47 protein-coding genes and 2 pseudogenes (2 of these 49 only partly in view) are annotated in these 57,671 nt (G+C 70.4%); 14 read left to right on the top strand and 35 right to left on the bottom strand.

The window, feature by feature from the left end; translation table 11 throughout:
* On the top strand, window positions 1-1,138 hold the 3' portion of the coding sequence (locus ACFVKT_RS37400) for a CocE/NonD family hydrolase (protein WP_385740461.1). It extends 437 nt beyond the left edge of the window; 1,138 of the gene's 1,575 nt are visible here — the last part of the coding sequence; the start codon falls outside the window, past its left edge; its stop codon occupies window positions 1,136-1,138.
* 49 nt (window positions 1,139-1,187) lie between these two features.
* Here ACFVKT_RS37400 and ACFVKT_RS37405 read toward each other — a convergent pair whose 3' ends face one another.
* The 8 genes from ACFVKT_RS37405 to pcaC all read right to left on the bottom strand — a co-directional run bounded on the left by ACFVKT_RS37405 (window position 1,188) and on the right by pcaC (window position 7,995).
* Window positions 1,188-2,078: an amino acid ABC transporter permease gene (locus ACFVKT_RS37405; RefSeq protein WP_385740464.1), complete on the bottom strand. Its 891-nt coding sequence runs from the start codon at window positions 2,076-2,078 to the stop codon at window positions 1,188-1,190.
* Window positions 2,075-2,719 (bottom strand): amino acid ABC transporter permease, encoded by a 645-nt coding sequence (locus ACFVKT_RS37410; RefSeq protein WP_385740467.1) that lies wholly within the window; start codon window positions 2,717-2,719, stop codon window positions 2,075-2,077. Before ACFVKT_RS37410 ends, ACFVKT_RS37405 begins: the two co-directional genes overlap by 4 nt.
* A gap of 7 nt (window positions 2,720-2,726) precedes the next feature.
* Window positions 2,727-3,644: a glutamate ABC transporter substrate-binding protein gene (locus ACFVKT_RS37415; RefSeq protein WP_385740470.1), complete on the bottom strand. Its 918-nt coding sequence runs from the start codon at window positions 3,642-3,644 to the stop codon at window positions 2,727-2,729.
* Window positions 3,645-3,660: 16 nt separating this feature from the next.
* Window positions 3,661-4,404 carry an amino acid ABC transporter ATP-binding protein gene (locus ACFVKT_RS37420; protein WP_385740473.1) on the bottom strand — a complete coding sequence of 248 codons (744 nt, stop codon included), beginning with the start codon at window positions 4,402-4,404 and terminating at the stop codon, window positions 3,661-3,663.
* Window positions 4,405-4,512: 108 nt separating this feature from the next.
* Window positions 4,513-4,953, bottom strand: coding sequence for a DUF6278 family protein (locus tag ACFVKT_RS37425; protein ID WP_385740476.1), 441 nt, complete (start codon window positions 4,951-4,953; stop codon window positions 4,513-4,515).
* 132 nt (window positions 4,954-5,085) lie between these two features.
* Window positions 5,086-5,865: an exodeoxyribonuclease III gene (locus tag ACFVKT_RS37430; protein WP_385740479.1), complete on the bottom strand. Its 780-nt coding sequence runs from the start codon at window positions 5,863-5,865 to the stop codon at window positions 5,086-5,088.
* 111 nt (window positions 5,866-5,976) lie between these two features.
* Window positions 5,977-6,609, bottom strand: a complete 633-nt coding sequence (locus tag ACFVKT_RS37435) for an MBL fold metallo-hydrolase (protein ID WP_385740603.1) — start codon at window positions 6,607-6,609, stop codon at window positions 5,977-5,979.
* Window positions 6,610-6,699: 90 nt separating this feature from the next.
* Window positions 6,700-7,995: a 4-carboxymuconolactone decarboxylase gene (gene pcaC, locus ACFVKT_RS37440; protein WP_385740482.1), complete on the bottom strand. Its 1,296-nt coding sequence runs from the start codon at window positions 7,993-7,995 to the stop codon at window positions 6,700-6,702.
* A 316-nt stretch (window positions 7,996-8,311) separates the two neighbouring features.
* On the opposite strand from pcaC, the gene ACFVKT_RS37445 reads away from it, so the two are divergent.
* Window positions 8,312-8,575 (top strand): hypothetical protein, encoded by a 264-nt coding sequence (locus tag ACFVKT_RS37445; RefSeq protein ID WP_385740484.1) that lies wholly within the window; start codon window positions 8,312-8,314, stop codon window positions 8,573-8,575.
* A gap of 4 nt (window positions 8,576-8,579) precedes the next feature.
* On the opposite strand, the gene ACFVKT_RS37450 is transcribed toward ACFVKT_RS37445, so the two are convergent.
* The 5 genes from ACFVKT_RS37450 to ACFVKT_RS37470 form a co-directional block, all read right to left on the bottom strand.
* Complete coding sequence (locus ACFVKT_RS37450) at window positions 8,580-9,866, bottom strand: MFS transporter (protein WP_385740487.1); 1,287 nt, start codon at window positions 9,864-9,866, stop codon at window positions 8,580-8,582.
* Between the two features lie 3 nt (window positions 9,867-9,869).
* Window positions 9,870-10,454, bottom strand: a complete 585-nt coding sequence (locus tag ACFVKT_RS37455; protein ID WP_385740490.1) for a DUF5825 family protein — start codon at window positions 10,452-10,454, stop codon at window positions 9,870-9,872.
* Complete coding sequence (locus ACFVKT_RS37460; RefSeq protein WP_385740492.1) at window positions 10,451-12,358, bottom strand: RiPP maturation radical SAM C-methyltransferase; 1,908 nt, start codon at window positions 12,356-12,358, stop codon at window positions 10,451-10,453. The genes ACFVKT_RS37455 and ACFVKT_RS37460 overlap by 4 nt, the downstream gene beginning before the upstream one ends.
* A gap of 56 nt (window positions 12,359-12,414) precedes the next feature.
* Window positions 12,415-12,540 carry a hypothetical protein gene (locus tag ACFVKT_RS37465; RefSeq protein ID WP_256223277.1) on the bottom strand — a complete coding sequence of 42 codons (126 nt, stop codon included), beginning with the start codon at window positions 12,538-12,540 and terminating at the stop codon, window positions 12,415-12,417.
* Window positions 12,541-12,822: 282 nt separating this feature from the next.
* Window positions 12,823-14,169, bottom strand: a complete 1,347-nt coding sequence (locus tag ACFVKT_RS37470) for a sulfite oxidase (protein ID WP_385740497.1) — start codon at window positions 14,167-14,169, stop codon at window positions 12,823-12,825.
* Between the two features lie 111 nt (window positions 14,170-14,280).
* Between ACFVKT_RS37470 and ACFVKT_RS37475 the strand changes: the two genes are divergently transcribed.
* Window positions 14,281-14,424 carry a hypothetical protein gene (locus tag ACFVKT_RS37475; RefSeq protein WP_385740500.1) on the top strand — a complete coding sequence of 48 codons (144 nt, stop codon included), beginning with the start codon at window positions 14,281-14,283 and terminating at the stop codon, window positions 14,422-14,424.
* Window positions 14,425-14,561: 137 nt separating this feature from the next.
* Here ACFVKT_RS37475 and ACFVKT_RS37480 read toward each other — a convergent pair whose 3' ends face one another.
* The 8 genes from ACFVKT_RS37480 to ACFVKT_RS37515 form a co-directional block, all read right to left on the bottom strand.
* Window positions 14,562-16,769, bottom strand: a complete 2,208-nt coding sequence (locus ACFVKT_RS37480; protein ID WP_385740503.1) for an SWIM zinc finger family protein — start codon at window positions 16,767-16,769, stop codon at window positions 14,562-14,564.
* A gap of 638 nt (window positions 16,770-17,407) precedes the next feature.
* Window positions 17,408-20,272 carry an SNF2-related protein gene (locus ACFVKT_RS37485; RefSeq protein ID WP_385740506.1) on the bottom strand — a complete coding sequence of 955 codons (2,865 nt, stop codon included), beginning with the start codon at window positions 20,270-20,272 and terminating at the stop codon, window positions 17,408-17,410.
* A gap of 120 nt (window positions 20,273-20,392) precedes the next feature.
* A complete protein-coding gene (locus ACFVKT_RS37490) occupies window positions 20,393-20,974 on the bottom strand; it encodes a sugar kinase (RefSeq protein ID WP_385740508.1) in 582 nt (193 codons plus the stop codon).
* Window positions 20,971-22,116: an ROK family glucokinase gene (locus ACFVKT_RS37495; protein WP_385740511.1), complete on the bottom strand. Its 1,146-nt coding sequence runs from the start codon at window positions 22,114-22,116 to the stop codon at window positions 20,971-20,973. The genes ACFVKT_RS37490 and ACFVKT_RS37495 overlap by 4 nt, the downstream gene beginning before the upstream one ends.
* A gap of 199 nt (window positions 22,117-22,315) precedes the next feature.
* Window positions 22,316-23,137, bottom strand: coding sequence for an ATP-binding cassette domain-containing protein (locus ACFVKT_RS37500; protein ID WP_385740514.1), 822 nt, complete (start codon window positions 23,135-23,137; stop codon window positions 22,316-22,318).
* 60 nt (window positions 23,138-23,197) lie between these two features.
* Window positions 23,198-24,247, bottom strand: coding sequence for an ABC transporter permease (locus ACFVKT_RS37505; RefSeq protein ID WP_385740517.1), 1,050 nt, complete (start codon window positions 24,245-24,247; stop codon window positions 23,198-23,200).
* Window positions 24,244-25,248 carry a sugar ABC transporter substrate-binding protein gene (locus tag ACFVKT_RS37510; protein WP_385740520.1) on the bottom strand — a complete coding sequence of 335 codons (1,005 nt, stop codon included), beginning with the start codon at window positions 25,246-25,248 and terminating at the stop codon, window positions 24,244-24,246. The genes ACFVKT_RS37505 and ACFVKT_RS37510 overlap by 4 nt, the downstream gene beginning before the upstream one ends.
* Window positions 25,249-25,480: 232 nt before the next feature.
* On the bottom strand, window positions 25,481-26,218 hold the full coding sequence (locus tag ACFVKT_RS37515) for a GntR family transcriptional regulator (RefSeq protein ID WP_385740606.1): 738 nt from the start codon (window positions 26,216-26,218) through the stop codon (window positions 25,481-25,483).
* Between the two features lie 129 nt (window positions 26,219-26,347).
* Between ACFVKT_RS37515 and ACFVKT_RS37520 the strand changes: the two genes are divergently transcribed.
* Complete coding sequence (locus tag ACFVKT_RS37520) at window positions 26,348-27,358, top strand: Gfo/Idh/MocA family oxidoreductase (protein WP_385740523.1); 1,011 nt, start codon at window positions 26,348-26,350, stop codon at window positions 27,356-27,358.
* Between the two features lie 112 nt (window positions 27,359-27,470).
* On the opposite strand, the gene ACFVKT_RS37525 is transcribed toward ACFVKT_RS37520, so the two are convergent.
* The 3 genes from ACFVKT_RS37525 to ACFVKT_RS37535 all read right to left on the bottom strand — a co-directional run bounded on the left by ACFVKT_RS37525 (window position 27,471) and on the right by ACFVKT_RS37535 (window position 30,747).
* Window positions 27,471-28,655 (bottom strand): cytochrome P450, encoded by a 1,185-nt coding sequence (locus ACFVKT_RS37525; protein ID WP_385740526.1) that lies wholly within the window; start codon window positions 28,653-28,655, stop codon window positions 27,471-27,473.
* 40 nt (window positions 28,656-28,695) lie between these two features.
* A complete protein-coding gene (locus ACFVKT_RS37530; protein WP_385740529.1) occupies window positions 28,696-29,367 on the bottom strand; it encodes a response regulator in 672 nt (223 codons plus the stop codon).
* A 180-nt stretch (window positions 29,368-29,547) separates the two neighbouring features.
* Window positions 29,548-30,747, bottom strand: a complete 1,200-nt coding sequence (locus ACFVKT_RS37535; RefSeq protein ID WP_385740608.1) for a sensor histidine kinase — start codon at window positions 30,745-30,747, stop codon at window positions 29,548-29,550.
* Between the two features lie 401 nt (window positions 30,748-31,148).
* Here ACFVKT_RS37535 and ACFVKT_RS37540 point away from each other — a divergent pair, with 401 nt between their 5' ends.
* Window positions 31,149-31,355 carry a hypothetical protein gene (locus ACFVKT_RS37540; protein WP_385740531.1) on the top strand — a complete coding sequence of 69 codons (207 nt, stop codon included), beginning with the start codon at window positions 31,149-31,151 and terminating at the stop codon, window positions 31,353-31,355.
* A gap of 69 nt (window positions 31,356-31,424) precedes the next feature.
* On the opposite strand, the gene ACFVKT_RS37545 is transcribed toward ACFVKT_RS37540, so the two are convergent.
* Complete coding sequence (locus ACFVKT_RS37545) at window positions 31,425-31,817, bottom strand: ribonuclease domain-containing protein (RefSeq protein WP_385740534.1); 393 nt, start codon at window positions 31,815-31,817, stop codon at window positions 31,425-31,427.
* 468 nt (window positions 31,818-32,285) lie between these two features.
* Between ACFVKT_RS37545 and ACFVKT_RS37550 the strand changes: the two genes are divergently transcribed.
* The 3 genes from ACFVKT_RS37550 (at window position 32,286) to ACFVKT_RS37560 (ending at window position 42,910) form a co-directional block, all read left to right on the top strand.
* Window positions 32,286-35,813, top strand: coding sequence for a LamG-like jellyroll fold domain-containing protein (locus tag ACFVKT_RS37550; RefSeq protein ID WP_385740610.1), 3,528 nt, complete (start codon window positions 32,286-32,288; stop codon window positions 35,811-35,813).
* Window positions 35,814-36,081: 268 nt separating this feature from the next.
* A complete protein-coding gene (locus ACFVKT_RS37555) occupies window positions 36,082-42,465 on the top strand; it encodes an RHS repeat-associated core domain-containing protein (protein ID WP_385740537.1) in 6,384 nt (2,127 codons plus the stop codon).
* Window positions 42,452-42,910: a hypothetical protein gene (locus ACFVKT_RS37560; protein ID WP_385740540.1), complete on the top strand. Its 459-nt coding sequence runs from the start codon at window positions 42,452-42,454 to the stop codon at window positions 42,908-42,910. Before ACFVKT_RS37555 ends, ACFVKT_RS37560 begins: the two co-directional genes overlap by 14 nt.
* A gap of 135 nt (window positions 42,911-43,045) precedes the next feature.
* Here the strand turns inward: ACFVKT_RS37560 and ACFVKT_RS37565 are convergent, their stop codons facing one another.
* Window positions 43,046-43,654 (bottom strand): dihydrofolate reductase family protein, encoded by a 609-nt coding sequence (locus ACFVKT_RS37565; RefSeq protein ID WP_385740543.1) that lies wholly within the window; start codon window positions 43,652-43,654, stop codon window positions 43,046-43,048.
* A 140-nt stretch (window positions 43,655-43,794) separates the two neighbouring features.
* Window positions 43,795-44,055 (bottom strand): annotated as a pseudogene (locus ACFVKT_RS37570) (AIM24 family protein); the annotation flags it as partial.
* Here ACFVKT_RS37570 and ACFVKT_RS37575 point away from each other — a divergent pair.
* Window positions 44,051-44,209 (top strand): annotated as a pseudogene (locus ACFVKT_RS37575) (SDR family oxidoreductase); the annotation flags it as partial. The pseudogenes ACFVKT_RS37570 and ACFVKT_RS37575 overlap by 5 nt on opposite strands.
* 91 nt (window positions 44,210-44,300) lie before the next feature.
* Here ACFVKT_RS37575 and alc read toward each other — a convergent pair.
* Both alc and allB read right to left on the bottom strand, forming a co-directional pair.
* Window positions 44,301-45,470 carry an allantoicase gene (alc, locus tag ACFVKT_RS37580; RefSeq protein WP_385740546.1) on the bottom strand — a complete coding sequence of 390 codons (1,170 nt, stop codon included), beginning with the start codon at window positions 45,468-45,470 and terminating at the stop codon, window positions 44,301-44,303.
* Window positions 45,471-45,530: 60 nt separating this feature from the next.
* Window positions 45,531-46,871: an allantoinase AllB gene (gene allB, locus ACFVKT_RS37585; protein ID WP_385740549.1), complete on the bottom strand. Its 1,341-nt coding sequence runs from the start codon at window positions 46,869-46,871 to the stop codon at window positions 45,531-45,533.
* Window positions 46,872-47,196: 325 nt separating this feature from the next.
* On the opposite strand from allB, the gene ACFVKT_RS37590 reads away from it, so the two are divergent.
* Window positions 47,197-48,000, top strand: coding sequence for an IclR family transcriptional regulator (locus ACFVKT_RS37590; RefSeq protein ID WP_385740552.1), 804 nt, complete (start codon window positions 47,197-47,199; stop codon window positions 47,998-48,000).
* Between the two features lie 16 nt (window positions 48,001-48,016).
* Here ACFVKT_RS37590 and ACFVKT_RS37595 read toward each other — a convergent pair whose 3' ends face one another.
* The gene (locus ACFVKT_RS37595; protein WP_385740555.1) at window positions 48,017-48,526 is read right to left on the bottom strand and encodes a universal stress protein; all 510 of its coding nucleotides are present in this window, start codon (window positions 48,524-48,526) and stop codon (window positions 48,017-48,019) included.
* Window positions 48,526-48,720, bottom strand: a complete 195-nt coding sequence (locus ACFVKT_RS37600; protein ID WP_385740558.1) for a hypothetical protein — start codon at window positions 48,718-48,720, stop codon at window positions 48,526-48,528. Before ACFVKT_RS37600 ends, ACFVKT_RS37595 begins: the two co-directional genes overlap by 1 nt.
* Before the next feature lie 106 nt (window positions 48,721-48,826).
* Here ACFVKT_RS37600 and ACFVKT_RS37605 point away from each other — a divergent pair, with 106 nt between their 5' ends.
* Entirely contained in the window at window positions 48,827-50,302 is a 1,476-nt protein-coding gene (locus tag ACFVKT_RS37605) for a PLP-dependent aminotransferase family protein (RefSeq protein ID WP_385740561.1), read from the top strand.
* 401 nt (window positions 50,303-50,703) lie between these two features.
* Here ACFVKT_RS37605 and ACFVKT_RS37610 read toward each other — a convergent pair whose 3' ends face one another.
* Window positions 50,704-51,018 (bottom strand): DUF5955 family protein, encoded by a 315-nt coding sequence (locus tag ACFVKT_RS37610; protein WP_385740564.1) that lies wholly within the window; start codon window positions 51,016-51,018, stop codon window positions 50,704-50,706.
* A 211-nt stretch (window positions 51,019-51,229) separates the two neighbouring features.
* On the opposite strand from ACFVKT_RS37610, the gene ACFVKT_RS37615 reads away from it, so the two are divergent.
* Complete coding sequence (locus tag ACFVKT_RS37615; RefSeq protein WP_385740567.1) at window positions 51,230-51,829, top strand: NTP transferase domain-containing protein; 600 nt, start codon at window positions 51,230-51,232, stop codon at window positions 51,827-51,829.
* Between the two features lie 187 nt (window positions 51,830-52,016).
* Window positions 52,017-53,651 (top strand): malate synthase A, encoded by a 1,635-nt coding sequence (gene aceB, locus ACFVKT_RS37620; RefSeq protein ID WP_385740570.1) that lies wholly within the window; start codon window positions 52,017-52,019, stop codon window positions 53,649-53,651.
* 1 nt (window position 53,652) lies between these two features.
* Here aceB and ACFVKT_RS37625 read toward each other — a convergent pair whose 3' ends face one another.
* The 3 genes from ACFVKT_RS37625 to ACFVKT_RS37635 are packed head-to-tail and all read right to left on the bottom strand — an operon-like array spanning window position 53,653 to window position 56,464.
* Window positions 53,653-53,961 (bottom strand): SelT/SelW/SelH family protein, encoded by a 309-nt coding sequence (locus tag ACFVKT_RS37625; RefSeq protein WP_385740613.1) that lies wholly within the window; start codon window positions 53,959-53,961, stop codon window positions 53,653-53,655.
* 20 nt (window positions 53,962-53,981) lie between these two features.
* The gene (locus ACFVKT_RS37630) at window positions 53,982-54,896 is read right to left on the bottom strand and encodes a HipA family kinase (RefSeq protein ID WP_385740573.1); all 915 of its coding nucleotides are present in this window, start codon (window positions 54,894-54,896) and stop codon (window positions 53,982-53,984) included.
* A gap of 41 nt (window positions 54,897-54,937) precedes the next feature.
* A complete protein-coding gene (locus ACFVKT_RS37635) occupies window positions 54,938-56,464 on the bottom strand; it encodes an IucA/IucC family protein (protein ID WP_385740615.1) in 1,527 nt (508 codons plus the stop codon).
* Between the two features lie 123 nt (window positions 56,465-56,587).
* Here ACFVKT_RS37635 and ACFVKT_RS37640 point away from each other — a divergent pair, with 123 nt between their 5' ends.
* Window positions 56,588-57,671, top strand: partial view of an IucA/IucC family protein gene (locus ACFVKT_RS37640; RefSeq protein ID WP_385740576.1) — the 5' portion only. 476 nt of this gene lie beyond the right edge of the window; only the first 1,084 of its 1,560 coding nucleotides appear in the window; it begins with the start codon at window positions 56,588-56,590; its stop codon lies off the right edge, out of view.

The following is a 57,671-nucleotide window of genomic DNA, read 5'->3' on the forward strand; positions in this document are numbered from 1 at the left end:
GGCGGGCATGTCGTACGGCGCGGGCATCAGTCTGCTCGCCGCCGCACACGACAAGCGGATCAAGGCGGTTGCCTCGCTCAGCGGCTGGGCGGACCTGATCGAATCGATCTACTCGGGCCGCACCCAGCACGTCCAGGCAGCCGCCCTGCTGGACGGCGCCGGCACGCTCACCGGGCGCCCCAGCGCCGAACTCCAGCAGGTGTTCAAGGACTTCTTCGCCTCCGACCTCTCCAGGGAGCAGGAGATCATCGCCTGGGGGAAGAAACGTTCTCCCAACGCCTACGTCGACGAGATCAACGCAAACGGCGCCGCGATCATGATGGCCAACACCTGGGGCGACACGATCTTCCCGCCCAACGAATACGCCAGGTTCTTCGAGCAGTTGACCGGCCCGAAGCGCCTGGAGTTCCGCCCGGGCGACCACGCGACCGCCGAGATTCCCGGCCTCCTCGGGGTCCCCAACGACGTGTGGACCGACACCGGCCGCTGGTTCGACCACTACCTCAAGGGCGAGGACAACGGCATCGACGGCGAGCAGCCGGTCCAGCTCAAGTCCCGCTCCACCGGCGGCTACGAGGGCTACCCGGACTGGAAGTCGGTCGGCGCGACCACGCAGAAGATCGCCCTCGCGGGCACGACCACGATCCGCACGAACGTCGACTCGGGCGCGAACGGCGGAGTCATCTTCCTCTCCAGCATCCTCGACCAGCTCGCCCAGCTGCCCCCGACGGCGTCCATCCCGCTGCTCCCGCGCCGCTGGGCGGCCGTGTGGCAGTCGGAGAGGTACGGGAGCGCCCAACAGGTCCGCGGCACCGTCAAACTGCACACCACGGTCACCGGCACCAAGGAGAGCGGAACCCTCGTCGCGTACCTCTACGACGTGGGTCCGCTCGGCCTCGGCAAGCTGGTCAGCAACGCGCCGTACACCTTCCACGGGCAGACGCCCGACAAGCCGTTCGGCGTGGACCTGGAGCTGTTCTCCACGGCCTACGACGTCCCGGCAGGGCATCGGCTCGCCCTGGTCGTCGACACGGTGGACCCTCTCTACATCGAGCACAACCCGTCCGGCGCGCAGCTGACCTTCTCCTCGCCGGGGCACGACCCGTCGTATGTGTCCGTGCCCCTGCGCAAGCAGTGATCTCCGGCTGCTGCCGGGCGGGTTGAGGGCCCGTGAGCTGCTGCTCCCCCTACAACCTCGGGGCTGTGGGGGGACCCCCACCCGGCAGCAGCGTCCCTGGTTCGGCCGGTGCCACATCCACGGCCTCGGTCTTGGGACTGCGCTGCTCCCGCCGGGACACCCATTGGGCGAACCAGCTGAGCAGCATGCACATCCCGATGTAGATCGGCGAGATCACCATCACCACGGGGATGAACGGCAAATCGTAGTCCAGGTTGGACGCGATGAGCTTGCCGGCGTGGAGAAACTCCTCGTAGGTGATCAGATAGCCCAGCGAGGTGTCCTTCAGGGCCACCACCAACTGGCTGATGATGGTGGGCAGCATGGACCGTACGGCCTGCGGCACGAGGACGTACGACATCACCTGGGTCTTGCGCATGCCGAGCGCGAACGCCGCCTCCCGCTGGCCGCGTTCGACGGAGTTGACGCCCGAGCGGAAGACCTCGGCGAGCACCGAGCCGTTGTAGAGCGTCAGCCCGGTGACCAGCGCGGGCAGCGGCTGCACCTTGAGCGCCACGAAGATGAAGAAGATCATCACCAGTACGGGCATGGCGCGGAAGAACTCGACGAGGAGAGTCGAAACCCAGCGCACCGGGGCGTGATCGGACAGCCGGCCCGTCGCGAGCACGGTGCCCAGCGCCAGCGACAGCACGGCGGCGAGTGCGAAGGCCTTGAGCGTGTTGCCCAGACCGCGCAGCAGCAGCTCCTGAATTCCCTTGTACTCGAAGGGCATCCACTTGGTGTACGTGAACTGGTCGGTGTCGAACAGGAGATACAGGATCCAGCCGATGAGCCCGAGGATCACGGCGGTGGACAGGGCCCCGTACATCCGGTGCCGCCCGCGGGTCTTGGGCCCCGGGATGTCGTAGAGGGCGGTGGATTCGGTGGCGGTGGCGGTCATCGGGCGACTCCCCAGCGCTTTTCGAGGACGTTGAAGACCGCGCTGATGGCGAGGGTGATGATCAGGTAGCCGAGGGCGATCCAGACGAAGGTCCAGACGATGTTGTAGCCGAGTTCGCTGAGGGTCTTGTAGGTGCCGAGGAGTTCGGTGACGCTGAACGCCCCCGCGATCGCCGAGTTCTTGGCGAGCGCGATGAGGGTGGAGCCGACCGGCGGGATCACCGACCGGAAGGCCTGCGGCAGGACGACCAGGGACAGCGTCTGGCTGAACGTCATCCCGAGACTGCGAGCCGCCTCTCCCTGCCCCTTGGGGACGGTGTTGATGCCGGACCGCAGCGCCTCGCAGATGAAGGCCGAGGTGTAGCAGCCGAGCGCCAGGATCGCGAACACCTCGAAGGGCAGCACGAGTCCGAAGCGCGGCAGGCCCAGCAGCACCGCGAAGAACAGCAGGGTGAGCGGGGTGTTGCGCAGAACCGTCACCCACGCCGTGCCGAGGGCCCGCAGCGAGCCGACCGGCGCGACCCGGAAGGAGGCCGTCAGGAAGCCGAGGGCCAGGGCCAACAGCGAGGCATAGAAGGTGAGTTCGACGGTGCCGAGGAAACCGTCGCCGAAGGTGGAGAAGTTGTCTGTCAGTACGTTCACGACGCCCTCAACTCCCCTGGTAGCGGTCGATCTTGGGCGGGGTGGGCGCGGGCACGCCGGACAGGCCGAGCGTCGCCTCGTACGCCTTCTTCCAGTCGCCGTTCTTCTCGCGGGCCTCCAATGCGTCGTCGAGCGCGAACCGCAGCGCGTTGTCGCCGCGCGGTACGCCGATGCCGTACGGCTCCTCGGAGAACGGCTTGCCGACGACCTTGAGTTCGTCGGGCACCTTCGCCGCGTAGCCGATCAGGATGGCGTCGTCGGTGGTGACGGCGTCGACCTGGTAGGTGAGCAGGTTGTCGACGCAGACCGAGTAGGTGTCGTACGAGACGAGCTTCGCCTTCGGGTAGTCCGCCTTGATCCGCTGGTACGGGGTCGAGCCGGCCGCCGAACAGACGGTCTTGCCCGCGAGGTCCTGCGGGCCGTGGATGTCGTTCTCGTCGGTGCGTACCAGCAGGGACTGACCGGCCATGTAGTACGGGCCGGCGAAGCCGACGAGCTTCTTGCGCAGGTCGTTGATGGTGTACGTGCCGACGTAGTAGTCGATCTGGCCGTTCTGCAGCGCGGTTTCGCGGTTCGCCGAGGCGATGGTCCTGAAGTGGACGGTCCCCGGGGCGAATCCGAGTGAGGCCGACATCATCTTGGCGATCTCGATGTCGAAGCCGGAGTAGGCGCCGCTCGCCGGGTCCTTCTCGCCGAGGTAGGGCTGGTCCTCCTTGGCGCCCACGGTGAAGTAGCCGCGCTTCTCGGCACGCTTCCAGGTGGGTGAAGAGGGGAGCTGGAAGCCTTGCGTCACCTGGTAGTTGGGCAGTTTCCCGGCGGCGGGTCCCTTGGTGGGCGGGCTGCCCTCCTTGCCGCAGGCCACCGCCGTGGCGATGAGTGCCGTGAGCGCCGTGAGGGCGCGGCACACACGTGAGGTACGGATCATGCGGTGCGCTCCCCGCTCAGTGCTTGAGGATCTTGGAGAGGAAGTCCTTGGCGCGCTCGCTGCGCGGGTTGGTGAAGAACTCCTCCGGGGTGCGGTCCTCGACGATGCGGCCGTCGGACATGAAGACGACGCGGTTGGCGGCGGAGCGCGCGAAGCCCATCTCGTGGGTGACGACGACCATCGTCATACCGTCACGCGCGAGTTGCTGCATGACCTCGAGGACTTCGTTGATCATCTCGGGGTCGAGCGCCGAGGTCGGCTCGTCGAAGAGAAGGGCCTTGGGATCCATGGCGAGGGCGCGGGCGATGGCCACGCGCTGCTGCTGTCCGCCGGAGAGCTGTGCCGGGTACTTCAGGGCCTGATCGGCGAGGCCCACCCGGTCCAGGAGTTCACGGGAGCGCTTGTCGGCGTCCTCCCGCTTGCGGCCACGGACCTTGGTCTGGGCGAGCGAGACGTTCTGGAGAACCGTCTTGTGAGCGAAGAGGTTGAAGGACTGGAAGACCATGCCCACCTCGGCGCGGAGCTGGGCGAGCGCCTTGCCCTCTTCCGGGAGCGGCTTGCCGTCGAGCTTGATCGTCCCCGACGCGATGGTCTCCAGCCGGTTGATCGCCCTGCACAGTGTCGATTTACCCGACCCCGACGGCCCGATGACGACGACCACCTCCCCCTTGCCGACGGTCAGGTTGATGTCCTGAAGGACATGCAACTCCCCGAAGTACTTGTTCACGTCATGCAGCTCGATCAACGGATCGACAGCCATGCCCGGCCCTACCCACTCTCAGCTGTGTCGCAGTTGCCGCAAACTATCGGGACAAGAACGGACTTATTGCTCGACACGCACTTTTCAGGCATTAGCCGTATTGTGCGGTTAGCCCTCCGACACCTCGGCGTAGAGCTGCGAGAGTTCGGGCTCGCCGCTGGACGCCCAGGTCTGTCCGGAGGCGACCACGTCGATCTCCCGGCCGGACGGCAGAAGCACCACGGGATGGCCGTTGGGCCAGACCTGCCAGACGGCCCCGGGGACGGTGCGCACGATCACCGTGCCGACGTACAGACCCGCGTCGTTGCCGAGCCACGGCAGGCTTTCCTCGTCGTCCCGCCAGCGCGGCAGCAGTTGGTCGAGCGCCTCCAACGAGGCCACGGAGTCGTCGAGTTCGACCCCCGCCAACTCCGCCTGGGAGCGCAGCAGATCACACTCGGCGAGGAGTTCGGCGACACCCTCGGAGTCGGCCGCGCCGTCGGAGAGCACCGCGACGCCGAACGCTGCGCCACGCTTCTTGCGCCAATTGCCGAGAAAAGGGATGTTCATCAGCCCAGCGTGTCATTCACGCCGGGCCGGGCACCACAGGCGCGCGGGGTCGCCTGTTCGAGAGACGTTCCCCTGTGTGGGGCTGCGTTCCAAGTGGGCCCCGGACCAAGTAAGTTCACCGACCGCCTCCCCTCAGACGTCGAGGTCCACCACGACCGGTGCGTGATCCGACGCACCCTTGCCCTTGCGCTCCTCGCGGTCCACATACGCGTCGGTGACCGCCTTCGAGAACGGCTCGTTCCCGTAGACCAGGTCGATACGCATGCCGCGGTTCTTCGGGAAGCCCAGCTGACGGTAGTCCCAGTAGGTGAACGGGTGGTCGTACTTGAGGGGGCGCGGGACCACGTCCGAGAGGCCCGCCTCGCGCAGGGCGGCGAGAGCGGCACGCTCGGCCGGCGTGACGTGCGTGGCGCCGTCGAAGAGAGTGATGTCCCAGACGTCCTCGTCCGTCGGCGCCACGTTGTAGTCACCCAGCACCGCGAAGGGCCGGCTGCCCGCCGCGTCGCCCGCGATCGCCGCCTTGAGGGCCTCGAACCACTGGATCTTGTACGCGTAGTGGGGGTTGTCCACCTCGCGTCCGTTCGGCACGTACACCGACCAGACGCGGACCGGGCCGCAGGTCGCGGAGACCGCGCGGGGCTCCTGGACGCCGTCGAAGCCGGGGTCGCCGGGGAGGCCCTTGACGACGTCCTCGAGGCCCACTCGGGAGACCACCGCCACGCCGTTCCACCGCCCCGTGGCGTTCACCGCCGACTCATAGCCCAGCTCCCGCAGCTCGTCCGCGGGGAACTGCTCGGCGGTGGTCTTGGTCTCCTGGATGCACAGCACGTCCGTGCCGCTGCTCTCCAGCCAGGCCAGCAGCCTCGGGAGACGGGCGGTGATCGAGTTCACGTTCCAGGTGGCGATACGCATGGCTCACAACCTACCGGGCGGGTACGACAACGGGCCCGGCGGCGCCTTGCGGGTGCGTGGCCTTGTGCGTGCGTGACCTTGTGCGTAGGCGACCCGCCCGTCTCCTGCGGCTCAGACCTCCGCCGACGCCCCCGGCGTGAGCCGCACGTGCTCGGAGCCGCCCAGGGCGCCGATCTGGTTGTCGTAGATCGGCCGGGCGAGGTCGGTGAGCAGGGCGTCGTGGATGTCGTACGCGCGCTGCGGCTTGACCTCGCGCACGTAGTCGATGACCTCGGAGATCTTGCTCCAGGGGGCCATGACGGGGAGCAGCAGCGTCTCGACCTGGTGGTCGGGGACGGTGAGGGCGTCGCCCGGGTGGAAGACGCGGCCGTCGACGAGGTAGCCGACGTTGGTGATGCGCGGGATGTCCGGGTGGATCACGGCGTGCAGTTCGCCGTGCGCCTGGATGTCGAAGCCCGCGGCGGTGAACGTGTCGCCGTGGCCGACGGTGTGCACGCGCCCCGGAAAGGCCGCCGCGATCTTGTCGGCGACCGACTTCAGCGTCCAGATCTCGGCGCCCGGGTTGGCCTCAAGACCGGCCCGCAGCCGCTCCTCGCTGAAGTGGTCGGCGTGCTCGTGGGTGATCAGGATCGCGTCCGCGCCGACCGCGGCGTCCTCCTCACTGAAGGCGCCCGGGTCGATGACGAGTGTGCGTCCGTCCTTCTCCAGGCGGACGCAGGCGTGCGACTTCTTGGTGAACTTCATCAGCGTCATGGTTCCATCGTGCCCCCGCCGGCCCCCCGACGGCCTGCTCAGACTGGTGGTCCTACTGCCCGGCTGAAGATCACGGGGCGGTCATTCCTGGGGTGTGGTCTCTTCGCGGATGACCTGCTGGGCCACCTTGAAGGCGCTGTTCGCGGCCGGTACTCCGCAGTAGACGGCCGCCTGGAGGAGCACTTCCCTGATCTCCACCGGGGTGAGGCCGTTGCGGAGGGCGGCGCGGACGTGGAAGGCGAGCTCGTCGAGGTGGCCGCCCGCGACCAGCGCGGTGAGCGTGACACAGCTGCGCGAGCGCCGGTCGAGCCCGGGCCGGTCCCAGATCTCGCCCCAGGCGTACCGGGTGATGAATTCCTGGAAGTCCCCCGAGAACTCGTCCGCCGAGGCCAGCGCCCGGTCCACGTGCGCGTCGCCGAGCACCTCGCGGCGCACCTTGATCCCGGCCTCGTACGGGTCGGGCCGCCCCTGCGTCTCGGCCCGCGCGACGGGCGCCGCGATCTCGGCCACCGGGGCCCCCGAAGCCGGCGGGACGAGGACCGGCTTCACCGGGGCCGCCGGGATCGCCGTCTGGCCGGTCGCCGAATCGAAGGCGGGCTGCCAGGCGCTGCTGAAGTGCCGTACCAGCAGGTCCGTGACCGCTGCGGGCTGTTCCACGGGGACCAGGTGCGAGGCGCCGGGTACGACCGCGAGCCGGGCGTCCGGTATCCCGGCGACCAGGGTGCGGGCCTCGGCGGGCCCGGTGACCTGGTCGTCGGAGCCCACCAGGACGAGGGTCGGCACCCCGATGCGGGCGACTTCGGCCCGTACGTCGAACGCGGCGAGCGCCTCGCAGGCGGCGATGTAGCAGCCGGGGTCGGTGGTGCGCACCATCTGCACGGCCCACTCGGTGATCGCGGGCTGGGTGGCGGCGAAACCTTCCGTGAACCAGCGCTCGGGCGACATCCGGGCGATGGGGTCGAGCCCGTTCGTTCGTACGATCACACCGCGCTGCCGGAACTCGTCCGCCGTTCCGAAGCGCGGCGAGGCGGCGATCACGCCGAGCGAGGCCATCCGCTCCGGGTGGCCCAACGCCAGCTCGATCCCGACGGCGGCGCCGAACGCGCACCCCGCGTAACCGAAGCGCTGCACGCCGAGCCCGTCGAGCGTGGTGAGCAGCCGCTCGACGACCTCGCCGACCGAACCCGCAGGGTAGGCGGGCGCACCACCGTGTCCGGGCAGGTCGAAGCGGAAGATCCGCCAGTGCTTGGCCAGCTCCGGGACCTGCCGGTCCCACATGTGCCAGGTGGTGCCGAGCGAGGGTCCAAGGATGAGGACCGGGGCGTCTTCCGGGCCGTCGAAGCGGTACTGGAGGGCAGGGGTCGTCGTCTCACTCACCGTTCCACGCTAACTTCCGTCCCTGTGGGGGCGGACACAGGCCCTGCTTGTGCACGCCGCCCACACCGGTCCGCCACAAGCGGGGGCAGGCAGGGAAATGCACTCAGGACACCTGCAGCACCGCGTGTCGGGTCGGTGGAGGTGGTTGTGCGGCCGCGCGCAGGTCATAGTCGTACGTCCGTCCGCACGGCACCGTCCGGCCGGTCGTCTTCTTGAGCCGGCCGCCAGGTGCGCACCCGTACAGAGTGCGGGTGTAGTCGCTGGCGGTCGGGACGGGGCCGCGTACTACAGCGAGGCCCAGGGCTGGGTCTACCTGATGGACGAGCTGGGCTGGGAGCCGCTGCGCAACCGCCATCTGCTGCTCGAACGCGGCGGCGACACCCGCGTCCCCAGCAAGATCACCCTCCTCACTCTCCGCTCCCCGCTCCCCGCTCCCCGCTCCCCGCTCCCCGCAGCGGCCTCCCACGCCCTGACGCGGAGCGGGCCGCCCCTCCCTCATGGACCGGCTCACCGAGTCGAAACGGACGCGTACGCCCATATCGAGGTCCACAACCGGCAGTTGGGCTGGAGGCCGTCGTGAGTGGCTAGCGGCGGCTCTCCGCCTCCGCGTCCTGGGCCCGTTCCGGCACCGTGACGCCCGCCCCCATGGGTGCCCAAAGGGTGGCCGCGGAGAGCAGGGTCACGGCCGCCGCACCCATGAGCATGGGTACGCTGCCGAGCCAGGCGGCCACCGCACCGCCTGCAAGGGCTCCGACCGGCACCGTCGTGAGCAGCACCGCCTGTACGAGTCCCGCGACGCGGCCCTGCATACCGTCAGGGGTGACCAGTTGCTGCGTGGTCGTCATGGAGATCATCCATACGGTGCCGGAGAGGCCGTAGCAGACCTGGTACGCGAGCAGCACAGGGAAGGCGAGGCCCAGCGACGCGGCCGGGATCAGGAACACGGCAGCGCCTGCCGCGAGTCCGAAGATCTGCGTGGCCCGCCACAGCCCGGAGGTCCTGGCAAAGCGTCCGGCGAGCAGGGCGCCCGCCAGGGTGGCCGCGCTGTAGGCCGCGTACGTCGTGCCCAACTGCCAGGCAGGCAGGGCGAGATCGCGGGTCGCGTAGAAGACGTAGAGGGCGGCCGCCGCACCGCTGCCGAGGTTGAGTCCGGCGCCCGCCAGGACCATGCGGCGCAGCCGGCGCTCGGCGCGCACCACCACGAGTCCCGTACGCAGTGAACCGGCCAGGGACTTCGCGCGGGCGGGCTCCCCCGAGCCTGTCACCGTGTTCAGCGTGGCGGGCAGCGCGAACAGCAGGAGCGCCTCGATCGCGTAGGCCGCACTGCCCGCGAGGAGCGCCGCGTCGGCCCCGAGAAGCCCCACCATGACACCGCCGAGCGCAGGGCCGCCGACCTGTCCGCTCGTACGGGCCGCGGTCAGCGCCGAGTTGGCGGCGAGGAGCCGCTCCGGTCCGACGACGCGCGGCAGCGCTGCCTGGAGCGCGACGGAGAGCGTGAAGGTCAGGGTGCCCGAGACGCCTGCGACGACGTACAGGTGCGCCAGGGTGACATGCCCCAGCGCGCCGGCCAACGGGATCGAGCCGACGACCAGGGTCTGGAGGCTGGTCACCCACACGAGGAGAGGGCGCAGCCTGATCCGGTCGACGATCGCTCCGGCCAGCGGGCTCAGAACGGCGCCGGGCAGATAGGTCAGCGCCAGCAGCGCGGCCGCCCCGAGCGGCCCCGCGCCGAGGTCGGTCACTGCCAGCAGGGTCAGTGCGAGAGCGGTGATCTGCCGCCCGACGGAGCTGGCGACCTGCTCGCCGCACAGCAGCACGAAGGGACGGTGGCGACGCAGGGGGACCGTCCCTTCGGCCCGTGACGCGCCCATCCCTCAGATCCCCGTGCAGGGAACGGGCCAACGGCGCATCCGCGGCGGCAGGGCCACCGCCCAACCGTCGGCGACGAGAGCGAGCCGCTCGGCCGCGAGCAGGCCGACGGCCTCCCGCTGCACGGCGTCGAGTTCACCGAGCGCCGCGGGCTCCTGGACCGTGGCGAAGGTGGCGACCAGATCCGGGTGGTCGAGGGTGAACCTCGCCGAGGCGGGCCGCTCTCTGCGGTCCATGACCGTGATGAAGTCCGGGCCGCGGCGATGGTAGAGCATGCCGGCGGGGAAGGCGGCGTAGGAGGTGCGCCAGGCGCCCAACTCACCTGGCTCGTCCGGCCGTTCGACTGGTGGTGGGAGGTGGTGCAGCATCCGTACGTACGGGGCGTCATACGTGTCGAGCGCGTCGTCGCCTCGCGGCCGGTCTTCGTAGGCGATCTCCCAGTGCGTACGGAGCTGTTGGCTCTGGCACTCGCGCAGGAACTGGACCGCCATCGCCGTCTCGCGTCCCGCCCCGCCCAGGCGCAGCGGCATGTCCAAGTGGACCTGTCGGCCGATCACACGGTGGGGGACGGTCGCGGGAAGCCCGGTCATCCGGCCACCTCCTGATGGTCCGTGGATTGCGGAGCCGGGTCGGGGTCGATGCGGTCCGGTACGTCCCACGTGGGCAGGGACACGTACGTCCGCCCGTCGCGGAAGACCAGCCCCGTCGCCTGAGCCTGCTGGATCCACCCGCTCAGCTCCTCGGCCGGGATGTCGTGTCCGTCGCCGGTCAGCAGCCGGTGCAGCGCCGGCTCCGTCCGCCCGTCCTCCAGGCGCCGCAGCACTTGCGCCTGCCAGCCGGTCAGCCGGTGGGTGCGGCGGGGCCAGCCGTGCCGCCGGTCGTGAACGAGCAGTACGTCCACGCCCTCCTCCGGCTCCGCCTCCTCCATCACCAGGCTCGATCCGTGATGTCCGTCTCGCCATACCGCTACGGCCCGCTTGAGCCGGCTCTCGGTCTCTCCGCCGATGCCCGCGTCGTCCGTCGCGAACAGGTAGACGAGGTCGGTGAGTTCGGAATCGGGCAGCTCGTAGACGTGGTGATACATCTCGGCCGGGCGCCGCTTGCCGAAGCCGAACCCCGGGTCCGTGAAGTTCGGGCTGAACCGCTCCAGTTGGATGCGGTGGGCGCCGCCCGGGGGCTGCAGGTGGATAAGCGCGGGCAGTTGGCTGACGAGGGGGTCGTAGTCCTCGACGGTCTCGCCCGGGAAGCCGTACAGGTAGTTCCAGGTGACGGTCAGCGCGTGGTTCTCGCACTCACGGAGTGTGCGGACGTTACGGGCGCCGCTGACGCCCTTGTCCATGAGGTCGAGGACCCGGCTGCTCAGGCTTTCGATGCCGGGCTGGATGAGCACGGCTCCGGCCCGCCCGAGGAGGGCGATCTGTTCACGATTGAGGTTGGACTTGACCTCGTAGTGCATCCGCAGGTCCCAGCCGCTCTCGGCGGCGAGGGGCAGGAAGTCCTTGAAGTACGCCATGTCGATGATGTTGTCGACGGTGACGACGTCGAGGATGCGGTGCCGTCGTACGAGGTGGTCGATCTCGCTCCACAGCTGCTCGCCCGACTTGGCGCGGAACGCCATGGAGGAGCCGTTGAGCCCGCAGAAGGTGCAGTGGTGCTTCTCGCCCCACCAGCAGCCGCGTGCACCCTCGACCACCAGCTTCGGGTAGACGTATTCGAGGACGGGGGATGCGTCGAGGGCTGCCTGCCACTGGTCGTAGTCGGGCGCGGGGATGTCGGAGGGCGCCACGGTGCGCCGGGACTCGGTGTTCGCCCGCGAGACCCGGCCGTCCGGCTGCCCTTCCCACCAGCACAGGCCCGGTACGTCGGCGGGCGGCGTGCCGGCATCCAGGTGGCGCAGAAGCGCCGGGAAGGCGTACTCGCCCTCGCCGCGCACCACATGGTCGACGAAGGGATGGTTGCGGTGCAGGGCGTGCCCCATCGGGCCGTCGCAGTTGCTGCCGCCGAAGACGACGGTGAGCTCCGGACGCCGGCGCTTGAGTGCCCTGGCCAGCGCGAGCGAGGGCACGTTCTGCATGAACGTGGTGGTGAACCCGACGACGTCCGGTTCCTGGGCGAGCACCTCTCTCGCGCACTCGGCGATGAACTCGGCAGCGTGGACCCGCATGTCGGAGGCGGTGTCGATGCTGAGGCCGCGACGTGCGGCGTACTCCTTCAGCCTGGCGACGCCCCAGGTCTCGTCCTCGTACAGCACACCCGAGAAGACCCAGTCACCGAGGCCGTCGAAGATCGAATCGCTGCCGATCGCCTCGTAGTCACCGGGGCGCAGCCGCCCGCCGGACCGCTCGAGGAGGAACTCCGCCCAGCGCAGCGAGCCGTGGAACTCAAGCACATCGTCGTCCGGGCGGACCTGCCGCAACAGTTGGTGCAGCAGGCCCACTTGGAGAGAGGGCAGATCGATCGGGTGCCACGGCATGGTCACCAGATGTACGCGCACACCACTCTCCCCCCCGTCACCGTCCCCTGGATGTCCCGCTCACGTTTGCCGCCCGGTCAACGGGTCGGCGGGCGTTTCTCCATGACGGCGGGCTTGCGGTTCGTGCGCTCCTCTTCGCGGATCACAACCTTCTTGATCTCCACGACTCTCCCCTGGTCGACGACCTCGAACTCACGTGCCACACAAAGCAGTTCACCTTATGGGGCATCACATACACCCCACAAGAACCCCGACGGCGGAGCGGGCCGCCCGCCGGAAGCCGTGCAGCACGGGACCGCCGAGAGCGACTTCGGGATATTCGGGGTGGCGTAGCTGCCAGGGCAGAAGGCGAGGACGTCGATCTTGCCGCCGGGGTTTCGGTCACCGACGGTCGGCGCCGCGCCGCACTGGTCTCGCTGGCGCCGGTGGCCGAGCGGGGGCGACGGAGATCGCCCCCGGGAAAGCTCTCGTAGTCGAGGGGGCACTCAGGACACCTGGACGGGGTGTCGTACCACCGCGTCGAAGAGGTAGCCCTGGGTGTTGAGGACGGTCGTCTCCGGCTGGGTGCGGCCTGTGGTGTCGGTCGCCCGGGCCAGCAGTGTGTACGTCCCTGGAGTCCTCGGACGCCAGTCGGTGGACCAGCGGACCCAGCCCGCGCGGCTCGGCGCGTCGTACAGCCGGGCACGCCGCCAGCTCGTACCTCCGTCGGTGCTCACGTCGACACGGCGGACGCCACCGGCCCCGGACCAGGAACGGCCGGTGAGCCGATGGTCCGCGCCGACAGGGAGGCTCGCGTTCCAGGCGAGCTCGAAGGCGCTCTTGAGGGTCTGTCGGGTGAGAGGCGCGCTGCCGCCGTCGGGGTACGCGGCGCCGAACAGCCGGTAGAAGTCGATGTTCCACGGCGAGTAGAGCGGCTGGGCGGACACCTCGATGTCGCCGACCCACTTGATCGAGGCGATGCCCACCCAGGAGGGCACGAGTACGCGCACCGGGTAGCCGTGGTCGACCGGCAGCGGTTCGCCGTTCATCTCGTACGCGAGCAGTACGTCGTCCAGCGCCTTCGACAGCGGCAGCGGGCGGCGGACATGGCCGAGGTTCGTGCCGTCCGCGGTGATGTACTCGGCGTCCAGGCCCCGGGGCAGGACGTCCACGGCACGGTCCGTGAGGCCGGCCCTGCGCAGTACCTCGGCCAGCCGTACGCCCTTCCAGCGCGCCGTGCCGATCGCGCCGAGCGTCCACGCGGTGCCGCTGACCGTCTGCCCCTGCTGCGTCGTGAAGAAGCTGCGGCCGTTGCCCGCGCACTCCACGAACGCGGTACGGGTGGTGGCGGGGAGCCGCTTGAGGTCGGCGAGGGTGAACTCGACGGGCTCCTCGCGCGCGAGCCCGTCGCCCCAGAGGGTGAGGGTCCATGCCTTGGCGTCCAGGACGGGGGTGGAGGTGTGGTTGCGTACGAAGAAGTGGTCATTGGGGGTGTGGTAGCCGGTACCCGCGAGGGACGCGAACTTGGTCTCGGCGTTCGTGCCGCGAGCCGTGAACCAGTCGTCCGGGAGGGGTTTCACGATGCCGGGGACCGTCGCGGAGGGAGTCACCGATGTGCTGGTGGCGGCCGCTGTGGGTGCGGCGGCCGCTGTGGGTGCGCCGAAGGCCGTGGGCAGGGTCGTGGTGAGTCCGGCCGCGGCGAGCAGCCTGAGCATGTCGCGGCGGGCCACCCCGTCGGCCCTGGCATCTCCCGCCAGCCATTGCCGGAGTCTGCGGCGGTCGTAGGCGGATTCGGAGTGGGATTCGGAGTGGGATTCGGATGCGGAGCCGGGCGTGTGGGGCGGCTGGGGCATGGAGGGGCCTGCCTTTCGGGCCGTTCGAGCGGGAGGGGAACGCGCGGGGCACGGTGGAATGGGCGGCGCCGCGAGCATGCGGGGGGGGACGGCACTCGGCGGTGCCTGAAGGTGCCTGAACTACAGGAGAGGGGTTACGGCGTCGGCAGCGGGACCGCGACGGCCGAGGCACGGACCATGTCCGTGGTGCGGTTCAGCGACAACAACCGCGCGACGAACACGCGCGGGACCGCGGGGCGGGGCGGTGGTCACTGAGGCACATGAGCGCCAGGGTACGAGCCGGAGGACCAACTCGTCGAGAACTCGGGGCAGTCGGTGTTCCGGAGCACCAACTGATCGGCAGCGGACAGCGGGGCTGCGAGCGCCGGGCCTGTGTTGCATGACGTCCTCTGTCAGAGGTCGCCCGGTGCGCCGAGGCCGGTGAGCGCGCCGACGGGGTCGAGGTCGGGGGTGCCACGGGGCCACCAGTCGTCCTGGCCCGGTTCGGATTCGTAGGCGTACCAGAGGCCGCTGTGGCCGAGGCGGAGCTGGGCGTGGCCCCGCGGATGGGTGAGGTGGTTGCGCCAGGGGCGGAAGGCGGGGAGGTCGGCGGCGAGGAGCAGCGGGCGGGCCCGGTCGAAGCGGCCCGCCGGTGGATCCCAGGGCTCTTCGAGGACGGCGAGCCCTTCGAAACCGCCCTGCCGCCAGGCGGCGACCGCACGCGCGAGGTCGGCCCGGGTGCGTCCCGCGGCGGCGGCGAGCGAGGCGTAGAGGGCGCGGGTCGCGGCGGTGAGTCCGGAACCGGGCCGGGCGGCGGCGAGACGCACCGCGTCCTGCCAGAGCGTCAGCCCCGCGACCGGATCGCGGCCCGCGGTGAGCAGCGTGTGGGCGCGGGCGGCCGCGTCGGTGGCCAACTGGTCCAGCGCGAACGGGTCCGGGCCGCCCGGTGCGTCCGGATAGGTCGGTGGCTGCTCGGGGTGCGCGGGCGGTGGGAGCGGCGCCGGGAGGGGCGACAGCACGCGCCGCGCGAGGGCGTCGCGGGCGCGGGTGCCGGGGAGCGGGGCCGGTTCCTGGTCCTGGGCGGCGCGGGCGATCCGGGCCGCGTTGCGACGGGACAGCGCGTCGAGCAGCTCGCGTTCGCCGCGGCCGCGCAGGAGGAGCAGCACGAAGGGGTCTTCGTCCAGCAGCCGTGCGGTTTGGTAGCAGAGGGCGGCCGCGTGTTTGCAGGGGTGCCCGAAGTCGGGGCAACTGCAGTGCGGTTCGAGCTCGCCGGGGCCCGGGAGCAGGGCGACCCCGCACTCGGCCAGCGACTTGGGCATCTCCTTGTCGAGCAGCGCTGCGATGTCCCCGGGCCGCTCGGCGACCGCGTCGAGGAAACGGTCCCAGTCGGCGTCCGACAGCGTCCCGACGGTGACCTGCACGCGATAGGGCCGCGGACGGCTCCCGTGCACGTACGCGAGCACCAGCCCCGGTGTGACGGTGACCGCGTCCACGTGCCCGCGTCCGGCATACGCCCGCCCCCGCGCGAGCCGCGCCGCATCAAGCGCCCCCTCCTCCAACGCCCTCACCCACGCGTTCCCCCACCACGTCTCCGCGAAGCCGTGATCCCCCGACGCCCGCGCCGGGAAGGCCTCGAACGTACGGCGCAACGCACCGTCGCGCCCAGGGGATCCCATGGATCGCGGGAGCCGCGTGGCCGCGGACCGCTCTACAGGCCGAGGGTCCGCGGAGCGCGGGGCCGTGGGCGTGGCGTCCGGGGAGGCGACGGTTGCGGGATCGGCCCGCGGAGCGTGCGGGGTCACGTCGTCTGCGGCCCCGGACTGGGCGCCCTGACCCGCCACCGGCGCCCCGTCAGGCTGCGCCCGAGCCGTATCCGAGGTCGTGACGGGTCGGTCTCCGGGCCGTGGCACCGACGAGTCCCGGATCGACTCCCGTGCGGCGGCAGCAGCGGCTCGCTCGGGATGCGCACCCTGGGACGCCCCGAACATGTCCCCGGCCTGCACCACGGGCGAGTCCGCGACCACCTCGCCATCGCCCCCGAGCCGCGCCCGGCCCGAACCTGACGTCACTTCGGGCCGGTCATCCGCGAGAGCCGACCGGTGTCCCGCAGTCCCGGCGTCGGCGGGGTCGGACGGGTCAGCTGCGGTCGCGTCCCCGGCCTGCACAGCGCGAGCGCCCGATTCCGGGACCACCTCGCCATCGCCCCCGAGCCGCACGCGGCCCGCACTTGACGTCACTTCAGGCCGGTCATCCGCGAGAGCCGACCGGTGTCCCGCAGTCCCGGCGTCGGCGGGGTCGGCTCCGGCCGCGTTTCCGGCCTGCACAGCGCGAGCGCCCGATTCCGGGACCACCTCGCCATCGCCCCCGAGCCGCGCCCGGCCCGAACCTGACGTCACTTCAGGCCGGTCATCCGCGAGAGCCGACCGGTGTCCCACAGTCCCGGCGCCGACGGGGTCGGCTGCGGTCGTGTCGTGGGGTGCTGTGTCGGAGGGCAGGTGGAAGGCGCCGGCGAGTAGCTCGCGTACGTCTTGAGGCGCGGTTCGCCGGTTCTGGCTCCGGGGGTTCCGTCGGGCCCTGGACGCGGCGGCTCGCGGCGGGTCGGCGGACCGGCCTCCTGCCACAACTCCCCTGTTGCCGGGGTCCGTTACCCGCTTTCCTCCGGCGTCCGTCCGCGCTTGCCTCGCCTCACCCCGCGCGGCGCGCAAGGCCTCACGCGCGATGTCCCCAGGGCGCGGGCCCCCTGCGGCGGAACTACCCGTCCGGCTGGCCGACGTCTCAGCCTCCGTCTCGACCGGCGCCCCGACCGACGTCTCGAGCGACGTCTCGGCCCCGGCAGGAGACTCTGCCCGGCCGGGCTCCACGGCCCCGTCGGACACCTCAGCCGCACCGCCGCGGGCACCTTGAACCGCTCCGGTCCCAGCGGCCGACCTCCCCGCCGCCGCCCGTCGCAGCGCCTCGCGTGCCACGTCTCCCGGTCGCGCCCCCGGAGAAGACGCACTCCTGGGAGACGCATCGGCCGCACCCCCCTCAGCCGACTGATCCGAAGGATCCGGCTGATCCGCCTGACTCCGATGACTCCGATGACCCGGATGATCCGGATGACCTGAGTCGTCAGGCACCTCGTCCCCCCTGAACCCGCGCTCTCGCGCCTCCCGCAGCGCCCGACGGGCCACGTCGGCGGGGCGCGTCCCCGGCGCAGGGCGTGACTGGTCGGTGCCCGAGCCCTCGGTCACCGCAGGGGTCTCCTCCACGCCGTCGTTCACGCGGGCCTCCGAAGGGACACCAGGTCCGACAGCTCGCGGTCGGTCAGCTCGGTGAGGGAGGCCTCGCCGGATCCGAGGATCGCCTCCGCGAGGGCCCGCTTCGCTTCGAGCATCTCGGCGATGCGGTCCTCCACCGTGCCTTCGGTGATGAGGCGGTGGACCTGGACGGGCTGGGTCTGGCCGATGCGGTAGGCGCGGTCGGTGGCCTGTTCCTCGACGGCCGGGTTCCACCAGCGGTCGAAGTGGACGACGTGGCCGGCCCGGGTGAGGTTCAGGCCGGTGCCTGCGGCCTTGAGGGAGAGCACCAGGACCGGCGTCGAACCGCTCTGGAATCGGTCCACCATGTGCTCGCGCTCGGGGATCGCGGTTCCGCCGTGCAGGAGTTCCACGGGGACGGCGCGCGCGGTGAGGTGCTCGGTGATGAGGCGCGCCATGCCCACGTACTGCGTGAAGACGAGTGCCGAGCCGTCCTCGGCGAGCAGCGTGTCCAACAGCTCGTCGAGCAGGGCGAGTTTGCCGGACCGGGCGGAGGGGCCGTGGGCGGCCGCCCGGGCGTCCTCCTTCAGATACAGCGCCGGGTGGTTGCAGATCTGCTTGAGGGCGGTGAGGAGTTTCAGGACCAGGCCCCGGCGGGCGATGCCGTCGGCGATCTCGATGGCGAGCAGCGACTCGCGGACCACCGCCTCGTAGAGGGAGGCCTGTTCGCGGGTCAGCGGGACCGGGTGGTCCGTCTCCGTCTTGGGCGGGAGTTCGGGGACGATCCCGGGGTCCGACTTCTTGCGGCGGAGCAGGAACGGGCGGATCAGCCGGGCCAGACGCGCCACCGCCTCCTCGTCCTCGCCGTTCTCCACGGCGCGCGCGTGCCGGGCGCGGAAGGACTTGAGGGGGCCGAGCAGACCGGGGGTCGTCCAGTCGAGCAGGGCCCAGAGCTCGGAGAGGTTGTTCTCCACGGGGGTGCCGGTCAGCGCCACGCGCGCGGGGGCCGGGATGGTGCGGAGCGCCTTCGCCGTCGCCGAGTAGGGGTTCTTGACGTGCTGGGCCTCGTCCGCGACGACCATGCCCCAGCTCTGCTGGGCGAGGTGCGCCGCGGCCGACCGCATCGTGCCGTAGGTGGTGAGGACGAAGCCGCCGTCGAGGTCTTCCAGGGTGCGGTCGGGCCCGTGGAAGCGGCGGACGGGGACGCCGGGCGCGAAACGGTTGATCTCCCGCTGCCAGTTGCCCAGCAGCGAGGCCGGGCAGACGACCAGGGTCGGTTCGGGGCGGGCCCGGCGCAGGTGCAGCGCGATGAGAGTGACGGTCTTGCCGAGCCCCATGTCGTCGGCGAGGCAGCCGCCGAGGCCGAGGGAGGTCATGAGGTCCAGCCAGGCGAGACCCCGGAGTTGGTAGTCCCGGAGCTTGGCCTGGAGACCGGGTGGTGGCTCGACGGGAGTGACGCCCGCCGTCAGCCGGTCGCGCAGCGTGGCCAGCGCTCCGACCGGCACCGCCTCGACCGTCTCGCCGTCGACCTCGGCGCTGCCGCTGAGCGCGACGGAGAGCGCGTCGACCGGGTCGAGCAGGCCCAGTTCGCGTTTGCGGGCCTTGCGGACGAGGGCCGGGTCGACGAGCACCCACTGGTCACGCAGCCGTACGACCGGACGGTGGGCCTCGGCCAGGGTGTCCATCTCGGCCTCGGTGAGCGGGTCACCACCGAGCGCCAACTGCCAGCGGAACTGGAGCAGTTCCTCGCTCTCGAAGAACCCGGTGCCGTCCGTGGCAGAGCCGGGCGCCGGGCGCACCACCGCCGCCGCGCTCAGGTCGTGGGCGAGGTCCCGGGGCCAGTGCACGGCGACTCCGGCCGCGCCGAGCCGGTTCGCCGCGATGCCGAGGAGGTCGGACAACTCCTCCTCGGAGAGCGCGAGTACGTCCGGCGCGTCCTGCTCGGACAGTCGGTCCAAGGGCGGCCAGACGCGGGCCGCGCGACGGACGGCCAGGGCGGCGTCCACGCGCGCGCGGGGACCGAACGTCGCGTCGGCCTCGCCCGCCCACAGCGCCGCGGCGTCGACGACGAGGGTGGGGTCGGCGAGGCTGTGCACCTGCACGACAGCCGCACCCGCGCGGCGTGCTCCCTCGCCGTCGTCGAAGAGCTGGTACGCCGACAGGTCCAGGCGGAGCGAGATGCGCACGCCCGCGTCCATGCCCGCGGCGACCTCCGCGGCCCAGCCGTGGGCGCCGGGCAGCCGCTGGGGCGCGACCGCGGCGAAGGGTTTGCCTGAGGTGTACCCCGCGGCCGGGGTGCGCGGCAGTGTGTCGGCGACCGCGTCCAGGAAGGAGCGCATCAGCGCTTCCGGTTCCGGCAGCCGGAGCGGGCCCTTGCCGGGGAGCGGGACAGCGTGTCCTTCGTACGGCAGGGCCGCGGCGACCGCCCTCAGGTGTGCGATGTCGTCCGGGTCCAGCGGGCCCGCGCGCCAGGCGTCGAAGCCGTCGGCTGTCAGACCCGGCAGCAGCCTCCCGCGCGCGACGAGCCGCAGCGCGTGCAGCGCGGCCGCGCCCCAGCAGGCCGTGGCGGGATGTGCGGCGGGGTCGCGGCGTGCCCCGGCCAGCAGCGGCAGGGCCTCCTCGATCGGCAGGCTCACGGCGGGGACGGTGCCTCTACGGACTTCGGAACCGTGCCGCCGTACCACCGTCAGCTCGGTCGGCTCCCCGGACGATTCCCGCTCCGCGCGCTCACCGGAAGACAGCTCCGGTACGTCGGACGGCAGCGGCTCGGCATCCGGATCCCAGAAGGCGACCCGCCCCTCGCGAGGCACCGGCGCGGGCAGGAAAACCGCGGCGAGACGCACCGGGACAGCCTTCTCGGCCACCGCGTCCATCCTGCTCCCCATACGCCCGCTCACCTCCCGCCCGTCAGTCCGACCAGTTGTCTTCGACTGTACGGGCGGCCTCTGACAATCGGCCTCGACGGCGGCGCCGAGAGACAGCGGCCCCGACAGACGGCGGCGCTGTCAGGGAGTGGTGCGCGAGACCACGTACACCATGGGGTGCTCGGGGTCGGCCATGTTCACGACGATGTCGAGGGTGGGCGCCGGGTTCTTCTGCTTGTAGACGAGGCCCGACCACGGGCCTGGGCCGGTGAACTCCCAGCCGACGACCTGCTGGTCGCGGGCGTTGATCGTGAAGTCGTCCTGCTTCAGGGCGGCGCGGCTGGTGCCGACGTAGCCCAGGAATCTGTCCAGGCCCGCGCTGTCGGTGCCGAACTGGACGTACAGGCGGCTGGTCTTCCAGTTGTTCGTCTCGTAGTAGGCGACGTCGGTCGAGTACCCCGGGATGGTGACCTGGTAGACGCGGCGCTGGACGCGCGACGGCCAGCCCATCGTGAGGCCGGTCGCCGAGTACTTCTCCTCCTTCTGCTTGCCGGCGTCGCGGCTCTGGTTGGCGGAGATCACCAGATAGCCGGCCGGGACGCCGATGAGCAGCCCGATGATCAGGAGGGTGATCGCGCGGCGGCGGAACTTGTGGCGCGGGTTCTCGGGCGGCCGTTCCGGCTCGTCCGGCGGGGACGCCTGGCGCGGCAGCGAGGCCGTCACAGCGACTCCTGGGACGTACGGCGGGACTCCACGAAGCGCTCGTACCGCTCGTAGCGCTCCACCCGGCGGCGGTTGGCGCGGCGGAAGCGGCGGGCGACGAGCCGGGCGAGGTCGGCGGCGCCGACCATGCCGGCCTCCGGGCCGAGCTGGGCGCGGGCGATACGGGCCTCGGGCCGGTAGCCGCGGCCGGTGAGGTGCCTGCGGAACGCGTCGCGCGCGGGGACGATCAACAGGTCGTCGGCCGCGCTGACGCCGCCGCCGATCACGAAGCAGGAGGGGTCCAGGGCCGCCGCCAGGTTGGCGATGCCGACGCCCAGCCACTGTCCGATGTCCTGGAGCAGCTCGACACACATGGCGTCGCCCTCGCGGGCCAGCTCGGTGATCAGCGGCCCGGTGATGTCGGGGATGCTGCCCTTGACCCGCTCGATGAGTCCGTACGCCACCGGGGAGTCGGCGGCGGCGAGTTCGCGGGCCTCGCGGACCAGCGCGTTGCCGGAGCTGTACTGCTCCCAGCAGCCGCGGTTGCCGCACGGGCAGCGGTGGCCCCCGGGCACGACCTGCATATGCCCGAACTCGCCCGCCACACCGAACTTGCCGCGCTTGACCTGGCCGTCCTCCAGGATCGCACCGCCGATGCCGGTGCCCAGCGTGATCATGACGAGGTGGTCCTCGCCGCGACCCGCGCCGAAGCGCCACTCGGCCCATGCCGCGGCGTTGGCGTCGTTGTCGACCAGGACGGGGACGGCGAGGCGGCTGGAGATGCGGTCCCGGAGGGGCTCGTTGCGCCACGACAGGTGCGGGGCGAACAGGATGCGGTTGCGGTCGGCGTCGACCCAGCCGGCCGCGCCAATGCCGACCGCGTGCACGTCGTGCCGGTCTGAGAGGTCCAGGACCAGTTCGACGATGGTGTCCTCGACGACCCTGGGGCTCTTGGACTTGTCCGGCGTCTCAGCGCGGAGCTTCTCCAGGATGTTGCCGTCGGCGTCGACGACACCCGCCATCACCTTCGTGCCACCGATGTCGATGCCGACGGTGGGGACGCGGGGGGCCGTCAGGTGGGAACGGCGCTCGCGCGTTCCCACGGTCCGCAGGACGGTGGCCCGCGCGGAGCCGCGGTGTGCGAGGTCGCGGTAGGTGCTCATCGCGCCGATTCTGCCCTACGTACGCGCTGGCCTGCACGGTGGGAGACCGTGGGTGCCGCGGTGGGTGTCACCGCGGGACACCGTGGATGCCACGGTCGGTGTCACCGCGGGACACCGTGGGTGCCTTGGGCCGGTCTGTCCTCCGCGGGTCCGCTGTGGCTGGGCGCGCCGTTCCCCGCGCCCGTACGGGGCGCCCTCCTCACGTCGCGCGTTCCAGCTCGTGCCGCAGGTCGTCCAGCTCGCTCCCGCCCGCCATCTGGCGGGTCAGTTCATCGAGCGTGATCTCGTCGCGCAGATGGCTGCCGGACATGGTGCCCCTCTTCAACAGCACGAAGCGGTCGCCCACGAGGTAGGCGTGGTGCGGGTTGTGGGTGATCAAGACAACGCCCAGACCGGCATCCCGTGCTGCGGCCACATATTTGAGGACCACACCGGACTGCTTGACGCCGAGGGCGGCGGTGGGCTCGTCGAGGACGAGGACCTTGGCGCCGAAGTGGACGGCGCGGGCGATCGCCACGCACTGGCGTTCGCCGCCGGAGAGGGTGCCGATGGGCTGGTCGACGTCGCGCAGGTCGATCCCCATGCGCAGGAGTTCCGCGTGGGTGGTCCTGCGCATGAACTCGATGTCCATGCGCTTGAAGGGGGCGAAGCCCTTGGACGGCTCGGAGCCGAGGAAGAAGTTCCGCCAGACCGGCATCAGCGGGACGACGGCGAGGTCCTGGTAGACCGTGGCGATACCGCGGTCCAGGGCGTCGCGTGGGGACGACAGGTGGATCTCCTCGCCCTCGATGCGCAGGATGCCCGCGTCGTGCTGGTGCAGACCCGCGATGATCTTGATGAGGGTCGACTTGCCCGCGCCGTTGTCGCCGAGGACGCAGGTGATCTCGCCCGCGTGGACTTCCAGCGAGACGCCTTCGAGGGCGCGGATGTTGCCGTAGTACTTACTGACGTCGTCGAGCTCGACGAGTGCCGCACGTTCCGGGGCGGCCGCGTCCTTCGCCGTCTTCGCGTCCGTCGTCATTTCGTGGCCTCAGCGTTCGTGTCCGTCGTCATTTCGTCGCCCCACCGCTCACGTCCGTCGTCATTTCGTCGCCTCCGCGCGCTTGCGGACCCAGTGGTTGAGCAGGGTCGCCAGGAGCAACATCACTCCCAGGAAGAACTTGAACCAGTCCGGGTTCCATTCGGCGAACACGATGCCCTTGCTGACCATGCCGAAGATCAGGGCGCCGACCGCCGCGCCGACCGCAGAGCCGTAGCCGCCCGTGATCAGACAGCCGCCGATGACGGCCGCGATGATGTACGTCAGCTCGTTGCCGACGCCCTCGCCGGACTGCACGACGTCGAACGAGAACAGCAGGTGCTGGCCGGAGATCCAGGCGCCGAAAGCGACGCCCATGTAGAGGCCGATTTTCGTCTTGTCGACCGGCACGCCTACCGCGCGGGCCGCTTCCTCACCACCGCCGACGGCGAAGATCCAGTTGCCGATGCGGGTGCGCAGCAGGATCCAGGTGGCGACGACGATCAGGCCCAGCCACCACAAAATGGTGATCTTGAAGTCGACGCCGCCGATGGTGAGTGTCGAGGCGAAGACGTCCCTGGCAGAGGAGTAGCCCTGCATGTCGGAGATCGACTTGGTCGAGACCGTGCCGCTGATCAGCTTGGTGAAGCCGAGGTTCATACCGGTCAGCATCAGGAAGGTGCCGAGCGTGATGATGAAGCTGGGCGGGTCGGTGCGGGTCAGCATCACGCCGTTGAAGACCCCGATCGCCAGCGTGACGACCAGCGAGACGAGGACGCCGACCCAGACGTTGGCGGTCATCTGGTAGCTGAACATCGAGGAGATCAGCGCGGAGGACGTCACCATGACGCCCGCGGAAAGGTCGAACTCGCCGCCGATCATCAGCAGGGCGACCGGTACAGCCATGATGCCGATGGTCGAGGAGGCGTACAGGACCGTACTGAGGCTGGCGGCCCGTACGAAACTGTCCGCGAAGATCGCGAAGAAGAGGAAGACCGCGACCGCGCCGACCACCGAGCCGAGCTCCGGCCGGCCCAGGAGCTTGCGCAGCGGTGAGGTCTTGAGGAGGCGTTCATCGGACTTGGCACGGGGCGCGGGTGCCGAAGTGCTCATCGGGTGCCCCGCTCGGTGTACTTCTCCAGTGCGCCGGCCATGTCCTTGGTGATGATCTGCGGTCCGGTGAGGACCGGCTCGCCGCCGCCGAGGACATCGGAGTTGTACTTGTAGAGCCAGAGCAGGTCCACGGCCTCGTACCCCTGGAGGTAGGGCTGCTGGTCGACGGCGAACCCGAGCGTGCCGTCCTTGAGCTCCGTCGCCACCTTCGCGTTCAGGTCGAAGGTGTCGATCTCGGCCTTGCTGCCCGCGTCCGCCTTGGCCTTGACCGCGGTGTCCGCGTACGGGGCGCCGAGCGTGACGACCGTGTCGATGGAGTTGTCTGCCTGGAGCTTGGCGCCGACGGAGGACTGCACGTCGGGCATGCTGGTGCCCGTGACGTAGAGGTTCTCCACAGTGCCGTCGAAGGTCTTCTTGATGCCGGCGCAGCGCTGCTCATGGCCGACGTTGCCCTGCTCGTGCAGGATGCACAGGGCCTTTTTCCTGCCCCGCTTGTTCAGCTCGTCGCCCACGGCCTCACCGGCGATCGTCTCGTCCTGGCCGATGTGCGTGAGCGCGCCGAAGGCCTTGGACTCCTCGGAGCCCGAGTTCACGGTGATCACGGGGATGCCGGCCTTCTCGGCGCGGGCGACCGCGGCCTTCATGGCGTCGGGCTTGGCGAGCGTGACGATGATGCCGTCGACCTTCTTGTCGACCGCGGCGTCCACGAGCTGCGCCTGCTGCTGTGCCTCGTCGTCGTGCGAGTACAGGAAGTTGATGTTGTCCTTGACCGCGGCCTGCTTGGCGCCGCTCTGGACGATGTCCCAGAAGGTGTCGCCATCGCCCGAGTGGGTGATCATCGCGAAGGTCCATTCGGGAGTGTTCACCGCGGCCTTGCCCTGGGCGGCCGCCGCCTCCCGGGCGTCCTCCGCGCGTTTGCCGCCGGTGGCGCTGCATCCCGCGAGGGACACCCCCAGCGCTCCTGCGAGCGCGATGACTGCCCAGGTCCGAGTCCGTGCCACGAGGCCGTGCCCTTCTTGCCGTGCTGCTTGGTGCGCCGGGCCCTGCCGCCGGCCCGGAGGGCCGTCTCGCAAATCCCGGGGGCAGGCATCTCACCAGCCCAAACGTCCAAGTATCAGTCACGGGGATCATGCACCCCACCGGCGGGTCCCGCGCGCGGCGCACTACTCCGGTTGCGGTACGTGCTTTCCAGCGACGGCCGCCGGGAAGCGCGTACGGCCTGGCCGCCGCGCGTCAGGGCCGTACGAGAAGCTGGAACTCGAAGGAGTAGCGCGAGGCCCGGTAGGTGTGGGACCCGAACTCGACCGTGCGGCCGGTGTCGTCGAAGGTGGTGCGCTGCATGGTGAGCAGGGGTGCTCCGGCGGGCTCGCCGAGCCGCTCGCCCTCCTCCTCGGTGGCCGCGCGGGCGCCGATGGACTGGCGGGCGCTGTGCAGCGTGATGCCCGTGGCGCGCATCAGCCGGTACAGGCCCGTGGCCTCCAGCTGGTCGGAGTCGAACTTCAGCAGCCCGGGTGGCAGGTGGTTGCAGAGGTACGCCATCGGCTCCCCGTGGGCGAGCCGCAGCCGCTCGACGCGGTGTACGTCGCTGCCCTCGGCCACCGACAGAGCGGCCGCGACCTCGGCGGACGCCGGCTCCACGGTGTTGACGAGCACCCGGGTCGCGGGGCGCTGCCCGGCCGCCTCCAGGTCGTCGTACAGGCTGCTGAGTTCCAGCGGGCGCTTGACCTGGCTGTGTACCACCTGGGTGCCGACGCCCCGGCGCCGCACGAGCAGGCCTTTGTCGACGAGGGACTGGATGGCCTGGCGGACGGTGGGCCGGGACAGCCCGAGCCGGCCTGCGAGTTCGATCTCATTGCCCAGGAGGCTGCCCGGGGTCAGCGTTCCGTGCTCGATCGCGGCCTCCAGCTGCTGGGACAGCTGGAAGTAGAGCGGGACCGGGCTGCTGCGGTCGACGCTGAGCTGGAGCGACACGGTCGGGTCCACATCTGGTTTGGGCACGGCCCCGAGCGTAGCTCCGGGAGATGTTGACGGGAAGTTGTGAAGTTCGATTGTCCGGACAAACCATTGACAGGGTGCCGGGTCCGCCCTCACTTTGTAGCCATGCGCATCGGACTCATCGGAGCAGGCCGTATCGGGACATTCCACGCGACGACTCTGAGCCGCCACCGCGAGGTCGGCTCCCTCATCGTCACGGACGCGGACACCGTACGGGCCCAGGAGCTCGCGGACCGCCTGGAGGCCACGGCAGCGCCCGGAGTGAACGAGATCTTCACCTGGGGCGTGGACGCCGTGGTGATCACCGCGGCGACGGCCGCTCACGCCGAACTGATCGGCCGCGCGGCGCGTTCCGGGCTCCCGGTCTTCTGCGAGAAGCCCATCGCTCTTGATCTGCCCGGCACGCTCGACGCCCTCGCCGAGGTCGACGCGGCCGGAACCGTGCTCCAGCTCGGCTTCCAGCGCCGCTTCGACGCGGGCTACACGTCCGCGCGCGAGGCGGTGCGCTCCGGACGGCTGGGGCGGCTGCACACGGTCCGGGCGATGACCTCCGACCAGTCGCCGCCCCCGGCCGGCTACCTCCCGCTTTCCGGCGGGCTCTACCGGGACTGCCTCGTCCATGACTTCGACATGCTGCGCTGGGTCACGGGCCGAGAGGTCGTCGAGGTGTACGCGACCGGGTCGGACGCCGGGCCCGCGATGTTCCGCGAGGCGCACGACATCGACACCGCCGCCGCCGTCCTCACCCTCGACGACGGCACGCTCGCCTCGGCGACGGCGACCCGTCTGAACGGCGCGGGCTACGACGTCCGCATGGAACTCGCCGGCGAGCTGGACCAGATCGCCGTCGGCCTCGACGACCGTACGCCGATCGCCTCCACGGAGCCCGCCGGGCCACCGCCCGCCGACAAGCCGTGGACGGGTTTCCTGGACCGGTTCGGCCCCGCGTACGAGGCCGAACTCGGCGCCTTCGTCGACCTCGTACGCGGCGAACGCACCAACCCGTGCGACGGCCGCGAAGCCCTGCATGCCCTGCGCATCGCAGAGGCCTGCGAACTGTCACGACACGAACGGCGCATGGTCCGGCTGTCGGAGATTCCCGGCGGCCGGAACTGACCGCGGCCCCTTTGGACGTACGGAACTGATGGGCGGGTGCCCGGCTTTGAAGCCGGGCGCCCTCGCTCGTCACCCCGAGCCTGCTCCCGGGCTCAAAGCCTCCGCAAGCTGCTCACCAGCGCACGGGCAGACTGCGCACGCCCCGCATCAGCATGCCGGGCAGCCAGTCGCCGGGCGGGCCGTCGAGCGCGAGGTCCGGGCAGCGGTCCAGCAGGGAGCGGAGGGCGACGCGAGCTTCGAGGCGGGCGAGGGGCGCGCCCAGGCAGTAGTGGAGGCCGTGTCCGAAGGCGAGATGACCGCGGGTGTCGCGCCGGATGTCGAAGCGGTCGGGCGCCGGATACCGCACCCCGTCGCGGTCGGCGGCGGTGAGGCCGATCATCACCGCGTCGCCCGCCTCGATGGCCCTGCCGCCGATGTCGAGGGGTTCGGCGGCGTACCGGAACGTCGCGTTCTCCACCGGTCCCTCATAACGAAGCATCTCCTCCACGGCGCCGTCGAGAAGCGTCATGTCGGCGCGCAGCGCGGCGAGTTGGCCGGGGTGGGTGAGCAGCGCGTGGACACCGCTCGAGATGAGGTTGACGGTCGTCTCATGGCCGGCGATGAGCAACACGAAGGCCATACCGCGCAGTTCCTGGGGGGAGAGCCGGTCGCCGTCCTCCGCGGTCGTGCGGATGAGACTGCTGAGCAGGTCGTCGGCCGGAGCGGAACACCTCTTGTCCTCGATCAAGTCGGTCAGATACGCGGCGAGTTGAACGAAGGCGTCGTACTCGCGCTCTCCGTTGGTGGGTGCGACGGCCTCGTTCGACAGTGCGCGGAACGCGGCTCGGTCGATCTCCGGCACGCCGAGCAGCTCACAGATGACGGTGAGCGGCAGCGGATACGCGAGCGAATCCACGAGGTCGGCACGGCCGAGCGGCAGCATCGTGTCGAGCAGCTCGTCGGTGATCTCCTGGACGCGCGGCCGCAGTGTCTCCACGCGGCGCATGGTGAACTCGCGCGCGATGAGAGCCCGCAGCCGCGTGTGCTGCGGCGGGTCCGCGACCAGCAGATACTTGCCGATCAGCTCCTCGTCGAGGAACCTGACCCCGATCTTCTCCCCGTCCTTGGCCAGCCGCGGATCGGCGAGCGCCGCCCGCGCCTCCTCGTAGCCGACGACCAGCCAGGTCTCGTGGTGCGCGTCGGGAACCGGCAAGCGCACGCGGTGCACCGGCCCGAGCGCGCGCAACTCGGCATACACGGGATGCGGATCCTCCCTGAACCGCGCCCCGTACTCCCCCAGATCGATCACTTCCGCCATACGCCTCCCCCTCCACCCCTGAAACGCCCGGACCTGTCGACTAGTGCCCGTCCTCTTCAAGCAGGCCGGCGTCGTAGGTCAACAAGGCGATCTGCACACGGTTGTTCAGGTCGAGTTTGGCCAGGATGCGCGAGACATGGGTCTTGACGGTGGCGACGCTCATGAAGAGCTCGGCGGCGATCTCGGCGTTCGCCCTGCCCTGCCCGACAGCGACCGCGACCTCGCGCTCGCGGTCGTTCAGCGCGGCGATCCTCGTGCGGGCGCCGGACCGGCGGGTGTCGAGGGCGGATCCGGCGGCGTGCGCCATCAACTGGCGGGTGACGGTGGGCGAGAGCACTGGGTCACCCGCCGCGACACGCCGTACCGCCGCGAGGATCTCCGTCGGCGGCGTGTCCTTGAGGACGAACCCGGCCGCGCCCGCGCGCAACGCCCGTAGGACCTGGTCGTCGGCGTGGAAGGTGGTGAGGACGATGACCTGGGGGGCGTCCTTGCGTGCGCGCAACTCCTCGGTGGCGGTCAGTCCGTCAACGTCCGGCATCCGGATGTCCATGAGGACGACGTCCGGGTGGGTGCGGTCGACGAGTGCGGCCACCTCGCTGCCGTCGGCGGCCTCGCCGACGATCTCGATGTCGTCGGCGCCGCCCATCATGAAGGACAGGCCGGCTCTCACCAGAGGGTCGTCGTCGACGAGCAGCAGTCGGATCGCAGTCATGGCCCTACCGTAGTGACGCGCCGCGGGAGGTGACGCACAGTTTCCTCGCCCCCTCCGCCCCTACCCATCCCGTACCTGGGAGCTGCCGCCCCCAGACCCCCGCATCGGCCTCAACGGCCTCGTCGTCAAACGCCGGACGGGCTGAAATCCGCAGCCTGACCACACCGACAGCAGGCCCACTCACCCACCCCACGGCAACCACGCCCGCACCTCGAACCCCCCACCCCCCACGCCCCCGTGCGAAAGCCGTCCCCCCGCAAGCGTCGCCCGCTCGGTCAGCCCGATCAGCCCCTGCCCGGACCCGGGAACGTGCGGAACCTCCCCGGGCGGCGCCGGATTGTGGACGACCACGGTGAGGCCGTCTCCGGGAGCGCCCGAGACGGACACCGTCACCTCCGCCCCCGGTGCGTGCTTGCGGGCGTTCGTCAGGCCCTCCTGAGCGATCCGGTAGGCGGTGCGACCGACGGACGCGGGCACGGCGGCCGGGTCGGCGACGCGGCCGTCGAGGACGACCTTCATGCCCGCCGAGCGGGACTCGGAGACCAGCCCGTCGAGCGCGGCCAGCGTGGGCTGGGGCCGCCCCGCCTCCTCGGAGTCCCCCGCCCGCAGCACCCCGATGATCTCCCGCAGATCTTGCAGGGCCTCGTGCGCACTCTCCCGGATCACCCCGGCCGCCCTCGCGACCTCCTCGCGGGGCGCGTCCGGCCTGAACTCCAGCGCGCCGGCGTGCACGCTCAGCAGCGTGAGCCGGTGGGCGAGCACATCGTGCATCTCGCGCGCGATGTCCTCACGCGCGAGCCGCTGCGCCTGCTCGGCCCGCAGCGCCGCCTCCGTCTCTGCCCGTCGCGCCCGGTCCCGCAAGCTCAGCATGAGCTGCCGCTTGGACCGCACGAACATGCCCCAGCCGATCACGGCGACGTTGAGCAGCACGCTGAGGGCGACCATCCAGCCGTACGGCAGGTCGGGGTCGGGACGCAGCCAGAAGAAGAGGAAGCTCAGCGCGGAGGAGATTCCGCCGATCCAGGCCCCGTACTTGAAGGGCCGGTGCACAGCGACCGTGAAGAGGGCGACGAGACCCGCGCCCCCGGCGGTGTTCGAGATGAAGCAGACGGGGATCATCGCCACGGCGAAGCCGACCGGCCACCGCCGGCGGAGCCACACGGCGGCGCAGGCGAAGGCGCCGAGCCACTGGTCGACGACCTCCAGGGCGTGCGGAATGTTCGGGTCGCCGGACACCGCGTCCGCGCCGAGCATGCCGACGCCGACAGCGATCAGAAAACAGGTGAAGTCCACGACCCAGTCGCGCGCGGTACGCCGTGGACGCCCTTTCCGGCCGACGCGCACCTGATCGAACTCCGTGGCGACGGCCGACGGCAGCAGCCACCGCCGCCCCAACAACGCCTGCGCACCGGCGGACACCCCGGCGTCGGCCAGGTCCCCCGACACGACGGCGGTGTCCGACCCGCGGGCCGGTTCCCCCGACACCGCAGTGCCGCCCGCCCCAGGAACCACATCCCCCGGCACCACGGCGGCCGAGCCGAGGGCCAGTTCCCCCGACACGGAAAGTTCTCGTGGCGCACGCGCCGGATTGTCACCACTCACGGTCGACAAATCTACGCAGCCACGCCCGCCCCCACCTCCCCACGGCCTCGATCACCGACCAAAGTCGTAGCTCTTCAGACTTTGGTCCCCGCCCGCACTCCGCGGTCTGCACTTAGGTCGGACAGGGCCTCGCCCCGCGACCGATGAACTGGGAGGTCCGCGGGGCGAGGATCTTACTCATGAAGCAGTTTCTGGAGATTCTCGGCTTTCTCGCCCTGGTCCAGGGCGCTCTGGGCCTGTTGCACTCGATCACCGGCTGGCCGCGGGGGTGGGGCCTCGTGCAGCGGTTCGGTGTTTTCGACGGCTACGAGATCTACGTGAGCGTAGCCCTGCTCGTACTGTCCTTCGCGCTGTTCGCCGCGGCCGAGAGCCGGAAGCCCGGCTGAACACGGACCGGAGCCAGGGCTCCGGAGTCCGGACTCCGGATTTGCGACGGACCGGATCGTCCTCGCAGTTCAGCAGCCGTAGTTGACCAGCCTGAACGTGACGTAGTGGTCCGCGGTGTAGTAGTCCTCGTTGGTCTTGTTGCCGGTGACGATGCGCCGGGCGCCACGCGTCGAGGAGCCGGGCGTGACGACCGTGTACTCGTGGTAGTAGCCGGTGGACTGTGCGGGCAGGATGCCTTCCCGGTTCTGGAAGACGGTTCCGTCCTGCGAGTACGGGAAGGGTCCTCCCGAGTTGATCAGGCGGAGCGTGGTGTACGCCTGCGACGGCAGCGCGCTGTAGCAGACGCTGCCCACGGCGGTCGCGGCCGCGTTGGCCGGTACCGCGGCGGTGCCGCCGATGAGCAGGGCGGACATGAGGGCGACCAGCGCGCCCGTGCGAGTGGTGCGTGGGGGGAATCTCATGGACCTAGGATGACGCGCGTAGACCATGACATGTCAAGGACACGTCAAAGCTTTTCTCCTATCAAGTCCGATGAATTTTACGGGGGTTAACTTCGGGATCGGCGCCACAGAGTCCATAGCACGATCAGGCACCTCGCTCAATCAGCGCCCTGTACCTGCATGATCAGAGGAGGTCAACGTGATACGCCCCACTATTGACCTACATGATCAATCAACACATGATCCTCACAGGTTTTTGTAATGAAGAATTAAGGGGATGGGTGGGGCGTGTTTACACGAAGACGGCTGTACGGCTGGCGCCAGGGGGTGCTGAGTGGGGCGATAGCCGTCACGCTCCTGGGGAGCGCGGTTCCGGCCGTGGGGGCCGCGGAGACACCGGCACTCACCGATGACGGGGCGGCCTCGGTCGCGGCTGACAGAACTCCGGAATCGGAAGCGAGCGCGCTCGCCGCCGAGACGGGCGAGCGGGTGACGGTGGATGCGGCGACCACCGAGTCGTCCGAGGTCTTCGCCAACCCGGACGGCACCTTCACGCAGGAGATGAACGCGGCTCCGGTCCGCGCCCAGCAGGACGACGGCCGCTGGGCCGCCATCGACACCACCCTCGTGCGCGATGCCGACGGCTCGGTGCGGGCGAGGAACACGACGGCGGACGTCACCTTCTCGGGCGGCGGCAGCGGCAGCGGTCTGGTCACGCTGGCGGACGACGGACACGAGCTGAAGCTCGGCTGGCCCGACGCGCTCTCCGCACCCCGGCTCGACGGCAACACCGCCACCTACACCGGAGTCCTCCCGGACGTCGACCTCAAACTGACCGCCCTCAGCACCGGCTACACCTCGGTGCTTGTGGTCAAGACAGCTGAGGCGGCAAAGAACCCGGCGCTCGCGACCATCAGAATGACCGTCTCCGGCAGCGGCCTGGACATCGCCCCGACGGCCGACGGCGGCTTCGTCGCGCGCGACGGCGACGGCACCCCCGTCTTCGAGAGCCCGGCGGGCCGCATGTGGGACTCCGCAGGTGACACCGCAGGCGTCACCACTCAACTCGCCCGCACCGCCCCGGTGACGCCGATCGCAGGCATGCCGGAGCCGACACCGGGGGTCCCCCTGTCCGCCGCTGACGGCGAGCCGACACCGACAGAGGGCCCCGGCAGCGGTGACGCGGCGGCCGAACTCCCGCTCAAGGTCACCGGCACCTCCCTGGAGATCACGCCCGATCCGGCCCTGCTGCACGGCGAGGACACCGTCTTCCCGCTCTACATCGACCCGCCGACCAAGGGCATTGCGCTGGGCGACTGGACGGCCCTGGCCTCCAACGGCGCCAAGTACTGGAAGTTCAGCGGGGACAAGGGCGTGGGGCGCTGTTCCAACTACGCCGGCTACCTCTGCTCGAACAGCCCGTACACCCAGCGCATGTACTTCGAGTACCCGCTCTCGTCGATCCACGGCAAGAAGGTTCTGGACGCGACGATGGAGGTGTACCAGGAGTGGACGTTCACCTGCGATCCGCACTGGTACGACCTGAGCCGCGTGGACAAGGGCATCTCCTCCAGCACCACCTGGTCGTCCCGGCCCACCGCGGTGGACCTGATGGGCGACCGGAACGTGGCCTACGGGCGAGGTGGCCTGTGCAGCCCGTCGCAGCCGGCGAACTGGGTGCGCTTCAGCGACAACGTGGACGAAACAAACGAGAACCTGACGACCACCCTCGCGTCGTATGCCACGAACAAGACCCCGCAGATCACTTTCTCGCTGGCCGCGCATGACGAGTCCGACGGGGGCACCTGGGCGCGGTTCCGCGACGACGCGAAACTGTCGGTGACTTACGTTTCCTATCCGGGCAAGCCGACGTCGTACGGCGTCCGGCAGGGCACCACCGGGCGGGTCTGCAATGCCTCCACGCTGCCCTTCGCCACCAGTGACACCACGCCGAAGATGCTGGCCACGGTGCAGTCCGCGGACGGGAGCCAGTCACAGCTGCGCGCCCTGTTCGAGGTGTGGAAGGCCGACGGCTCCAGCCGCACCTGGTACACGGCTTCCCCGGACGGCGCCTGGGTGGCCGACAACGCCTCCCGCGACGCGTCCTCCAGCACGTTGCCGGCGCAGACGGATTACCGGATGCGGGTCAAGACACAGGCGTACTACAAGACCGACCGGGGCGTCACCGGTGTGCTGGACTCTGCATGGTCGTCCTGGTGCTACTTCCGGGTCGACACAGATTCGCCGCCAGAACCGGTGGTGACCAGCGCGGACGGCGTCTACAAGCCAGCCGAGACCTACCCGGCCGCGGGCGGGGTCGGTACAGCAGGCAGGTTCACCTTCACCCCCGCCGACACCAACCCCACCACAGGCGGCATCCAGTCGGACGTCGTCAGCTACAAGTGGAAGCTGAACAGCGGCGCGCTCTCCGCCCCGATCAACGTCGCGAAGGGCGCTGCGACGACGCAGACGATCACGCCGAACCAGGCCGGTGAGAACACCATCCAGGTCTGGGGCTACGACGCCGCCGGACACAGCTCGCGCACCGGCTACTACAGCTTCTCCGTGTTGGGTGCCGAGCAGCCGTCAGGGATCTGGCACCTGGACAACGCACTCTCCGACGCCACCACCGCGACCCAGCACCCGCTGACCTCCTCGGGGGCTACCTGGGACACCCTGGCCCGCAGCGGCTCCGGTGCGGCGAAGCTCAACGGCACGACCGCGTACCTCTCCACCTCCGGTGCGGTGCTGGACACCACCAAGTCCTTCACCGTCTCGGCCTGGGCGCGTCTGGAGAAGAAGGACGTCAACTACACCGTCCTGTCCCAGGCGGGCACGAACGCCTCCGGGTTCCAGCTGTACTACTCCACGGCCTACAACGCCTGGATCTTCAACCGGCACCAGACAGACGTCGCCAGTCCGGCGATCACTCGCTCGATCGGAGGGAAACCGCCGGTCCTGAACGCCTGGACCCATCTCGCCGGTGTCTACGACGCGGCGGCGCAGACGATCCAGCTCTACGTCAACGGCGTCCCGCAGGGCGATCCGGTGCCGTTCCCCGTGACCCCGTGGAAGGCGTCCGGCGGACTGCAGATCGGCCGGCTGTGGCACGCCGCGGCCGGCAAGGAGAACTTCGCCGGCACCATCGACGAGGTGAAGGTCTGGTCCCGCGCACTCGCGGACACCGAGGTCGCCCATGACGCCTGGCTGGAGGACGAGGACCTCGGCGACGGCACCGCCGGCGACCCGGTCCCGGCGCTCGTCGCCAAGTGGGACGCCACGGACATGGCCAACGCGACCGGCACCACGGTGAAAGACACCAGTGGCTTCGGCCGGAACGTCACTCTCAACGGGGCCGCGCTCACCCAGTTCACCACCGGCGACCCGGACATCGGCGAAGAGGTCACGACCACGCAGACGATGACCTTGAACGGCACCGGCGCGTACGCCACCGCGACCGGTCCGGTCGTCGACGATTCCGGTTCGTTCACGGCGACGGCCTGGGTGACGCTGGACCCGGCCAAGCTCGCCGACACCAGCAAGTCGTACGCGGTACAGGTGTTCGGCCAGTCGGGGACAAGCCAGTCCTCCTGGGGCGTCTGGTATGAGCAGCCGGCCGGCAGCACCCAGGGACGGTGGACGTACGGCCGTCCCGACAAGGACGGCACCGGAGCGGTCTGGACCGAGAGCGAGTCCACCGCCTTCACCACCGCCCAACTGGGCGTCCCGGTCATGCTGACGGTCGTCCACGACGCCCAGACGGCAGCCGACCCCGACAGCGACACCTCCAAGCTCGGCGTGCTCAAGCTCTACGTCGACAGCGCTCTGATGGGCGACGAGGACGGCGTCCCGTACTCCGCCCCCTGGCAGGGCGGCGGAGTGTTCGAGATCGGCCGGGCGAAGATCAACGGCGCCGCCGCGCGCTACTTCCCCGGACTGATCGACAGCGTCCGCGTCTGGGCCGGAGCGACCTCCACCGACACCATCGCCAACCGGCGCAACACCGAGCAGCGGTAACGACCAGGGGCAAGGGCGGGCCTCCGCGGCCGCCCTTGCCCCGACACGCGTTGTTCCGCTCGCACCACGGTCCCTTCTCACCGACCCGGCGTCGAGACCCGGCGTCCTCGGGTGACCGCCTGTGTCCCCGAGCGACTCCGCCCCTATCCAGGAAACAGGGAAGTCATTGTCCTCATCACCCTTCCGCCCGCCCTTGCCAGGGACGGCGATACGCCGCTGGCTCAGCCGTGGCGCGCTGGTCGCCTCTCTGTCCCTTCTCCCTCAGGTCATGCTTCCGTCGGGCTACGACTTCGCCGCGCAGGCTCAGCCGTCGGCTGCCCGCAAGCCGCTGGAGGACCGCCCCGACGCGAAGATCGACAAGGTGGGTGTGCTCGAACCCGGCACGTCCAGGGCGCCGAAGGACAAGGCCGCCCCTGCCACCGACAGGACGCGTGAGCGGCTGAAGAAGGCCGCATGGCCCAAGGCCGGGAAGGCCACCGCCGACGTGCCGGCGAGCGGCGGGGCCTCCGTCGCCGTCGGTGGGCTCGGTGTGAGGCTGGCTCAGGAGCCCGCCGCGAAGAGCAGGGCGAAGACCGGTCCGGCAGTGAAGGCCACCGGTCCGGCCGAGAAGGTGGCGCTCAGCGTCCACCCCCAGTCAGCGGCGAAGAAGGCCGGCGTCAGCGGAGTCCTGCTCACCGTCGCCCCGGCCCGGTCCGCCACCGGGAAAACCGCCGGCGACACCGACAAGCTGCGCGTCTCCCTGGACTACTCCTCCTTCTCCGACGTCTACGGCGGCAACTTCGGCCCCCGTCTGCGCCTGGTGACGCTCCCGGCATGTGCGCTGACCACCCCGGCGAAGAAGGCCTGCCGTACCCAGAAGCCGGTGACCGGCGCGGACAACGACGCGCGGTCCCAGACCCTGACCGGCACGGTCTCCGTCGGCACCCTCAAGGCCGGCACCCCGATGCTGCTCGCGGCGGCGGCCGACAGCTCGGGCGGCGGAGGCGACTACGGCGCCACCTCCCTGTCCCCGACCGCGACTTGGGAGGCCGGCGGCAGCACGGGCGACTTCACCTGGAACTACCCGCTGCGTGTTCCCCCGGCCACGGCGGGCCCGTCCCCGAACCTGTCGATCTCCTACAACTCCGGTTCGGTGGACGGCCGTACGGCCGGTGAGAACAACCAGACCTCGGTCATCGGCGAAGGCTTCTCGATGACCGAGTCCTACATCGAGCGCAAGTACGCCTCGTGCAAGGACGACGGCCAGACCGGCAAGGGCGACCAGTGCTGGAAGTACGCCAACGCCACGCTCGTCCTCAACGGCAAGGCCGTGGAACTCGTCAACACCTGCGCGGACAAGGCCGCGTGTGACACCGCCGCGCTGTCGCAGGCGTCCGGAGGCGGCTGGAAGGTGAAGAACGAGGACGGCTCCCGCGTCGAGCACCTGACCGGTGCCACCGGCAACGGCGACGACAACACCGAGTACTGGAAGGTCACGGACGCCTCCGGCACCCAGTACTTCTTCGGCAAGCACCGTCTGCCCGGCTGGAGCGACAGGGGCACCGCCGAGGACGACCCGGTCACCAACTCCGTGTGGACGCTGCCGGTCTTCGGCGACGACTCCGACGAACCGTGCTACAAGTCCACCGGTTTCGCCGGCTCCTTCTGTACACAGGCCTGGCGCTGGAACCTGGATTACGTCGTGGACACCCACGGAAACGCGTCGACGTACTGGTACACCAAGGAAACGAACTACTACTCCAAGAACGCCGACACCACGGTCAACGGCACCGGCTACACCCGCGGCGGCTACCTCAACCGCATCGACTACGGCCTGCGCAGCGACCTGATCTACTCCAAGCCCGCCGCCCAGCAGGTCCGATTCAGCTACGCCGAGCGCTGCCTCACCTCGTGTTCCAGCCTGACCAAGGACACCATGGCCAACTGGCCCGACGTGCCGTACGACATGATCTGCGCCGCCGACACCAAGTGCAGCACGCAGATCGGCCCGTCCTTCTTCACCCGCAAACGCCTCACCGACGTCACCACTTCGGTATGGACCGGCAGCGGCACCACCCAGCGGGACGTCGACACCTGGCACCTGGAGCAGGACTTCCCCGACACCGGTGACGCCTCCTCGCCGAGCCTGTGGCTGAAGTCCATCCAGAACACCGGCAAGGCCGACACCACCACCGTCCAGCTCCCGCCGGTGGTCTTCGGCGGCGTCCAGCTGTCCAACCACGTGGAGGGCAGCGGTCCGGACACCCTGCGCTACATCAAGTGGCGGGTGCGGACCATCAAGTCCGAGACCGGCTCGACCATCACGGTCAACTACTCCGACCCCGACTGCGTCTGGGGCACCAGCATCCCGGCGGCCGTCGACAAGAACACCCGCCGCTGTTTCCCGGTCAAGTGGTCCCAGTCCGGCGCGACTCCGGTCACCGACTGGTTCCACAAGTACGTCGTCACGTCCACCTTCCAGGACGACCCCTACGGCCACGGTGACACCGGCGAGACGTACTACGACTACCAGGGCGGCGCCGGCTGGGGCTACGCCGACGACGAGGGCCTGACCAAGGCGTCCAACCGCACCTGGTCGCAGTGGCGCGGCTACGGCAAGGTCGTGGAGACCTCCGGCGACTCCGAGGGCCCACGCTCCAAGAAGTCCACCCTCTACATGCGCGGCCTCAACGGCGAGAAGGAACTCGACGGCACCGCCCGCGTGGAGAAGGTCACCGACTCCACCGGCACCGCCGTCGACGACGCCCGCCAGTTGTCCGGCTTCGTCCGCGAGACCATCGTCTACAACGGCACGGACGAGGTCAGCGGCACCATCAACACCCCCTGGTCGTACCGGACCGGCAGCCACTCCTACGGCTGGGGCACCACCGAGTCCTGGATAGTCCAGGCCGGTGAGACCGTCACCCGCACCAAGACGTCCACCGGGAGCCGCACGGTCAAGCAGAAGACCACGTACGACACCACGTACGGCATGCCGACGACCGTCGAGGACAGCGGCGACACCGCCAAAGCCGGCGACGAGACCTGCACGCGCACCCACTACGCCCGCAACACGACGGACTGGCTGGTGAACAAGGTCAGCCGCGTCGAGGTCCAGTCCGTCGGCTGCACGGCCGTTCCGACGGTCCCCGGCAACGTCATCTCCGACGCCACCACGGCCTACGACAGCCAGGCGGCCGGCGTGGCGCCCACCAAGGGCGACATCACCGCGACCTACCGGGTCGCGAGCTACGACCCGACAACGAAGGCGCCCGTCTACCAGCAGGTCTCCGGCACCACCTTCGACAAGCTGGGCCGCCCGCTCACCGAGACCAACGCCCTGAACCGTACGGTCAGAACGACCTACGTCCCCGACGACACCGGCTACGGACCGCTGACGTCGAAGACGGCCACCGACCCCAAGTTGTACTCCTCCACCACCGAGGTGGACCCGGCGTGGGGCACGGCCACCAAGACCACCGACGCCAACGGCAATGTCACCGAGTGGTCCCTGGACGCGCTCGGCCGTGTGCGCTCGGTCTGGAAGCCGGACCGCTCCCGCGCGCTGGGTGACGCGCCCACCCTGGTCTACGCGTACAGCATCAAGAACGACAAGGAGACCTGGATCCGCACCGACGCCCTCAAGGCCGACGGGCAGACCTACAACAGCTCCTACGAGATCTTCGACTCGCTCCTGCGCTCCCGCCAGAAGCAGCTCCCCGCTCCGAACGGCGGCCGGGTGATCTCCGAGACGCTGTACGACGACCGGGGCCTGGCATACATCACCAACGAGCAGGTTCACGACAACCTCGCGCCGTCGGGCACCCTGGCCAACACCTTCCCGGGCTCCGTGCCCGCTTCCACCGAGACGGTCTTCGACGCCGCCGGCCGCGCCACCGAGTCGGTCTTCCGGGTCTACGACCAGGAGAAGTGGCGCACCAGGACCGACTACCAGGGCGACCGCACCTCCGTCACCGCGGCAGCGGGCGGCACCGGCACCCTGAGCCTCACCGACGCCCGCGGCCGGATCGTCGAGCGCCGTGAGTACGGCGGGCCCGTCCCGACCGGCACGGACTACACCCGCACCCTCTTCGAGCACGACCCCTCCGGCCGGCTGACGAAGATGACAGGTCCGGACAACGCCGTCTGGTCGTACGGCTACGACCTGCGCGGCCGCAAGACCACCTCCACCGACCCCGACAAGGGCACCGTCACCACCACCTACAACGACGCCGACCAGCCGCTGACCACCACGACGACCCTGGAGCAGGTCACCCGCACGCTGATCACGGACTACGACGAGCTCGGTCGCAAGATCGGCACCTGGGACGGCGTGAAGGACAACGCCCACCAGCTCACCAAGTTCACCTACGACTCTCTCGCCAAGGGACAGGTAACCGCGGCCATCCGGTACGTCGGCGGCACCACCGGCAAGATCTACTCCCAGTCCGTCACCGGCTACGACAGCCTCGGCCGCTCCAAGGGCACCAAGACCGTCATCGCCGCCTCCGACGACCTGGTGGCCAACGGCGGTGCCCCGCAGACCTTCACCACCTCCACCGCCTACAACATCGACGGCACCGTCCAGTCGACCTCGATGCCCGCGGTCGCGGGTCTGCCCGCCGAGGCCGTCGCCTACAGCTACAACGACCTGGGCATGCTCACCGGCACAGACGGCATGACCGACTACGTCCAGAACATCGGATACTCCCCGTACGGCGAGATCGAGGAGACCCGCCTGGGCACCTCCACCGGCGCCAAGCAGCTCCAGGTCCTCAACCGCTACGAGGACGGCACCCGCCGCTTGTCCAACATGCACACGGTCGACCAGACCAACACCGGCCACACCAGCGACGTCGACTACGTCTACGACGCCACCGGCAACGTCAAGTCGGTCACGGACAAGGCCAACGGCAAGGACACCCAGTGCTTCGCCTACGACGGCTACCGCCGCCTGACCGAGGCCTGGACCCCGTCGTCCAACGACTGCGCCACCGCCCGCTCGGCCGGCGCCCTCGGCGGTCCGGCCCCGTACTGGACGAGCTGGAGCTACAAGCCCGGCGGCCTGCGTGACACCCAGGTCGAGCACAAGGCCGCCGGTGACACCACGACCGCCTACGGCTACCCGGCCGTGAGCGCCACCGGCGGCGGCCGGCCGCACAGCCTGACCTCGCTCACGGTCAACGGCGGCACGGCCAAGTCCCTGACGTACGACGAGCAGGGCAACACCACCAAGCGGTACGGCACCACGGGTGTCGCGCAGAGCCTCACCTGGGACATCGAGGGAGAACTCGTCCGCCTCACGGAGGGCACCAAGGCCACCGACTACCTGTACGACGCCAACGGCGATCTCCTGATCCGCCGCGGCCCCGGCAAGACCGTCCTCTACCTGGCCGGCCAGGAACTCCACTACGACACGGGGGCCAAGAAGTTCACCGCCCAGCGCTACTACGCGGCCGGTGACGTCACCGCCGTGCGCACGGAGACCAGCCTGACCTGGATGATCGACGACCACCACGGCACCGCCTCGATGGCCGTCGACGCCACCACCCAGGCCGTCACCCGCCGCTACACCAAGCCCTTCGGCGAGGCACGCGGCGCGACACCCTCGTTGTGGCCCGACGACAAGGGCTTCCTCGGCAAGCCCGTGGACGCCGACACCGGCCTGATCCACGTCGGTGCCCGTGAGTACGACCCGGCCACCGGACGGTTCCTCTCGGTCGACCCGGTCCTGGTCCCCGAGGACCACGAGTCCATGAACGGCTACGTCTACGCCAACAACACCCCCGTCACCAAGGCCGACCCGACCGGCCTGCGGCCCATCACGGACTGCGAACGCGGGTGCAGCGACGGCAAGGGCGGCACGTACCACGACTACATGACGATGGGCCCGAACGGGACCTGGGTCTACCAATCCAGCCAGAACTACACGACCAAGGTCCCGGGCACGTCCAACACCTACATCAGTGCCACGGTGACCACCCGCGCCGGCCGGACGACCTCCGTCGACGTCACCGTGTTCAAGAAGCCGACCTTCAAGAAGGGCCCGAACCCCGAGCCGGAGCGCAAGGAGGGCAAGAAGAGCAAGGTCATGGACCTCTCCGCCCAGGAGCTGGTCATGCTGTGGGCGAAGGGCGGACCCTCCGATGTGACGCTGCCCCCGGACGGCGAGTTCGTCCGGCAGCTCCGCACGGAGGACCACTTCCGGTCCTTCATCCGCAAGATGCAGGGCTTGATCAGGGATGGCGTGTACACGGCGAAGGGATCGTTCGACAAGTCGCACGCCGACCGCACCGACAGCGAGAAGATCTGGGAAGGCCTCACGGACGTCACCGGGTTCCTCACCGAGGGCATCTACGGCGCCAGCCCCGCCAGCATGGCGCTCGGCTCCTACAACCTCGACTACGAGCTGCTCGGGGTGGCCTGCGAGCCGCCCAGGACGGACTCGGAGTGGGACCACGGAGCCCTGGTCGGCCAGGCGAAGGTGTCGATCTCCAACACCATGACAGTAGCCTCGGCGACACGCAGCCTCTCGAACGACGGGTACAAGAACGGCAGCTCCAACCCGGTCATGAAGGCTGGCTCGAATGTCGCGAAGCAGATCTGGCCCGAGGGCCAGACGGACATCACCGTGAAGATCAACTGGATCGAGGAAATCTATGTGCCGAACTAGGAGAGCCGGAAGGGCCCTTTTCGGCGCCGCCATTTCCGTCGTCCTCGTCACGGGACTGTCCGCCTGCGAGAAGGAAGAGAGCCTCCCCGTCCCCACGGAAGGCCAGATCGTCGGCTCCTGGAGCAACCCCGGAGGCGACTCGATCACCTTCGAGGAGGGCGGCACGGGCACCATCTCGGCAGGTGCCCAGCTCCAGCTCAGCAGCCTGACGGAGAAGTCCGACACCAAGCCGGAATGCCCGTTCTCCTGGGGCGTGGACACCGTGCCCGCAGGTGGCAGCAAGTGGATCTCCGTCACCTTCGCGGCGGGGCAGTGCGGACCGGACCCGGGTGAGTTCGGCCTGTACTACTACGAGGCGGAGAATTCCGGGGGGCTTCGGCTGTCACCGGCTGTGGAGTTCCCGAAACCCGACGAGATCTACGCCCGCTCGAAGGCGACCGCGTAGCGGATGATCGGGGGGCGCCGGTCCCCGGTGCCCCCCGATCATCCGGTGGGGAGACGGCCTTCCGTCTCCCCACCGAATCGTCCCCAGGGTCACTACGATCACCGCCCGCCCGAAGGTGATGCCCTTGGCGGCGGGTCAGAAGCTGCCGTAGGCGGGGCGGCCTTCCAGGTCGTACGTGTTGATCGTGACGCCCGTGCTCGTGGTGCTGCCTCCGGCGTACCGGAACGCGGTGGGGACCGCGCCCTCGGCGAAAAGGCGGCTGCCCGCACCGAGGACGACCGGGAAGGTCAGCACGTGCACGGTGTCGATCAGGTCGAGGGCGAACAGGGACCGGGCGAGGGCGCCGCTGCCGTGGATCTGGAGCTCGCCCTCGATGCGCTCCTTGAGCGCGGTGACCTCCTTGCCCAGGTCGCCGCCGATCACGGTCGTGCCGGTCCAGTCGGGCTGCGTGAGGGTCGACGAGGGGACGTACTTGGGCAGGCCGTTCAGCTTGGAGGCGACCGGGTCGGCGGGGTCGGTGATCTTCGGCCAGTAACCGGCGAAGATCTCGTACGTCTTCCTGCCCAGCAGGAAAGCGTCCACGCGGGAGAAGACCCCGGTGATGAAGCGGCCGAAGTCCTCGTCGTCGTACGGAACGCTCCAGCCACCCTGCTCGAAGCCGCCGCTGGGGTCCTCCTCGGGACCGCCGGGGGCCTGGTACACGCCGTCGAGGGTGACGAAGGTGGTGAGGTTGAGCTTGCCCATCGCGGGTGCCTTCTTCCAGAGGTGGGATCTGCCGTCATCAGGGCAGACCCCACCGGCGCCCGCAACTCATCGGTCGGGCGGCCCGCGTCACCCCGCGTGCGCCGAGACCCGCGTCATCCCCCGTTTGTCGAGACCCCCCGTCATCCCGCGTTCGTCGAGAACAGTCCGCCCGTCGGGCCCTGTTTGTCGCCGCCCTGGGCCTTCAGGGCGTTGGCGAGGCTCTCGATGGTGAGGGACTGGAGGATGACCTGCCCATCGCCCTCCAGGGTGGCGAGCGAGAGGCCCTCGCCACCGAAGACCGCGTTCATCAGGCCCTGACGGTTGAGGCCTCCGACGCGCTGGACGCCGTACCGGATGCCCTCCTCGAAGACGACGACACAGCCCGTGTCGACCTCGGCGGACGGGCCGCATGGGCCCGGGCAAGCGGCGATGACCGCGGTGGAGCGGTTCGGTACGGCGGACGAGGTGGCGTCGATGGTCGCGTATCTCGCCGGGGGCGAGGCGGAGTATGTGACGGGGGCGGAGTTCTCGGTGGACGGGGGGCATGCGGCGTAGGGGCGGGGGTTTTCGCCCCCTCCCCCTACTCGTCCCTTGTTTCTGGGGGCTCCGCCGCCAGACCCCCGTGTTGCGCTGAACGCGCTCGTCCTCAGACGCCGGACTGACTGAAAGGCCCGCCCAGCTCCTGGTGGCGGGCCGTCAGTCGTGCCGCACCCTCCTCCGTCAGGGAGCCGAACAGGCGCAGGCGCGAGATGCCCCCGTCCGGGAAGATGTCCACGCGCGCGTGGGTGCCCACGGCGGGGGTGCCGAGGACGAAGCGGTGGTTGGTGTCGGGCTGGAGGCGGGTGCGGGGCAGGATCTCCGTCCAGTCCCCGTCGCTCCCATCGCTCCCGTCGTCGCCGTCCTTCACCGACACCGAGGCCCAGCCCGCGCTGTTGCCCTTCAGATACGCCGTGTCGATCTCGATCGCGCGGATCTCGGAGCGGGCGACCAGCTCGTAGCGGATCCAGTCGTGGCCCTGGTCGCGGCGGCGACGGGTCTCCCAGCCGTCGTCCATCTTGCGGGAGCGGCCGGGCTGGATGGTGTTCGAGGCGGGGGAGTAGAAGAGGTTCGAGGCGTCCTCGGCGCGGCCGCCGTTCTCCAGGGCGACGACGTCGAAGGTGCCGAGCGCGGCCAGCCACTCGGGGTCCGGTACGACCTCGCCGTGGACGCGCAGTCGCGCGATGCCACCGTCGGGGTGCTGGTTGACGCGCAGGTGGGTGAAGCGCTGCTCCACCGACACCGCGAAGCCGTTGGCCGCGTGGCCGCCGACCGCCGTGCGCGGGACGAGCGTCGTCCATTTCACGTCGTCCGCCAACAGCTCCTGCGGGGAGGGCGAGCCGGGCACGGACACGCCCTCGACCGACACCGCCTGCGGGTAGTTCCCGCGGAAGTGGGCCGTGTCGACGACGATGCCGCGTACGACGCCGGGAGCGCCAAGCCGGACGAGGGCCCAGTCGTGGTCCTCGGCGGTCGGCCACGGGTGCTCGGCGGAGGCACCGCGCCGGCGGCGGGTCTCCCAGCCGTCCATGATCTTGCCCTTGTGACCGAAGTGCTCGGGGTCGAACTCGGCGTCCTCGGGCACGAGAAGGTTCTCGCGCTCGGCGAAGAACTCGTCGTTGGCGGCGATGACACCGGCGCCGAGCTGCCGGTCCGCGAGGTTGGTGAACCGGGTGAAGGGGAAGTCGGCGGTGCGGTAGTCCGCGTACGGGTCGCCGCCTCCGTAGGGGTTCGCGTCGCCGGTGAACCGGTCCGGAGAGGATTGCTGCTGCGCCGTCACGATGATCAGGTCTGCCTTTCGAAGGTCGGCCGCTGCGGGTGCGGGTGAAAGTGGGGGGAGCTAGAGTCGGCGGCTCAGTAGCAGTCCCCTCGGGTCGCCGAACTCGCCGTCGGCCACGATGCGTTGGCCCCGTAGCCAGGTGGACTTGACGACCCCGCTGAGCGTCTTGCCCGCGTATGCCGTGACGCGGTTGCGGTGCTGGAGCGCGGCCGGGTCGACAGTGAAGGTCTCATCCGGTGCGAGGACCGCGAAGTCGGCGTCGCGGCCCGCCTCGATGGCGCCCTTGCGGTCGCCGAGGCCGACGAGTTCCGCGGTGCGCGCGGACATCCAGCGCACCACGTCCTCCAGGCCGTACCCGCGCGCGCGGGCCTCCGTCCAGACCGCCGACAGACTGAGCTGGAGCCCTGAGATGCCGCCCCAGGCGGTCGCGAAGTCGTCGGTCTTCAGGTCGGCCGTGGAGGGCGAGTGGTCGGTGACCACGCAGTCGATGGTGCCGTCTGCGAGGGCCTGCCACAGCAGGTCCTGGTTGGCGGCCTCACGGATGGGCGGGCAGCACTTGAACTCGCTTGCGCCGTCCGGGACTTCCTCGGCGGTGAGGGTGAGGTAGTGGGGACACGTCTCGACCGTGAGCCGTACGCCCTCCGCCTTCGCGGCGGCGATCAGCGGCAGCGCGTCGCTCGACGACAGGTGCAGCACGTGCACGCGCGCGTCGAGGCGCTTCGCCTGGGCGATGAGGTTCTCGATGGCGGTGTCCTCGGCGTCACGCGGGCGCGAGGCGAGGAAGTCGGCGTACTTCCCGCCGCCCTTCTGGGGGGCTGCGGCGAGGTGGTGCGGGTCCTCGGCGTGCACGATCAGCAGGCCGCCGAAGCCGGCGATCTCGGCCAGTGACCGGGCGAGCTGCTCCTGGTCGAGCTCCGGGAACTCCTCCACCCCCGACGGCGACAGGAACGCCTTGAAGCCGAAGACACCCGCGTCGTGCAGCGGGCGCAGGTCCTTGACGTTGCCGGGCAGCGCGCCGCCCCAGAAGCCGACGTCGATGTGCGCCTTGGAACGGGCGACGTCCTTCTTCCTACGGAGGTTGTCGACCGTCGTCGTCGGCGGGAGGGAGTTGAGCGGCATGTCGATCAGGGTGGTGATGCCCCCGGCGGCCGCCGCGCGCGTGGCCGTCCAGAAGCCCTCCCACTCCGTACGCCCCGGGTCGTTGACGTGTACGTGGGTGTCGACGAGGCCGGGCAGCAGGACGTCGTCGCCGAAGTCCTCGATGCGGGCACCGGCGGGTACCTCCGCGTCGTGCGCGAGTACGGCCGTGATCTTCCCCCCGGCAACCGCGACCGAGGCGGCGCGCGTCCCTTCGGGAGTGATGACGCGTGTCGAGCGCAGCACCAGTTCGACGTCGGACACCCGGACCCCTCTCTCTGCCCTGTTGACTCCCGGCGCGGCTGTTTACTTCCGCGTAACGAAATTCAACGTTCTGTTGAAGGAGTCTTCACTTCGACCCACGCGCCGTCAAGGGCACACTTCTCCACTGTGCCCTTCACCCGCCGACTCTGGACGTTTCCACAAAGTGGAATTAGAATTCCGCCAAGCAGAACGTAGTTATGCACCAGAGGGGGGTCAGCCGGCTCCCCGATAGGCTGCACCACTGCCCGCCCGTCGCCCGCCACCGCCCTACTCGAGGCCCTGCGGGCCGCTCCTCCTGATTCTGAGCCTCGAAAGGACCGCGCCCGTGCCGTCGTCCAGCGCCAGCACCACCGACGCCGCCAAGTCATCCTCACCGAGCGGTGGTGTCCAGTCCCTCGAGCGCGCCTTCGATCTGCTCGAGCGGATGGCGGACGCCGGGGGCGAGGTCGGCCTGAGCGAGCTCGCCGCGAGCAGCGGGCTGCCGCTGCCCACCATCCACCGTCTCATGCGCACGCTGGTGTCCTGCGGCTACGTACGTCAGCAGCCCAACCGCCGGTACGCCCTCGGCCCCCGCCTGATCCGGCTCGGGGAATCCGCCGCCCGGCTCCTCGGCACCTGGGCCCGCCCCTACCTCGCACGCCTCGTCGAGGAGACCGGCGAGACCGCGAACATGGCGCTGCTCGACGGGGACGAGATCGTGTACGTCGCCCAGGTGCCGTCCAAGCACTCGATGCGCATGTTCACCGAGGTGGGCCGCCGGGTGCTGCCGCACTCCACGGGCGTGGGCAAGGCGCTGCTCGCGCACACTCCGGCCGACGAGGTGCGCTCGCTCCTGGCCCGCACCGGCATGCCCGCCGCGACAGAGAAGACGATCACCACGCCGGACGGTTTCCTGACCGCACTGGAAGAGGTGCGCAGGCTCGGCTACGCGATCGACGACAACGAGCAGGAGATCGGGGTCCGCTGCCTCGCCGTCTCGGTGCCCAACTCCCCCACGGCCGCCGCCATTTCGATCTCCGGCCCGGCGGGCCGCGTCACCGAGGCGGCCACCGAGAAGATCGTGCCCGTACTGCAGCAGGTCGCGGTGGAACTGTCGGCGGCGCTGGCGAGCTCGGGCCCGGCGGCCTGATCGGACCCAGCCCCGCTCACGCCAGCATCTCGAAGTCCTCCGCCGTCGCGCGCCGCAGCGCACGGCGGTCCCGCCTCGGCAGTTCGGGCGTGGGGACCATGAGGACCGGGCAGCGGGCCCGCGCCAGGACACGTCGGCGGACGGCCGCCCGACGCGGGCCGACGCGGGTGCCGGTGCGGGTGCCGAGGACGAGTAGGTCGGCCGGGTCCGCGGCCCCTGCCAACAGGACACGGTCCGGGCGGCCGCGGATCACTCGTCGACGGACGGCGACCCCCGCGGGCGTACCGCCGAAGACCTCGTCGAAGGCCCGGTCCAGGCGGCCTCGGGCCTCGCGTTCGCACTGGGCGGCCCAGGCGCTGTCGGGGCTCCTGACATAGAGGACCTCGCCCTCGGGCGGCTCCCAGGCCAGGGCGGCGACGAGCGTACGACCGCTCTCGCGGGCCGTGTGGGCGGCGACCCGGAGCGCGGCGAGACTCGCGAGCGAGCCGCTGACCCCGACGACGACGCGCCCCCGGCCGGCGGCCATCAGTGCTCGCCCCCTCGCCTCGGCGACCTGACCAGCAGGCCCCGCGCCCACTCCCGCAGGGGCACACCAGACATGCGCTCCTCCTGACGCCGTTGCAGCTCCCGCTCCAGGCGGTCGGTGAGGTCGGTGGCGTCAGTCGCGTCGGTGACGTCGGTCGCTTCCTTCCCGTGGACGCGGGTGTTCGCGGTTCTCATCGCACTGCTCCCCTTTTCAGGCCAATCAGGCGGGCCGAATTCCGTGCCTTCCTGAAGTCTGTAAGCTGATTGGCCTGCCCCACAGGGCCAATACGAGGGAGTTGGCATGGTGAACGGACCGGTGGTCCACTCCGTGGACAGGACGCTGGGAAGCCGGCAGCTCGCCGGGCTGCTGTCCACCGCACCCCACGTCGACGGCCGCCCCGGCTATCGCGCGCTCGCGGACGGCGTACGCAAGCTGCTCCTCGACGGCCGGATCGCGCTGCACATCCGGCTGCCCGCGGAGCGTGAGCTGGCCTCGGCGCTTGGGATCAGCCGGGCCACGGTGACGGCGGCGTACGACCTTCTGCGCGAGAGCGGGTTCGCGCGCAGCCGGCGGGGTGCCGGCACCTGGACGGAGCTGCCCGAGGGGCACCGCCCGACCAACGTGGCTTCGTTCCCCGCCGACGACGGGGTGATCGACCTGGCCTTCGCGGCGCCCGGCGCGCCCGAGGCGGAGCTCGCGGAGGCGGTCGCCGCGGCGGGCACGCTGCTGGCCCGTCATGCGCCGACACCGGGCTATCACCCTTACGGAATCCCGGAGTTGAGGGCTGCGGTCGCCGAGCGGTTCACCCGGCGCGGGCTGCCGACGCTGCCGGACCAGATCCTCATCACGGCCGGGGCTCAGCAGGCCCTTTCCCTGACGCTGGGTCTGCTCGGGCGGCCCGGCGACCGGGTACTGGTGGAGAACCCCTCCTATCCGAACGCCCTCGACGCGATCCGCCGCGCCGGGTTGCGGACAACTCCCGTGCCTGTCACGGAGGTCGGCTGGGACACGAGCCTGCTCGACAGCGCTCTGCGACAGGCGGCGCCGCGGGTCGCGTATCTGATCCCCGACTTCCACAATCCGACGGGGCGGCTGATGCCGCCCGAACAGCGCCTGGCCGTACTGGAGTCGGCGCGGGCGACCGGCACCTGGCTGCTGATCGACGAGACGATGTCGGAGATCGCGCTGGACGTTCCGTCGCCCGCGCCGTTCGCGTCACTGGCGCCGCGCGGGATGGGCGAACAGATCGTGACCGTGGGGTCGTTGAGCAAGACGCACTGGGGCGGGCTGCGGGTCGGCTGGGTGCGGGCGGGGTCCCGGCTGATCACGGAACTGGCGACGGCGCGGGTGCCCGCCGACATGGGCGGCCCGGTCCTCGACCAGCTGGTCGCGCTCGGTCTGCTGGCGCGCACCGACGACGTACTGCGCGAGCGGCTGCCACGGCTGCGGGCCCAGCGGGACGCGCTCGCCGAGTCGCTGGGCCGTCATCTCCCGGACTGGCGCTGGCAGTTGCCGCCCGGTGGGCTGACCCTGTGGATCGACCTCGGCCGCCCGATCGCCTCGGCACTGGCCCGCGCGGCGCTGGCGCAGGGGGTACGCGTCGAGGGCGGCGCCCGCTTCGGCGCCGATCCCGGCACACACGAACAGCGCCTGCGCTTCCCGTACACACTGTCGCCGGACGTCCTCGACGACGCCGTACGCCGGGTGGCGACCGCCTTGGACAGCGGGCTGGACGTGGCCGGTACGGATGCGGGGCGCCCGCACTGGGTGGCGTGAGCGGCGCGGGGCGGTTCGCCGGATCCGCCGGGCTCCTGCCGCTGCGGCGTCCCGCTGAGCCGGATCCCCACGACCCGCGGTCGCGGCGCTCCCTGGACCCAACCGACCCACCATCGCGGCGACTCCTCGGGCCCACCGCTTCGGCGATTTCCCGAGCCCACCAGGCCCACCCGTCACGGCATCTCCGGGATCCACCGGTCCCACCGTCACGGCGACTCCCCCGAGCCCACCAGGCCCACCCGTCACGGCATCTCCGGAATTCACCAGTCCCACCGTCACGGCGATTCCGCGGGCCCACCGGACCCACCGTCACGGCGACTCCCCCGGGCCAACCAGCCCAAATGTGGCAGCAGTTACCCGGATCCGCACCCACCGTCGCTGGGCCCCGGGGCCAACTAGCCCTACCGCCGCGGCGGTTCCCCGAACAGTTCCACCGCGGTGCGGACATCGGCGAGGCCCATGGCCAGGGCGCTGACCGAGCCGATCGAGCCGGCGACCAGCAGCAGGGAGCGGCGTAGGCGGGGGATCTCGGGGATGCCGCTGATGGCCATGGCGGCGAGGGCCGCGAGTTCGTCCTCCGCGATGCCCCGGTCGGGGAACTCGGCCGGATGCGCGGCGAGTTGACGGCGCAGCCGAGCGACGGCGGTACGTAACTCCGCCACTCTCGGGTCCTCGTCGCTGCCGGTCACTGGCCTCTGCCCCAAGCTCCGCAACACAGCTCTCCCCCCCTCGCACGTCCTTGTGCGCAAGTCCTTCGTACGTCCGTCGAACACCCCGTGGCGATGGTCAGGCGCCGAGGGACGCGGGTCAGTAAACGCCACCCGGCGCGGTGGGCGCCACTCCCCTGACCGAAATTCAGCCCCTGGAATTCGTGCGGTCCGCCCGGGCGCCGAAGCACGCTCCGGCCGGGTCGGGTATGCAGGGGACATGACGGTGAACAAAGACCAGGTGGCCGGGCTGCTGCTGGCGGCCGGCGGTGGCCGGCGGCTCGGGGGACGGCCCAAGGCCCTCCTGCCCCACCGGGGGCGCCCCCTTGTCGAACACGCGGTCGCAGTGTTGCGCGCGGGCGGCTGCACCCGCGTCCACGTGGTCCTGGGGGCCGGGGCCGACGCCGTACGGGACCAGGCCGCGCTGCCCGGCTGTGTGCTCGTCGACAACACGGAGTGGGAGGAGGGCATGGGTTCCTCGCTGCGCGCGGGGCTCGACTCGCTGGCGCGCACGGGGGCGCGAGCCGCGCTGGTCTCGCTCGTCGACCAGCCCGGCATCGGCCCCGAGGCGGTGGGCCGGGTCCTTGCCGCGTACCAGGGTGAAGCGTCGCTGGTTTCGGCTGCATATGAGGGGGTGCGCGGTCACCCCGTTCTCTTCGGCGCCGCCCACTGGGCGGGCATCGCGGCGACTGCCACCGGGGATCGGGGGGCACGCGCATACCTGAAGGAGCACGCGGAGACGATCACTCTCGTCGAGTGCGGAGACGTGGCACGGCCGTACGACATCGACACCATGGAAGACCTGGTCCACCTTGAGTGAACGGGGTGGCACTGAGCGCCAGCTTCCCTCGACTCAGAGAATCTCGACGTCAACAAACCATTGAACTTCCACCATGAGGAAACTAGTATCCACTGTTCAGAAGCGCCCGGCGGCTCCGCAGGCGCTCACAGCCGTACTCAGATTGACTGGCACCCGGTGCCACGCTCGCTGAAGGAAGTGACAGCTCATGTCCGCACCAGCGCCGTCCTCGCTGGCCATCGTCGACGCCGAGCCCCTGCCCCGGCAGGAAGAGGTCCTCACCGACGCGGCCCTCGCCTTCGTGGCCGAGCTGCACCGGCTGTTCACGCCCCGGCGTGACGAGCTCCTCGTCCGCCGTGCGGAGCGCCGCGCCGAGATCGCCCGCACCTCCACGCTCGACTTCCTCCCGGAGACCGCCGCGATCCGCGCGGACGACTCCTGGAGGGTGGCCCCCTCCCCGGCGGCCCTGAACGACCGCCGGGTCGAGATCACCGGCCCCACCGACCGCAAGATGACCATCAACGCCCTCAACTCCGGCGCGAAGATCTGGCTCGCCGACTTCGAGGACGCCTCCGCGCCCACCTGGGAGAACGTCATCCTCGGTCAGGTCAACCTGACGGACGCGTACACCCGGAACATCGACTTCACCGACGAGCGCACCGGCAAGTCGTACGCGCTCAAGGCGGCCGACGAACTCGCGACCGTCGTCATGCGGCCCCGCGGCTGGCACCTGAACGAGCGCCACCTCGTCGACGCCGACGGCACACCTGTCCCCGGCGCGCTCGTCGACTTCGGCCTGTACTTCTTCCACAACGCGCAGCGCCTGCTCGACCTCGGCAAGGGCCCGTACTTCTACCTCCCGAAGACCGAGTCGTACCTGGAGGCGCGCCTCTGGAACGAGGTCTTCGTCTTCGCGCAGGACTACGTCGGTATCCCGCAGGGCACGGTCCGCGCGACCGTCCTGATCGAGACGATCACCGCCGCGTACGAGATGGACGAGATCCTCTACGAACTCCGCGACCACGCCTCCGGGTTGAACGCGGGCCGCTGGGACTACCTCTTCTCCATCGTCAAGAACTTCCGTGACGGCGGCGAGAAGTTCGTGCTGCCGGACCGCAACGCGGTGACGATGACAGCCCCGTTCATGCGCGCGTACACCGAACTCCTTGTCCGCACCTGCCACAAGCGCGGCGCGCACGCGCTCGGCGGCATGGCGGCGTTCATCCCCTCGCGCCGCGACGAAGAGGTCAACAAGGTCGCCTTCGAGAAGGTCGAGGCGGACAAGGACCGTGAGGCGAACGACGGCTTCGACGGCTCCTGGGTGGCCCACCCGGACCTCGTCCCGATCGCCATGGCCTCGTTCGACGCGGTCCTCGGCGACCGGCCCAACCAGAAGGACCGGCTGCGCGAGGACGTCTCGGTGGCGGCCGGAGACCTGATCGCCGTCGACTCCCTCGACGCCAAGCCGACGTACGACGGCCTGGTCAACGCCGTCCAGGTCGGCATCCGCTACATCGAGGCCTGGCTGCGCGGGCTCGGCGCGGTCGCCATCTTCAACCTCATGGAGGACGCGGCCACCGCCGAGATCTCGCGCTCGCAGATCTGGCAGTGGATCAACGCGGGGGTCGTCTTCGAGCACGATGGCAGGCATGTGACCGCGACGCCCGAGCTGGCGCGGAAGATCGCCGCCGAGGAACTCACGAACATCCGCGCCGAGATCGGCGACGAGGCCTTCGCCGCGGGCAGGTGGCAGCAGGCGCACGACCTGCTGCTGAAGGTCGCCCTGGACGAGGACTACGCGGACTTCCTCACGCTGCCCGCCTACGAGCAGCTCAAGGGCTGAGTCAGCCCGACGGTTTATCCGAGTGGCCCAGGGACTTCTCCGGGGCCACTCGGTCGCGTACGAGGCGCTTGACGGCCGTCGGCTCCGGGAAGCCCTGCTCGCGGCGGTCCCAGACGACCTCGTCGTCGACACGTACGACGAAGACGCCGCCGGTGCCGGGCTTGAGGGCGAGTTCCGTCAACTCGGTCTCGAAGGTGGTGAGGAGCTCCTGGGCGAGCCAGGCGGCACGGGGCAGCCAGCGGCACTGGGTGCAGTACTCGATCTGGATGCGATGGGTGTCCAAGGGCTCCATGTCCGACGCGTCCGCCATGTTCTCCGCCGTCTCCGCCGTCATCCGAGGTGCACCGACCAATCCTGTTCCGCTGCCGGTTTGCCGTGCAGGTCGGGGACCTGCTTGAGCCAGTTCGGCCGGCCTCGCCGGGTTTTCGCCGCGCGGTCCGCGTCCTCCGCGGCGAGTTGTTCCCCGGTGGGGAAGTCGGTGGGCAGCCACTGCGCGGAGGCCCGCACACGCGCGAGGAGATAGCGGACGTACGCCTCACGCGCCTCGTCCGGGGTCGCGAAACCCGGCTCCTCCGCGAGCCAGGCGTCGGGCACCTGCGCCGTGATCTCGCGCAGCAGCTCCTCGGTCACGAGGGGGGCGAGTGCCGCGTCCGCCGCGCGGGTGTCCGGGGTGTAGCCGCCGAGGGCGTGGCTTCTGAAGTCGTATGACTTCTCGGGCGCCGAGGTGTCCCAGCGGTGGTGGAAGACGAGGGCGGCGCCGTGGTCGATGAGCCAAAGGCGCGGGGGTGCGACGCCGAGCGTGGGCCAGATCATCAGGTTCGAACTGTGCACCGTGCGGTCGACGTTGACCGTGAGGGCGTCCAGCCAGATGACCTTGCCCGCCTCCAGCGGGTCGACGGCGAACGCCTCGGCGATCTCCGGGGTGAAGTCCTTCGCGCCCGACAGATAGTCCATGCCGAGGTTGAGCCCGGCGCTGGCCCGCAGCAGGTCCTGGACCTCCTGGTGGGGCTCGTGCGCGGCGACCGCCGGGTCGAAGTGGACCAGGACCAGCTCGGGGAAGCGCAGCCCGAGGGCGCGCGCGAGCTCACCGACGATCACCTCGGCGACCAAGGCCTTGGTGCCCTGCGCGGAGCCCGTGAACTTCACGACGTACGTCCCCAGGTCATCGGCCTCGACGACTCCGGGCACGGAGCCGCCCGCCCTCAGCGGGGTCACGTATCGAACAGCAGTCACGTCTCGCAGCACACTGGCCACTGTAAATCAGCCGGTCACCTGGGCGATGGGGATTATTCGGCGGCCGGATCCGTGAGTGGATTCGGCAGCGGTACATAGCGGGCGTCCGCCCCGTCCGCGCCCGTCCAGCGCAGCAGGAGGTTCGTCTTGCCGGGGAGGGTGGGCGAGGAGAGCAGGTCCGTGATCTCGGGGAGGTCGTGCCGGGCCAGCTCGGTCCGTACGGCGGGCCATGGATCCCAGCCCGGGTGGTCCTCCGCGAGCAGGGCGGCGACCTCGGTGATGTTGTTGACGATCAGGCAGTAGACCAGCCGCTCCCACCCGGCGGCCCGGTCCACGTCCGTCAGGAGCTTCACCCCCTCCGCGTCCCGGAAGAGCGCCTGCACGGGCATGCCGTCCGCGTCCACCGCGACCACCGTGTTCTGCAGGTGTGCCTCGACCACGACGCCGTTGCGTGCGAAGACCTCCAGCACGGGGGGCACGACCTGGCGCAGATACGCCGTCCACCAGTCGGTGGGGTCGGTGAGCCGGTCGAGGGGACTGCCGTCGAAGCCTTCGACGAGGGCGGCCGCGAGGAGCGGGGTCGCGCCAGGGACGAGGTGGGCGTGCAGTCCGTCGCGGACCATGACGGCGAGTTCCTCGAAGGCGAAGTCGGCGGTGCGGTAGCCGCGGTCGCTCAGCCACGCCGCAGGGCCGGGGAGGGCCGCGAAGGCCGTGGCGGTCGCCTCGTCCGTGCGGCGCAGTTTCAGCAGGTCATGGCGCCACAGCCGGCGGATGTCGTTGGTGATGCGCACATCGAGGCTGAACTTGAGGAAGAGGTCGGCTTCGGGGTCGTACAAGGTGCGGATCGCGGCCGTGGGCCAGAGCGGGTGCGCCGTGCGGCCCAGGCGGACGAGGCGGCCGTCCGCGAAGGCGTCCCGGATGGCCGGGCGGTCGGTGACCAGGGCGAGCTGCCAGGGGTGGGCGGGGAGCATCCGGTAGCCGGGCGGCGGGTCGCCGAGGCCGTCGAGCGCGGTCGTGTCGCCCTCCTCGACGAGCGCGTCCTCGCGCACCGCGAGCAGCTCCAGCGGGAAACGGGCGTACGCCTCGGGCGCGTACGGCAGCCAGCCGGTGACCGGGCCGCCGCCGCGGGCCTTGGGGGCCGGATGGTGCGGATGCCCGGTGATCAGGGACTGCTCGGAGCGCAGATACGGGTCCGAGGGGGGCGTGGCACGGGCGCGCGCGGTGAGGATCGCGGCGACCGCGTCCCGGCTGTCGGTCATCTCGACGGGCAGTTCGGAGTTGGCCAGACCGGTGTAGGCGCGCAGTTCCTCGGCGGTGAGGCCGACCAGCTCGGCGTGGGTGAGCCGGTGCCAGCTGCCGTCGGTGTACACCTCGGGCCGGGTCGGTCGGCGGGTGCCGCGGACCCTGATCAGGCGGCCACTGGCACGGAGCCGGTAGGTGCCAAGGGCCCCGGCGGGCTCCCCCACCTCCCGCAGCAGACAATTGAGGAGCGGCGCCGCGGCATAATCGTCGGCGGCTTCTTCTCGGTCGTCCGTGTCGTCCGGGGGGAGCATGGGGGGCATGGGGGCCACGCGTTCCATTCGTTCCATACGGTGCTCTGGTGATCATTATGTGTCGCGTCGTCGGTCATCGGCGACCGCGGCGACCGACCCTCGTCCCGAGCGACCACGCGACGAACGTCCCCGTACCCAAGGAGCTCCAAGGTGCACCGTCCCCCCACACCCGAGGCCGAGGTCACCCTCGCGGACGAACTGAGTGTCGTACGGCCCGGCTTGTCGGCGCCGTACGAGGCCGCACTGCCCGGCGCGCGGGCGGCCGTGCTGACCCGGCTGTGGCGTGCGCTGGCGTACGAGCCGATGCCCTGGGTCGCGGGCCGCGAGGCGGGGCGTGACGGTCTCACGCTGCGGCTGGCCGACGGCCGCCGGCTGCACGGCCCGCGCGCGGATCCCTACGCCACCGCCGCGTACGTCAGCGAGGTACTGCTCGACGGCACGTGGCACGACCGTCCGGACCGGCTCGTGACAGCCCTTGCCGTCCCGCACGCCGCCGCCTTCGCCGCCGAACTCGGCAACAGCGTCGCGTCGTTGGCCCTGTCCCGCGCCGGTCAGCCTGCCGCCGACCAGGAGCCGGTCGCGGGCTGGGAGTGGGAGCAGCGGGTCGTCGACGGGCATCCCTACCACCCCAACTGCCGTTCGCGGCCAGGGTTCTCGGCGGCGGAGCAGCTCGCGTACGGGCCCGAGCACCGGCCGCTGGTGGAGGTGGGGCTGGTGGCCTCGGACGACTGCCTGGTGACGGGCGAGTGGCCGAAGTGGCTGCGGGAGGGGGAGCGGGTGCTGATTCCGGTCCACCCCTGGCAGGCGGCGCATGTGCTGGGCGTGGCAGGCGGGTTGGGCACGGGGGGCGACTTGGGCGCGGGGGGTGTGGGGAGGGGAGGCTTGCTCCAAGAGGGCTTCGCCGCGCACCCGTTGATGTCCCTGCGTACCCTCGCGCTGCCGGACGGGCCGCATGTGAAGACGGCGCTCAGTGCCCGGCTGACCTCCTCGGTGCGGGACATCTCGGTGTACTCGATCGAGACGGCCGCGACGGTGTCGGCGTTCATGGAGGCGATGGCGGAACGTCCGGACGTGCCGATGCACATCACCCGGACCCTTGGTGCCGCCACCGCCAACAGCCCCGACCTGGCGGCGGTGTTGAGGGAGTCCCCGGACATGTACGCGAACTCCGGTGAGCGGGTCGTCCCGGTGGCGGCCCTCGCCACCACCGGGTTGCCCCGGTCGCCTGCCTGGA

It is taken from the genome of Streptomyces sp. NPDC127595, from assembly GCF_042671685.1.
Lineage (GTDB): Bacteria > Actinomycetota > Actinomycetes > Streptomycetales > Streptomycetaceae > Streptomyces.

What these genes read in the sequence shown, in the direction of transcription:
- ACFVKT_RS37405 (WP_385740464.1), bottom strand. Translation starts at nt 2,078, where the DNA reads ATGACCGCCACCGCCACCGAATCCACCGCCCTCTACGACATCCCGGGG.
- ACFVKT_RS37415 (WP_385740470.1), bottom strand. Translation starts at nt 3,644, where the DNA reads ATGATCCGTACCTCACGTGTGTGCCGCGCCCTCACGGCGCTCACGGCA.
- ACFVKT_RS37420 (WP_385740473.1), bottom strand. Translation starts at nt 4,404, where the DNA reads ATGGCTGTCGATCCGTTGATCGAGCTGCATGACGTGAACAAGTACTTC.
- ACFVKT_RS37425 (WP_385740476.1), bottom strand. Translation starts at nt 4,953, where the DNA reads ATGAACATCCCTTTTCTCGGCAATTGGCGCAAGAAGCGTGGCGCAGCG.
- ACFVKT_RS37430 (WP_385740479.1), bottom strand. Translation starts at nt 5,865, where the DNA reads ATGCGTATCGCCACCTGGAACGTGAACTCGATCACCGCCCGTCTCCCG.
- ACFVKT_RS37435 (WP_385740603.1), bottom strand. Translation starts at nt 6,609, where the DNA reads ATGAAGTTCACCAAGAAGTCGCACGCCTGCGTCCGCCTGGAGAAGGAC.
- ACFVKT_RS37445 (WP_385740484.1), top strand. Translation starts at nt 8,312, where the DNA reads ATGGACGAGCTGGGCTGGGAGCCGCTGCGCAACCGCCATCTGCTGCTC.
- ACFVKT_RS37450 (WP_385740487.1), bottom strand. Translation starts at nt 9,866, where the DNA reads ATGGGCGCGTCACGGGCCGAAGGGACGGTCCCCCTGCGTCGCCACCGT.
- ACFVKT_RS37455 (WP_385740490.1), bottom strand. Translation starts at nt 10,454, where the DNA reads ATGACCGGGCTTCCCGCGACCGTCCCCCACCGTGTGATCGGCCGACAG.
- ACFVKT_RS37470 (WP_385740497.1), bottom strand. Translation starts at nt 14,169, where the DNA reads ATGCCCCAGCCGCCCCACACGCCCGGCTCCGCATCCGAATCCCACTCC.
- ACFVKT_RS37485 (WP_385740506.1), bottom strand. Translation starts at nt 20,272, where the DNA reads ATGGGGAGCAGGATGGACGCGGTGGCCGAGAAGGCTGTCCCGGTGCGT.
- ACFVKT_RS37495 (WP_385740511.1), bottom strand. Translation starts at nt 22,116, where the DNA reads ATGAGCACCTACCGCGACCTCGCACACCGCGGCTCCGCGCGGGCCACC.
- ACFVKT_RS37500 (WP_385740514.1), bottom strand. Translation starts at nt 23,137, where the DNA reads ATGACGACGGACGCGAAGACGGCGAAGGACGCGGCCGCCCCGGAACGT.
- ACFVKT_RS37505 (WP_385740517.1), bottom strand. Translation starts at nt 24,247, where the DNA reads ATGAGCACTTCGGCACCCGCGCCCCGTGCCAAGTCCGATGAACGCCTC.
- ACFVKT_RS37520 (WP_385740523.1), top strand. Translation starts at nt 26,348, where the DNA reads ATGCGCATCGGACTCATCGGAGCAGGCCGTATCGGGACATTCCACGCG.
- ACFVKT_RS37525 (WP_385740526.1), bottom strand. Translation starts at nt 28,655, where the DNA reads ATGGCGGAAGTGATCGATCTGGGGGAGTACGGGGCGCGGTTCAGGGAG.
- ACFVKT_RS37530 (WP_385740529.1), bottom strand. Translation starts at nt 29,367, where the DNA reads ATGACTGCGATCCGACTGCTGCTCGTCGACGACGACCCTCTGGTGAGA.
- ACFVKT_RS37540 (WP_385740531.1), top strand. Translation starts at nt 31,149, where the DNA reads ATGAAGCAGTTTCTGGAGATTCTCGGCTTTCTCGCCCTGGTCCAGGGC.
- ACFVKT_RS37545 (WP_385740534.1), bottom strand. Translation starts at nt 31,817, where the DNA reads ATGAGATTCCCCCCACGCACCACTCGCACGGGCGCGCTGGTCGCCCTC.
- ACFVKT_RS37555 (WP_385740537.1), top strand. Translation starts at nt 36,082, where the DNA reads ATGCTTCCGTCGGGCTACGACTTCGCCGCGCAGGCTCAGCCGTCGGCT.
- ACFVKT_RS37560 (WP_385740540.1), top strand. Translation starts at nt 42,452, where the DNA reads ATGTGCCGAACTAGGAGAGCCGGAAGGGCCCTTTTCGGCGCCGCCATT.
- ACFVKT_RS37565 (WP_385740543.1), bottom strand. Translation starts at nt 43,654, where the DNA reads ATGGGCAAGCTCAACCTCACCACCTTCGTCACCCTCGACGGCGTGTAC.
- ACFVKT_RS37595 (WP_385740555.1), bottom strand. Translation starts at nt 48,526, where the DNA reads ATGGCCGCCGGCCGGGGGCGCGTCGTCGTCGGGGTCAGCGGCTCGCTC.
- ACFVKT_RS37600 (WP_385740558.1), bottom strand. Translation starts at nt 48,720, where the DNA reads ATGAGAACCGCGAACACCCGCGTCCACGGGAAGGAAGCGACCGACGTC.
- ACFVKT_RS37605 (WP_385740561.1), top strand. Translation starts at nt 48,827, where the DNA reads ATGGTGAACGGACCGGTGGTCCACTCCGTGGACAGGACGCTGGGAAGC.
- ACFVKT_RS37615 (WP_385740567.1), top strand. Translation starts at nt 51,230, where the DNA reads ATGACGGTGAACAAAGACCAGGTGGCCGGGCTGCTGCTGGCGGCCGGC.
- aceB (WP_385740570.1), top strand. Translation starts at nt 52,017, where the DNA reads ATGTCCGCACCAGCGCCGTCCTCGCTGGCCATCGTCGACGCCGAGCCC.
- ACFVKT_RS37625 (WP_385740613.1), bottom strand. Translation starts at nt 53,961, where the DNA reads ATGGCGGACGCGTCGGACATGGAGCCCTTGGACACCCATCGCATCCAG.
- ACFVKT_RS37635 (WP_385740615.1), bottom strand. Translation starts at nt 56,464, where the DNA reads ATGGAACGCGTGGCCCCCATGCCCCCCATGCTCCCCCCGGACGACACG.